The 54301-nt window shown below is 64.7% G+C and carries 61 protein-coding genes (2 of these 61 only partly in view); 27 read left to right on the top strand and 34 right to left on the bottom strand.

What is annotated here, in order from left to right:
- The 3 genes from ACQUQO_RS04125 to ACQUQO_RS04115 all read right to left on the bottom strand — a co-directional run.
- Window positions 1-261, bottom strand: the 5' end (the start) of a protein-coding gene (locus ACQUQO_RS04125; protein WP_435076687.1) for a winged helix-turn-helix domain-containing protein. Its footprint begins 621 nt before the window's first position; 261 of the gene's 882 nt are visible here — the first part of the coding sequence; the start codon lies at window positions 259-261; its stop codon lies beyond the left edge, outside the window.
- A gap of 68 nt (window positions 262-329) precedes the next feature.
- A complete protein-coding gene (locus tag ACQUQO_RS04120) occupies window positions 330-1736 on the bottom strand; it encodes an aryl-sulfate sulfotransferase (protein WP_435076686.1) in 1407 nt (468 codons plus the stop codon).
- A 61-nt stretch (window positions 1737-1797) separates the two neighbouring features.
- Window positions 1798-4635 (bottom strand): DEAD/DEAH box helicase, encoded by a 2838-nt coding sequence (locus ACQUQO_RS04115; RefSeq protein WP_435076685.1) that lies wholly within the window; start codon window positions 4633-4635, stop codon window positions 1798-1800.
- Window positions 4636-4729: 94 nt separating this feature from the next.
- On the opposite strand from ACQUQO_RS04115, the gene ACQUQO_RS04110 reads away from it, so the two are divergent.
- Complete coding sequence (locus ACQUQO_RS04110) at window positions 4730-4999, top strand: hypothetical protein (protein WP_435076684.1); 270 nt, start codon at window positions 4730-4732, stop codon at window positions 4997-4999.
- Here ACQUQO_RS04110 and ACQUQO_RS04105 read toward each other — a convergent pair.
- The 4 genes from ACQUQO_RS04105 to ACQUQO_RS04090 are packed head-to-tail and all read right to left on the bottom strand — an operon-like array spanning window position 4984 to window position 9947.
- Window positions 4984-5742 carry a metallophosphoesterase gene (locus ACQUQO_RS04105; RefSeq protein ID WP_435076683.1) on the bottom strand — a complete coding sequence of 253 codons (759 nt, stop codon included), beginning with the start codon at window positions 5740-5742 and terminating at the stop codon, window positions 4984-4986. The genes ACQUQO_RS04110 and ACQUQO_RS04105 overlap by 16 nt on opposite strands.
- Window positions 5742-7220, bottom strand: coding sequence for a hypothetical protein (locus ACQUQO_RS04100; RefSeq protein ID WP_435076682.1), 1479 nt, complete (start codon window positions 7218-7220; stop codon window positions 5742-5744). The genes ACQUQO_RS04105 and ACQUQO_RS04100 overlap by 1 nt, the downstream gene beginning before the upstream one ends.
- Entirely contained in the window at window positions 7217-8485 is a 1269-nt protein-coding gene (locus ACQUQO_RS04095; protein ID WP_435076681.1) for a Single-stranded DNA binding protein, read from the bottom strand. Before ACQUQO_RS04095 ends, ACQUQO_RS04100 begins: the two co-directional genes overlap by 4 nt.
- 46 nt (window positions 8486-8531) lie before the next feature.
- Window positions 8532-9947, bottom strand: a complete 1416-nt coding sequence (locus tag ACQUQO_RS04090) for an LVIVD repeat-containing protein (protein ID WP_435076680.1) — start codon at window positions 9945-9947, stop codon at window positions 8532-8534.
- A gap of 172 nt (window positions 9948-10119) precedes the next feature.
- Between ACQUQO_RS04090 and ACQUQO_RS04085 the strand changes: the two genes are divergently transcribed.
- Complete coding sequence (locus tag ACQUQO_RS04085; RefSeq protein WP_435076679.1) at window positions 10120-10782, top strand: 2,5-diamino-6-(ribosylamino)-4(3H)-pyrimidinone 5'-phosphate reductase; 663 nt, start codon at window positions 10120-10122, stop codon at window positions 10780-10782.
- Here the strand turns inward: ACQUQO_RS04085 and ACQUQO_RS04080 are convergent, their stop codons facing one another.
- The gene (locus tag ACQUQO_RS04080) at window positions 10783-11829 is read right to left on the bottom strand and encodes an NAD(P)/FAD-dependent oxidoreductase (RefSeq protein ID WP_435076678.1); all 1047 of its coding nucleotides are present in this window, start codon (window positions 11827-11829) and stop codon (window positions 10783-10785) included.
- A gap of 78 nt (window positions 11830-11907) precedes the next feature.
- On the opposite strand from ACQUQO_RS04080, the gene ACQUQO_RS04075 reads away from it, so the two are divergent.
- From ACQUQO_RS04075 to ACQUQO_RS04050, 6 genes are all read left to right on the top strand, one after another.
- Window positions 11908-12192, top strand: a complete 285-nt coding sequence (locus ACQUQO_RS04075; protein WP_435076677.1) for a DUF357 domain-containing protein — start codon at window positions 11908-11910, stop codon at window positions 12190-12192.
- 52 nt (window positions 12193-12244) lie between these two features.
- The gene (locus tag ACQUQO_RS04070; RefSeq protein WP_435076676.1) at window positions 12245-12520 is read left to right on the top strand and encodes an ArsR/SmtB family transcription factor; all 276 of its coding nucleotides are present in this window, start codon (window positions 12245-12247) and stop codon (window positions 12518-12520) included.
- A 55-nt stretch (window positions 12521-12575) separates the two neighbouring features.
- Window positions 12576-12887, top strand: a complete 312-nt coding sequence (locus tag ACQUQO_RS04065) for a hypothetical protein (RefSeq protein ID WP_435076675.1) — start codon at window positions 12576-12578, stop codon at window positions 12885-12887.
- Window positions 12888-13338: 451 nt separating this feature from the next.
- Window positions 13339-14316 (top strand): transcription initiation factor IIB, encoded by a 978-nt coding sequence (locus ACQUQO_RS04060; protein ID WP_435076674.1) that lies wholly within the window; start codon window positions 13339-13341, stop codon window positions 14314-14316.
- A gap of 43 nt (window positions 14317-14359) precedes the next feature.
- A complete protein-coding gene (locus ACQUQO_RS04055; RefSeq protein WP_435076673.1) occupies window positions 14360-14539 on the top strand; it encodes a hypothetical protein in 180 nt (59 codons plus the stop codon).
- Between the two features lie 143 nt (window positions 14540-14682).
- Entirely contained in the window at window positions 14683-14919 is a 237-nt protein-coding gene (locus ACQUQO_RS04050; protein ID WP_435076672.1) for a UPF0058 family protein, read from the top strand.
- A 61-nt stretch (window positions 14920-14980) separates the two neighbouring features.
- Here the strand turns inward: ACQUQO_RS04050 and ACQUQO_RS04045 are convergent, their stop codons facing one another.
- Window positions 14981-15430, bottom strand: a complete 450-nt coding sequence (locus ACQUQO_RS04045) for a DUF555 domain-containing protein (RefSeq protein WP_435076671.1) — start codon at window positions 15428-15430, stop codon at window positions 14981-14983.
- 85 nt (window positions 15431-15515) lie between these two features.
- On the opposite strand from ACQUQO_RS04045, the gene ACQUQO_RS04040 reads away from it, so the two are divergent.
- From ACQUQO_RS04040 to moaC, 4 genes are all read left to right on the top strand, one after another.
- Window positions 15516-16424 carry a DNA-3-methyladenine glycosylase family protein gene (locus ACQUQO_RS04040; RefSeq protein WP_435076670.1) on the top strand — a complete coding sequence of 303 codons (909 nt, stop codon included), beginning with the start codon at window positions 15516-15518 and terminating at the stop codon, window positions 16422-16424.
- A gap of 62 nt (window positions 16425-16486) precedes the next feature.
- Window positions 16487-16762: an acylphosphatase gene (locus ACQUQO_RS04035; RefSeq protein ID WP_435076669.1), complete on the top strand. Its 276-nt coding sequence runs from the start codon at window positions 16487-16489 to the stop codon at window positions 16760-16762.
- 37 nt (window positions 16763-16799) lie between these two features.
- Complete coding sequence (locus tag ACQUQO_RS04030; RefSeq protein ID WP_435076668.1) at window positions 16800-18224, top strand: NAD(P)H-hydrate dehydratase; 1425 nt, start codon at window positions 16800-16802, stop codon at window positions 18222-18224.
- A complete protein-coding gene (gene moaC / locus ACQUQO_RS04025; RefSeq protein ID WP_435076667.1) occupies window positions 18221-18706 on the top strand; it encodes a cyclic pyranopterin monophosphate synthase MoaC in 486 nt (161 codons plus the stop codon). The genes ACQUQO_RS04030 and moaC overlap by 4 nt, the downstream gene beginning before the upstream one ends.
- Here moaC and hflX read toward each other — a convergent pair.
- The 14 genes from hflX to pyrB all read right to left on the bottom strand — a co-directional run bounded on the left by hflX (window position 18701) and on the right by pyrB (window position 28692).
- Window positions 18701-19990: a GTPase HflX gene (gene hflX / locus ACQUQO_RS04020; protein ID WP_435076666.1), complete on the bottom strand. Its 1290-nt coding sequence runs from the start codon at window positions 19988-19990 to the stop codon at window positions 18701-18703. The genes moaC and hflX overlap by 6 nt on opposite strands.
- A gap of 97 nt (window positions 19991-20087) precedes the next feature.
- Window positions 20088-21008 (bottom strand): hypothetical protein, encoded by a 921-nt coding sequence (locus tag ACQUQO_RS04015; protein ID WP_435076665.1) that lies wholly within the window; start codon window positions 21006-21008, stop codon window positions 20088-20090.
- Window positions 21009-21026: 18 nt separating this feature from the next.
- Entirely contained in the window at window positions 21027-21425 is a 399-nt protein-coding gene (locus ACQUQO_RS04010) for a hypothetical protein (RefSeq protein ID WP_435076664.1), read from the bottom strand.
- Between the two features lie 116 nt (window positions 21426-21541).
- Window positions 21542-22267 carry a ribosome assembly factor SBDS gene (locus tag ACQUQO_RS04005; RefSeq protein WP_435076663.1) on the bottom strand — a complete coding sequence of 242 codons (726 nt, stop codon included), beginning with the start codon at window positions 22265-22267 and terminating at the stop codon, window positions 21542-21544.
- 68 nt (window positions 22268-22335) lie between these two features.
- Window positions 22336-23094, bottom strand: coding sequence for an archaeal proteasome endopeptidase complex subunit alpha (gene psmA / locus ACQUQO_RS04000; RefSeq protein WP_435076662.1), 759 nt, complete (start codon window positions 23092-23094; stop codon window positions 22336-22338).
- Between the two features lie 4 nt (window positions 23095-23098).
- Window positions 23099-23575, bottom strand: coding sequence for an Rpp14/Pop5 family protein (locus ACQUQO_RS03995; RefSeq protein WP_435076661.1), 477 nt, complete (start codon window positions 23573-23575; stop codon window positions 23099-23101).
- Window positions 23572-24210, bottom strand: coding sequence for a class I SAM-dependent methyltransferase (locus ACQUQO_RS03990; protein ID WP_435076660.1), 639 nt, complete (start codon window positions 24208-24210; stop codon window positions 23572-23574). Before ACQUQO_RS03990 ends, ACQUQO_RS03995 begins: the two co-directional genes overlap by 4 nt.
- The gene (locus ACQUQO_RS03985) at window positions 24194-24901 is read right to left on the bottom strand and encodes an RNase P subunit p30 family protein (RefSeq protein WP_435076659.1); all 708 of its coding nucleotides are present in this window, start codon (window positions 24899-24901) and stop codon (window positions 24194-24196) included. Before ACQUQO_RS03985 ends, ACQUQO_RS03990 begins: the two co-directional genes overlap by 17 nt.
- 1 nt (window position 24902) lies before the next feature.
- Window positions 24903-25328, bottom strand: a complete 426-nt coding sequence (locus ACQUQO_RS03980) for an RNA-binding protein (RefSeq protein ID WP_435076658.1) — start codon at window positions 25326-25328, stop codon at window positions 24903-24905.
- Between the two features lie 31 nt (window positions 25329-25359).
- Entirely contained in the window at window positions 25360-25539 is a 180-nt protein-coding gene (locus ACQUQO_RS03975; protein ID WP_435076657.1) for a DUF1918 domain-containing protein, read from the bottom strand.
- Between the two features lie 59 nt (window positions 25540-25598).
- On the bottom strand, window positions 25599-26141 hold the full coding sequence (locus tag ACQUQO_RS03970; protein WP_435076656.1) for a DUF6789 family protein: 543 nt from the start codon (window positions 26139-26141) through the stop codon (window positions 25599-25601).
- A 52-nt stretch (window positions 26142-26193) separates the two neighbouring features.
- Window positions 26194-27015: a hypothetical protein gene (locus ACQUQO_RS03965; RefSeq protein WP_435076655.1), complete on the bottom strand. Its 822-nt coding sequence runs from the start codon at window positions 27013-27015 to the stop codon at window positions 26194-26196.
- 304 nt (window positions 27016-27319) lie between these two features.
- Window positions 27320-27778: an aspartate carbamoyltransferase regulatory subunit gene (gene pyrI, locus ACQUQO_RS03960; protein WP_435076654.1), complete on the bottom strand. Its 459-nt coding sequence runs from the start codon at window positions 27776-27778 to the stop codon at window positions 27320-27322.
- The gene (gene pyrB, locus ACQUQO_RS03955; RefSeq protein ID WP_435076653.1) at window positions 27775-28692 is read right to left on the bottom strand and encodes an aspartate carbamoyltransferase; all 918 of its coding nucleotides are present in this window, start codon (window positions 28690-28692) and stop codon (window positions 27775-27777) included. The genes pyrI and pyrB overlap by 4 nt, the downstream gene beginning before the upstream one ends.
- Window positions 28693-28791: 99 nt before the next feature.
- Here pyrB and ACQUQO_RS03950 point away from each other — a divergent pair, with 99 nt between their 5' ends.
- On the top strand, window positions 28792-29418 hold the full coding sequence (locus tag ACQUQO_RS03950) for an RAD55 family ATPase (RefSeq protein WP_435076652.1): 627 nt from the start codon (window positions 28792-28794) through the stop codon (window positions 29416-29418).
- A 133-nt stretch (window positions 29419-29551) separates the two neighbouring features.
- On the top strand, window positions 29552-29878 hold the full coding sequence (locus tag ACQUQO_RS03945; RefSeq protein ID WP_435076651.1) for a hypothetical protein: 327 nt from the start codon (window positions 29552-29554) through the stop codon (window positions 29876-29878).
- A gap of 6 nt (window positions 29879-29884) precedes the next feature.
- On the opposite strand, the gene ACQUQO_RS03940 is transcribed toward ACQUQO_RS03945, so the two are convergent.
- Window positions 29885-30841, bottom strand: coding sequence for an FKBP-type peptidyl-prolyl cis-trans isomerase (locus tag ACQUQO_RS03940; RefSeq protein WP_435076650.1), 957 nt, complete (start codon window positions 30839-30841; stop codon window positions 29885-29887).
- Between the two features lie 68 nt (window positions 30842-30909).
- On the bottom strand, window positions 30910-32211 hold the full coding sequence (locus ACQUQO_RS03935; RefSeq protein WP_435076649.1) for a DolP-mannose mannosyltransferase: 1302 nt from the start codon (window positions 32209-32211) through the stop codon (window positions 30910-30912).
- Between the two features lie 95 nt (window positions 32212-32306).
- Between ACQUQO_RS03935 and ACQUQO_RS03930 the strand changes: the two genes are divergently transcribed.
- The 6 genes from ACQUQO_RS03930 (at window position 32307) to ACQUQO_RS03905 (ending at window position 40711) form a co-directional block, all read left to right on the top strand.
- A complete protein-coding gene (locus tag ACQUQO_RS03930) occupies window positions 32307-32549 on the top strand; it encodes an amphi-Trp domain-containing protein (protein ID WP_435076648.1) in 243 nt (80 codons plus the stop codon).
- A gap of 30 nt (window positions 32550-32579) precedes the next feature.
- Window positions 32580-33119: a class IV adenylate cyclase gene (gene cyaB / locus ACQUQO_RS03925; protein ID WP_435076647.1), complete on the top strand. Its 540-nt coding sequence runs from the start codon at window positions 32580-32582 to the stop codon at window positions 33117-33119.
- A 68-nt stretch (window positions 33120-33187) separates the two neighbouring features.
- Complete coding sequence (locus tag ACQUQO_RS03920) at window positions 33188-34387, top strand: methionine adenosyltransferase (protein WP_435076645.1); 1200 nt, start codon at window positions 33188-33190, stop codon at window positions 34385-34387.
- 166 nt (window positions 34388-34553) lie between these two features.
- Window positions 34554-37496 (top strand): NEW3 domain-containing protein, encoded by a 2943-nt coding sequence (locus tag ACQUQO_RS03915; protein WP_435076644.1) that lies wholly within the window; start codon window positions 34554-34556, stop codon window positions 37494-37496.
- 3 nt (window positions 37497-37499) lie between these two features.
- The gene (locus ACQUQO_RS03910) at window positions 37500-39947 is read left to right on the top strand and encodes an efflux RND transporter permease subunit (protein ID WP_435076643.1); all 2448 of its coding nucleotides are present in this window, start codon (window positions 37500-37502) and stop codon (window positions 39945-39947) included.
- On the top strand, window positions 39944-40711 hold the full coding sequence (locus tag ACQUQO_RS03905; protein WP_435076642.1) for a TrmB family transcriptional regulator: 768 nt from the start codon (window positions 39944-39946) through the stop codon (window positions 40709-40711). The genes ACQUQO_RS03910 and ACQUQO_RS03905 overlap by 4 nt, the downstream gene beginning before the upstream one ends.
- Window positions 40712-40747: 36 nt before the next feature.
- Here ACQUQO_RS03905 and ACQUQO_RS03900 read toward each other — a convergent pair whose 3' ends face one another.
- Window positions 40748-41998, bottom strand: coding sequence for an NUDIX domain-containing protein (locus ACQUQO_RS03900; protein WP_435076640.1), 1251 nt, complete (start codon window positions 41996-41998; stop codon window positions 40748-40750).
- 71 nt (window positions 41999-42069) lie between these two features.
- On the opposite strand from ACQUQO_RS03900, the gene ACQUQO_RS03895 reads away from it, so the two are divergent.
- From ACQUQO_RS03895 to ACQUQO_RS03875, 5 genes are all read left to right on the top strand, one after another.
- Window positions 42070-42564, top strand: coding sequence for a metallophosphoesterase family protein (locus ACQUQO_RS03895; RefSeq protein WP_435076639.1), 495 nt, complete (start codon window positions 42070-42072; stop codon window positions 42562-42564).
- Between the two features lie 83 nt (window positions 42565-42647).
- Entirely contained in the window at window positions 42648-43676 is a 1029-nt protein-coding gene (locus tag ACQUQO_RS03890; RefSeq protein WP_435076638.1) for a hypothetical protein, read from the top strand.
- The gene (locus ACQUQO_RS03885) at window positions 43677-44339 is read left to right on the top strand and encodes a hypothetical protein (RefSeq protein ID WP_435076637.1); all 663 of its coding nucleotides are present in this window, start codon (window positions 43677-43679) and stop codon (window positions 44337-44339) included. It begins immediately after the preceding gene.
- 155 nt (window positions 44340-44494) lie between these two features.
- Window positions 44495-45247 (top strand): coenzyme F420-0:L-glutamate ligase, encoded by a 753-nt coding sequence (locus tag ACQUQO_RS03880; protein ID WP_435076636.1) that lies wholly within the window; start codon window positions 44495-44497, stop codon window positions 45245-45247.
- Window positions 45234-46214, top strand: coding sequence for a 5,10-methylenetetrahydromethanopterin reductase (locus ACQUQO_RS03875; RefSeq protein WP_435076635.1), 981 nt, complete (start codon window positions 45234-45236; stop codon window positions 46212-46214). The genes ACQUQO_RS03880 and ACQUQO_RS03875 overlap by 14 nt, the downstream gene beginning before the upstream one ends.
- Here ACQUQO_RS03875 and ACQUQO_RS03870 read toward each other — a convergent pair.
- Together ACQUQO_RS03870 and ACQUQO_RS03865 are read right to left on the bottom strand one after the other, a co-directional pair.
- Entirely contained in the window at window positions 46168-46389 is a 222-nt protein-coding gene (locus tag ACQUQO_RS03870) for a hypothetical protein (protein WP_435076634.1), read from the bottom strand. The two genes, ACQUQO_RS03875 and ACQUQO_RS03870, sit on opposite strands and share 47 nt — an antisense overlap.
- 30 nt (window positions 46390-46419) lie before the next feature.
- The gene (locus tag ACQUQO_RS03865; RefSeq protein ID WP_435076633.1) at window positions 46420-46815 is read right to left on the bottom strand and encodes a MaoC/PaaZ C-terminal domain-containing protein; all 396 of its coding nucleotides are present in this window, start codon (window positions 46813-46815) and stop codon (window positions 46420-46422) included.
- A gap of 113 nt (window positions 46816-46928) precedes the next feature.
- Between ACQUQO_RS03865 and ACQUQO_RS03860 the strand changes: the two genes are divergently transcribed.
- Together ACQUQO_RS03860 and ACQUQO_RS03855 are read left to right on the top strand one after the other, a co-directional pair.
- Complete coding sequence (locus ACQUQO_RS03860; protein WP_435076632.1) at window positions 46929-47696, top strand: enoyl-CoA hydratase/isomerase family protein; 768 nt, start codon at window positions 46929-46931, stop codon at window positions 47694-47696.
- A 45-nt stretch (window positions 47697-47741) separates the two neighbouring features.
- On the top strand, window positions 47742-48002 hold the full coding sequence (locus ACQUQO_RS03855) for an RPA12/RPB9/RPC11 RNA polymerase family protein (RefSeq protein ID WP_435076631.1): 261 nt from the start codon (window positions 47742-47744) through the stop codon (window positions 48000-48002).
- Between the two features lie 555 nt (window positions 48003-48557).
- Here ACQUQO_RS03855 and ACQUQO_RS03850 read toward each other — a convergent pair.
- The 6 genes from ACQUQO_RS03850 to ACQUQO_RS03825 all read right to left on the bottom strand — a co-directional run.
- Entirely contained in the window at window positions 48558-49355 is a 798-nt protein-coding gene (locus tag ACQUQO_RS03850; RefSeq protein WP_435076630.1) for an enoyl-CoA hydratase/isomerase family protein, read from the bottom strand.
- Entirely contained in the window at window positions 49352-50935 is a 1584-nt protein-coding gene (locus ACQUQO_RS03845; protein ID WP_435076629.1) for a long-chain-fatty-acid--CoA ligase, read from the bottom strand. The genes ACQUQO_RS03850 and ACQUQO_RS03845 overlap by 4 nt, the downstream gene beginning before the upstream one ends.
- 103 nt (window positions 50936-51038) lie before the next feature.
- Window positions 51039-51785, bottom strand: a complete 747-nt coding sequence (locus ACQUQO_RS03840; protein WP_435076628.1) for an ABC transporter ATP-binding protein — start codon at window positions 51783-51785, stop codon at window positions 51039-51041.
- Entirely contained in the window at window positions 51782-52585 is an 804-nt protein-coding gene (locus tag ACQUQO_RS03835) for an ABC transporter ATP-binding protein (RefSeq protein WP_435076627.1), read from the bottom strand. The genes ACQUQO_RS03840 and ACQUQO_RS03835 overlap by 4 nt, the downstream gene beginning before the upstream one ends.
- Window positions 52582-53745 (bottom strand): branched-chain amino acid ABC transporter permease, encoded by a 1164-nt coding sequence (locus ACQUQO_RS03830; RefSeq protein WP_435076626.1) that lies wholly within the window; start codon window positions 53743-53745, stop codon window positions 52582-52584. Before ACQUQO_RS03830 ends, ACQUQO_RS03835 begins: the two co-directional genes overlap by 4 nt.
- Window positions 53746-54301, bottom strand: partial view of a branched-chain amino acid ABC transporter permease gene (locus ACQUQO_RS03825; RefSeq protein WP_435076625.1) — the 3' portion only. 305 nt of this gene lie beyond the right edge of the window; the window shows 556 of its 861 coding nt (coding positions 306-861); the start codon falls outside the window, past its right edge — the gene reads right to left on this strand; it ends in the stop codon at window positions 53746-53748.

Below are 54301 nucleotides of genomic sequence, written 5' to 3'. Positions count from 1 at the left end.
GACCTTCGCGCCGGCGGTGCGGAGTTCGTACCCCTCCTCTACTTTCCGCACGTACTGGTCGGTGAGTTTGCCGAGATGATAGTTGAACTGCGCGCTGTCGCGCATGCCGACCATCTCGTTGAGCGCCGAGAAGCGAACGGGTCCGTCCTCGGCCCGCCAGAGCGCTTCGAGGATGGATAGTCGGGTCTCGTTCCCGATGAGCGCGAACGCATCTGCCGGGGCGACGCAATCGACACACTCCTGGATGTCCGGCTTGCTCATGGCCGACCTACTGCGAGCGGGGAGATAAATGTTTTTTCGATGATTTGAATCCGGTACGAGCGAGGAATTCATCGGTCGCGTTGCAGTTCAGCCCGAACGGTGCCGACCGACCGCACGAACCGCCGGCGGATGCGGCGGCGCTGATGGATTCCTTCGCCGGCAGCCCAGCCCAGCAGAACGAGCAGGCTCACGACGAGCATCGAGAAGGCCCATGTCGGCAGCCACGTCGGTTTGATCCACGGCGCGACGTGCTTCCAGCGCACGGCGAATTCGGTGAGTTCGCTCGGCAGCGGCGTCGTGGACACCACGCCACCCACGACGGCCGGAACCGGGGGCAGGGCCGTCTCGCGGCTTCCGCCGTGGAGCGCGACGGTGCCGGTAGCGTTCTGCTCGCGGATTGTCGGACCGCCGGGTTCGTCGCCGTGGGCCACCCGTTCGGCGTCGTAGGTCGCCCACGGTGCGTGCATCTCCCAGACGACCTCTCCCTCGGGTGTGACCTCGATGACGCGGTGGTTCATCGAATCCACGACGAGGGTGTTCCCGTTGGGCAGGCGGTCGGCGTCGCGCGGCCAGTTCATCCCTCCGGAAAGCGTCCACGTGCGCTCCCAGCTCCCGTTGCCGGGCGGCCCACCCGTCCGTGCGTATTCGACGATGCGGTCGTTTTCCGAATCCGCCACCAATACTGTGGGCGTGCCGTTTTTACCCTTGAGATAGGTCGGGTTGTGTTGTTCGAACAGTCGCGAATGGTTGCCATCGCTGCCGAGGCGCAACTCGATGTCCTTCGTCGAGCGATTCACCGCGATGACTTGGTCCATGTTGCGCACCGAGACGAGGAACTCGCCGTCTCGAATTTCGTCCACATCGTTGACGTGCGTCCAGTCCTTGGTCTCGATACCGTTGTCGGCGTTCGCGGGATAGTGGTTCTTGAACTTCCACTCCCACGTCACCTCCTCGGTCGTTCGGTTGTAGACGAACACGCTGTCGTTGCTCGTTGGACCGGTGTCGTAGTTGATGCCCGCGACGAGCAGTTCGTCGCCGTTGATCCGGTCGATATCGTGGATATCCGGACTGTCGAAGCGCTCGGTCCAGACCCGCTCGCGGCTCTCGGGGTCGAACTCGTAGACGACTGTCGTCCCCCGGATGGGGTTGACCACGAGCAGGTTCCCGTTGGCGAGCGGGTCGATGTCGTAAAACCAGTTCGTCCGGTTATCGGCTCCATCGTCGGTCCAGTTCACCGACCCGTTCTCGGCGACCGAGACGAGTCGCGCGGGACGACTCGGCAGCGATATGCCGCTGGCGTGCCAGCCCTGACTGGAAATGACCGTCTCGCTGTCGGGCGTCGCAGTCGTAACCCCGCTTCTGAGCGTCGGCTCCTCGTACGAAAGCGTCAACACGCCGCTGGTGAGGAGCAACGAGAGCACGACGACCCCGAGTAGCCCGCGGACGAGCCAGCGACGGGACGGCAACCCGACCATGAGGGAACCTGTTCGGACCGTCACATAGCCATTACGGAAGCCGAGTCATGGTCGCCGGCTGTCATCCCCAAAACGACTGCGTCCGTGCATATTGGCGCTCCTGAGCGAGAATATCTCTGTAAAAATCGTCCTCGTTCTCGCGGAGCTTGGCGATGATGCGGGCGGCGTTGTGCGGGCCGACGCCGCGGGCGGCGAGCGCGACCACGGCTTGTTTGCCGTGGCTCTGGACGAGCGTCGCGGCCCGATACGCCCGCTCGGTCTGCTTTTCCTGTTCGTCGTCCTTCTCGTCAGTCGTGATGGCATCGACGACCTCCTCGGCCCACGGGTTGAGCGCCGCGATGCGCGTCGAGCCACAGTGTGGGCACTCGGGCTGGTCGGGAACCCGCCGCACCTCCTGCGTGCGCTCCCACTCCTGACAGTGCAGACAGAACAGCCGCATCCGGTCGTCTCGAATCCGCTCCTTCACCGTGTCGATGACGCTCGCATCCGCGTTCTCGGGCGCGAGCAGCTCCTTGCCCGACGAACGCCCGTCGATGCCCACCGGCGTGTGGCCGTTGTGGGTCACGAGTTCGATGTCTCCCGACTGAATCGCCGAGAGCACGTCGCCGGCGTCGTCGATTGCGAGGTCCTCGTGGAAGACCTCGCGGATGGATTCGTCGTAGACCGGGGTATCCTCAAGCGCCGCGAGCAGTCGTCCACGGCCGAACCGTTCGTTGCCCTGCCACGATTTGAGCGCGCCGAACGTCGCTGCGACCTGTGCGAGTTTGAACTTCAGCGCATCCGAGTTCTTCAGGCTGAGTTCGATGATGCCCGCGACGTGCTCTGGCGCTGTGTCTTCGAGGACGTCCACGACATCGTGACCGCGCACTCCGCGCGGTACGTCGAGTTCGATACGGTAGGGGTCGATTTCCATGCCTACCGAGGAACCGGTCTGCTGGCCGAGCAGCGCCGACAGGACCCGCCCGACGGTCTCGTTGGTCGTATGGCCGAAACACGCATTCACGACCACCGACCGGGGTTCGGACTCGACGACCACTCGACTCTCGGTGGGCATCGGACCATCCGCCTCGACCTGCTTTTCGAGCGGACCGAGCGCCTTGCTCGCGGTGTGCTCGTCGGTCGGATAGCGCTTGGCGAGGTCGTCGGCCACTGACGTCCGCGACGCATCGCTGGCGAACGACTCGCCAGCTTTCCCCCGAATCTCGCCGACCTCGCCGGCGACGGCTTGCGGAACGGGAATCTCTTGGCCGGTCCACGAGGGGATCTCGCCCGCGGGGTCCTCGATTGGGCTGACCTTCACCTCGCTGTCTTCGTCATTTACCTCGGCGATGCGCCACATCTCGCCGCGCTGGATGAACGTCTCGCCCGGCCCGGCGAAGTTGACGACGAACCGTTCGTCCAATGTGCCAATCGTTCGACCGGAGGCCACATCCGAGACGGTGTAGGTCTCCTCGTCGGGAATCATCGAGAGATTGGCATAGAAATACTGCCACGACCCGCCCGACTTTTCGAGTCGGTCCCGCTCCTCGTCGAGCCAGAGGATACGGTTACCAGACAGTTCACGGACGACCTCCCGAAACACCTCCTCGCCGAGGTCGCGGAACGGGTAGGCGCGGGTGACGATTTCGTAGGCCCGGCGCGCGCCGATTTCGCCGAAATCCATGACGAGACCCGCAGTCTGGTTGGCCACCGTGTCCAGACTTCCATGATGGATTTCCGCGGGTTCGACCAGCCCCTCGTGAGCGCGCCGGCAGATGGCGAGCGCTTCGAGCGTGTCGTCGGGCCGTGTGGTCAGCACAGTCCCGGCGGAGAGTCGGTCCGAGCGATGGCCCGCCCGCCCCACCCGCTGGAGGAGGCGGGCGACCTCGCGGGGACTCTGGTACTGAATCACGTGGTCGACGCGACCAACGTCGATGCCGAGTTCCATCGACGAGGTACACAGGAGTCCATCGAGGTCGCCGGCTTTGAAGTCGTCCTCGACCTCGATGCGGGCCTCCTTCGAGAGTGAGCCGTGATGCACCCCGATGGGGAGGTCGAGCGCGTTACACCGCGAGCCGAGCGCTTCGGCCGTCTGGCGCGTGTTCACGAATATGAGCGTCGATTCGTTCTCGGCGACGAGGTCACGAATCGCGCGCACGTGGCTCGCGAGGTCGGGGTCGCTGGCGAGTTCCGCCGCCAGCGCCTCGTCCTCGTCGGTGACCCGTGGCTTCCTGACCCGCACGTCGAGCCGGCTGCCGACATCGACCTCGATGAGCGCACAGCCCCGGCCGCCGGTGAGGAACTTCCCCACCTCGCCGGGGTCGCCGACGGTCGCCGACAGACCGATACGCTGGAACTCGCCGGCGAGTTCGCGGAGGCGTTCGAGTCCAATTGTCAACTGCGCGCCGCGTTTCGACGCCGCGAGTTCGTGGACCTCGTCGACCACGACGTGGGCGACATCCGAGAGCGCTGTGCGGAGCTTCTCGCCCGTGAGCATCGCTTGGAGGGTCTCAGGGGTCGTCACGAGCACGTCCGGCGGGTCCTCGGCCTGCTGCTGGCGGTGATACTGAGTCGTGTCGCCGTGGCGCACGTCGATTTCGAGATCTAGCTGTTCGCCCCACCACTCCAGTCGGTCGCGCATGTCGCGGTTGAGCGCCCTGAGCGGGGTGATGTACAGCGCTGAAATCCCGAACCGGTCCTCGCCCGCGAGCGCGTCGAACACCGGGAGCATTGCGGTCTCGGTCTTCCCGGTCCCCGTGGGTGCAATCACGAGACCGTCCTCGCCGTCGGCGAGCGGCGGGATGGCCCTGCGCTGTGGCTCGGTCGGGGTGGTGAACCCGCGCTCGGAGAGCGCGGCTCTGACTCGCTCGCCGAGATGCGTGAAGGCCGCCAAATCGGCAGCGGCCTCGCTGTCTGCCATTGGATTTCCTACGAGCGCGAGCCGATTAAGAACTCCGCTCCGTGACTCCTTTCGGTGCACGAACATTTCTTATCATACCACACGCACTACTAGCATGATTATCGAACTCCTCTATTGGGGTGTCTCCTCGTCATCGGCGTTCTCATTCTCGTCCAGTCACTCGTGGACCTCCTCGCCCGGCGACGTGTGGTTCAGCGTGGCGATGCCCGTCGGGAGCATCTCGCTGTTGTTCAGTGCGGGGACCGACGTTCTGGGGTTCGGAGGAGGTAGTGGAGCGGTGGAGCCGACGAGTGTCGTGTTCGCCGCCATCGCGCTCGTCCTCGTCGGGACTGCGGGGCGGTTCGTCGATCACAGGCGTGTGTAATCACCGAGTCGCGTCCCGTCGAGGAGGTATGCCTCACCACCGGCGAGTCCCTCCGGCAGAAACGGCGCGAGAAATTTCTGGCCCTCGACGTTTATCCATGTGCCACCCGACAACGGGTTGAACGCCGGAAAAACCACTAATTCGCCGTCGATTCTCACGTCTTCGTCGTAGTGGTCTCGAAACGGCTCCGGGGCGAGCGACCCGCGGAGCCACGCGCGCTCGGCCCGGCTGCCGCCGACTTCATCCTCCAGTCGCACAGTCGGATGCTCGTGGCCCACACAGACTACCTCGGCTTCGAGCACTCGCCTGCTCGGCCACGTGTGTCCGTGGGCGAACCCGATGTTTCCGACGCGAATCCCATCGGTCGGCGTCACGGTCACGTCGAGACCGTCGGTCAGTGACTCGATGTCGCCGTCGTGATTGCCCTTGACGAGGGTGACGGGAACGCGCTCGGTGACTGCGCCCAACAGCGATTCGAGTTCCTCGCGCTCGTCGCCCCGCGAATCGCCGATGGCGTGGCCGAGGTCGCCGAGGAAGACCACTCGCTCGGCGTCTGTCCTGTCGACCAGCGAGAGCAGGTGTTCGTGGCGCTCTGTTGCCTGACTCGGCAGCGAGACGCCCTGCCGGGCGAGTGCGGCTTCGAGACCGGCGTGATAGTCCGCAATACAGAGCACGTGCTCGCCACAGTCGACGACGGCCGCCGGCTCGCCGGGTACCGGCTCGACCCGTCCTCCGGCGCTCATCAGATGGGTTTGAGCGTGTCGTCGTCGGGTTCGTAACACTCGCCGCTCATCAGCGCCGACTGGATGCCGTCGGCCGCCGCCTCGCGCGTGAGATCGTACTCCTCGACCACCCGCTCGATGACTGCATCGCGCTCGGCACCGCTACCGTCGTCGAGCGCCGCCATCGCCCCGACGACCGCCGCCTCGGGGTCGGATTCGGCGTCCTCGGTGGCGGCGTCCGTCTCCTCGGTCTCATCGTCCATGTCGGCCCCGGTGTCCTCGATCTCATCCACCGGTTCGGGGTCTGCATCCGATTCCTCGGGTGTGGGCGTCTCGATGTCGGCTGCGCCCGGCTCGTCGACCTCGGCGGCGCTCTCGAAGTCGGTGCCGAACTCCTGCTCGATTCGCTCGCGCTCGTCGGCGTCGATTTCGAATTCCTCGGGGTCATCGAGGTCCGCCGCCCCGGCGGCTGGCTCGTCGTCCGTTTCCGCCGTGGTCTCCCCGCTTGGTTCGTCCGTCTCGCCGAACGAGTCGCCCGCTGCACTCTCTACTCCGCTTTCAGCATCCGTCTGTGAGGATGTCCCCGTCGTTTCCGTGGGTCTCTCCTCGCCGATTTCGTGTGGGGAATCGACTTTACCGCTCGATTCGAGTTCCCCTTCAGCTGCTGTATCGCCCGCCGGTTCAGTCCCGATGGTCGTATCGGTGGACATGACCGACTCATCGTTTGTCTCGGCTGCTGGCTCCGTGGCCGCCGCTGCGCTCGCCGGCTGAGATTCGCTGTCCGCACTCGAATCGGTCAGCTCGGCGCGTTTCGTCGAGCGCTCGTCGGGGGAGACGGCGAGCGACCTGACTGCCTCGCGCTCACCGGCGACCACTCGCGCCGCATCGAGGGCCACCTCCTCGATGGCATCGAGATACGCCGGCGTCGTGTCGTAGTGGTCCAGCGCACGTGGGACGCCGGCGGCCAGCCCCGCCTCGACACCCTCACTTTCGAGCGCTTCGCGGAGTGGGTCACCACGTTCGTCGTGCTCGCGTGCTTCGCGCATCGTTCGCACGCGTTCGACGGTCTGTGCGGCGGTATCGACGGCGAAGCGGTCGCGCGTGGCGGCATCGACCTCACTGAGGCTTTCGGGACGGACCGAGGTGAACACGCGATTCGAATCGTCGGGTTCGAACGTGCGCGCCTTGCCCGTGACGGCGACGAAAGCGGGTGTTTCGGCGCGTTCGAGAAACGACAGCGCCTCGGGCTGGTACTGGCCGGCATAGACGACGAACGCCCCAGTTGGGTCAACGATGCGCGCGCGCAGCTGTTCGTCGTTGACCGACTCGATTTCGGTGAGCACGCCCACCACGAACAGGCGATTGAGCCGCGCGCCGGTCGGCGTCACGACGTAGTTCGGCGCGCGCTCCTCGTCGCTTTCGGTATACGAAAGGCTCGCATCGTCGAATTCGGCGGCAAACACGCGATATGCGGTCTCGCGGTTCGGGCGAGTGCTCATCCGTCCGCCTCCGCGAGCAGCGCCCGCGCACGCTCGGCCGGCTCGTCATCACGGGTCTCGAATTCCGTGGCTTCGAGGTTCGCGCCGTAGTCGTCGACCGAGAGCGTGCCCCGCACCCGGAACTCGTGGCCGACGATTGCCTCGCGGATGGACTCGGCGACGACTTCCTGATCCATCGCGTCGCGGGCGGCCTCGCGTGCATCCTCCACATCGCCGCCGTAGATTTCGCTCGTCAGGTCGGCGTCCAGCACGGCCGTGAGCGACGCGGTGCCGTCGTCGATGATGGCTTTCACACGAAGGTCGTCCTCGCCATCGACGTCGCCGTGGGCGCGGCACTCTCCCCGCTGGATGACGCGCCCGCAGTCGGGACAGCGCTGGATGAGGCCCGAGCCGTCCCTGACCGCGAGCAGATTTCCGGTGATTTCGACATCGAACATCCCCTCCGAATCGACCGCCTCACGGATGCTCATCCGGGGTGCGTTTTCGCTACTTTCGACGTCTCTATCGAGCGGTTCGACCGACGAGAACTCCGCGACGTTCACCGATGGCACGCCCCGGAACTCCCGAACGTAGGCGTTTACGATGCGTATCGAGTTTCCGTCCGCGATTTCGTCGTGGGGGTCCCAGTCGGTGAACGGCAATCTCCCCGTGTCATCGGCGAACACGCCGCTCAAGATTTCGGTCTCGCCGTCGCGCCCGTCGATGACCTTCGCCTCGACCTCGGCGACGCGCACTTCGAGCGTGCGCCCGCGGTCGCCCGGCGCGAGGTCGGCGAGCGAGCGCTCGCCGCCGATTTCGTGGGGCACACCCATGGACTCGTCGGCGAACTCGATGGCCGTCTCCGAGCCGAGGTTGAGTTCGGGATTGCCCTCCCACTCGCGGACGCCGGCACCGCGCGCTTCGATGGTGTCGCCCGGCGCGAGGTCGAAGTCCTCCCACGCCGTGTAGGATATTTTTTCCGACTCGTCGCCGAGTTCACCCTCGAAGATCACGAGTTCGTCGCCCTGATAGCGAATCGAACGCTTGCCGACGGTGAGCACTCGGCCCCGAACCGTGACCGCCGAATCGCTCGTCGAGACCTCGGCGATATCCTTCGCCGTGGGTTCGCCAGTACCGGAGCCATCGCCGTACTTCCGGCGGAGACTGCTCTTTGCCTCCTCGATTGGCACGCTGTACTCGACCAGGTTCTGTAGGTCCGCTTTGACCTCCTCTTTGTCGACGCCGAGGTCGGAGGCGAGGTCCTCGGCATGGTCGTCGAGCGTCATCACCCGTTCCTCGGGCGGAACGACCTAAAAGGGTTCGTGCCCACCGTCAGCCGCTTTCGGCCGTGTTCGACGTCCTCGGTGTTTCGCTTCCCGTGACACCGTCGATGCGGTAGGTGTAGACCCCGGTGAAGAGGTCGCTCGTCAGGGCGAACCCCTGCTCGCGGTTGTACTCGGCGCTGTAGGCCATCGGCGGGTCGCCGAACACCTGTAACTGCTCGCTCGGGTTTTCGACCGCCGGTGCGTCCGTCTCGTGCGTATCGATTGGATGGGGGTTCGTCGGGTCGGTGATGTCGTAGAGGACTGTGCCCTCGTGCCAGTCGCCGCTCACGACCAGCGTGGCTTCGTCCAGCGGAACGATATCGAACTGGTGGCCGGTCCAGTCGAAGCGCTCGGTCTGGTCGGTGTCGCCCTCGCCGCCGGAGTTCATGACCTCGGCGTTCGGCGACTGGGTGAACCCCACCGGGATGGGGTCGGAAAGCGAGCCATCGCGCCAGCCGATGTCGAAGACGTGCTTGCCACCCGGAGTACCATAGGAGCGCTCGTCGCCGACGACCACGAGGTCACGACGCGGGTCGGGGAAGGCGTAGTGACAGTTCCCGAACGCCTCCTCGCCGACCTCGCTGTCGGCGTAGGAGGGCTTGTCGGCGTATTCGAACCGGCCGACCTCCGCGGTGTCGAACGGGTCACTCGCGTCGAGAACCACGTAGCCGTCGACCATCTCGCCCATATACGCACAGTGAAGCAGCTTCCGTTTCGGGTCGTAGACCACGTCGTGTGCCAAGCCGGGCGGACCGGCGGTGCCGCGCTGTCGCGGCGAGCGCAGCGTCGAAACGTCCCAGACGTCGATGCCGCCGGTATCGGGGTCGTCGCTGTAGTTCACCGTATAGACCACGGACGCGGTCGGATGGACGAACAGGTTGTGCGTCCCGCCGGAGTTGAGTGCGCCGATGACCTGCGGTGATTCGGGCGTCCCCTCGGCGAACCCATAGTCGACGACCTGGACGCCCGAATCGCCGGCCGGATGGTTGCTCCGGCAGTACAGTCCCTTCTGCGGGCCGAATTTGACGTCGAGACACGTCACCGCGCCCTCGTCGGCCGGGAGGTGATGAACGAGTTCGGGAGCGCTCGGGTCGCGCAGGTCAACGAGGTAGCTCCCGGTACCCGAAAACCGGGTACCGACGGCGGCGTAGCGCCCGTCAGGGCGGATGGAGCCTTCGGCGAACCCGCCGACCGACGAGGAGAGCTGTGTCTGACTCAACCGTTCGAGCCGCCACGTCGATGGCGTCGGCGTCGCGGTCGGTGATGCAGTCGGCGTCGGTCGGTCCGTCGTGGTAGTGGCCGTCGGCGTTTCGTTCGCGTCGCTCGTGGTCTCCTCCGTGGCGTTCATCCTGAGCGCGCCGTAGGCTACCCCGGAGCCAACACCGACCACTCCGAGCGCTTTGAGCGCCGCTCGCCGAGACATCCCTGGCATGCTGTCTCGTTGGGCACGACGTCGCGGCCGTATTTACGCTTTCACCATTCATCCAGCATCGTCGGGGGTACATTTTCGGCGGTCGCCGATTCAGCTACCCGCCGCATTCTGTCGTTCGCGCCGCCACCGAAAGCGGTTTTCGCGGGTCCCGATTACTGCCCCCATGCACGTCGTGGCCAACGCGGCGACCAGCGCCGACGGCAAGCTCTCCTCACGCCGGCGCGAGCAGGTCGTCATCAGCGGCCCGGAGGACTTCGCGCGCGTCGATGCCCTCCGCGCGTCCTGCGATGCGGTACTCGTCGGCAGCGGAACGGTATTGGCTGACGACCCACACCTCACCGTCGAGGACCCCGACCTGCGTGCCGACCGGCGCGAAAAGGGCAAGTCGCCCCATCCCGCACGGGTGGTCGCCGACACGCGCGCCCGCACGCCACCGGACAGCCGCGTGCTCGACGATGCGGCCGCGAGCTACGTGCTGGTCGGCGATACAGCACCCGCCGACAGGTGCGAAGCCCTCCGGGAAGCCGGCGCACGACTCGTCGACGCCGGCGACGAGCGGGTCGCCCTCTCGGAGGCGTTCACCGCACTCGAAGCCGAGGGAATCGACCGGCTGCTCGTCGAGGGCGGCGGCGAGGTGCTGTTTTCGGCCTTCGAGGAGAGCCTTGTCGACGAACTCACGGTGTTCGTCGGTCCGGTTCTCATCGGTGGCCGTGACGCGCCGACGCTCGCCGACGGTGCGGGATTCGTCGACGAATTTCCACAGCTCGACCTCGAAGACATCGAGCGCGTCGACGACGGCGTGCTCTGTCGGTATGCGGTCGAATAATCAGTCGTCGGACTCGGCCAGCGGTGCCGTCCGCTCTTCGTCCGCGTGGGTTTCGAGATAGGCGTCGGCGTCGATGGCGGCCTTACAGCCCATCCCCCCCGCTGTGACGGCCTGCTGGTAGTGATAGTCGACCACGTCGCCAGCGCCGAAGATTCCGGGGACGCCCGTGCGAGTTTGGCCGCCACCCGCGCCGCCGGCGGTGGCGAGGTAGCCTGCCGAATCCATCTCGACGTCCGTCCCGCGCAGGTACTCGGTGTTCGGCGTGTGGCCGATGGCGAGGAACACGGCCCCGACATCGAAGTCGAACTCCTCGGTACGGGAGTCGTCGAGTTTCTCGCTCGGGTGCCCCTCGGGATTGGTGACGAGCGCCACGTCCTCGACACCCTCCTCGGGCGAGCCGTGGATTTCGAGCAGTTCGGTGTTCGTCATCACCTCGATATCGCCGGCTTTGACGTGTTCTTCGAGACGGTCGACCCAGTAATCCTCGGCACGGAACTCCTCACGGCGGTGGACGACGTATACCTTGGAAGCGAACTTCGTCAGGAACGTCGCCTCCTCCATCGCGGCGTCGCCGCCGCCGACGACGAGCATCTCCTCGTCGCGGAAGAAGGCCCCGTCACAGGTCGCACACGTCGAGACGCCATACCCCATCAGTTCGTCCTCGCCGGGTACCCCAAGAGTCCTGGCGCTCGCGCCGCTGGCGACGATGACCGCATCCGCAGTGTAGCGCTCGCCGCTTGCGAGGGCGAGTTCGAACGGGCGCTCGGAATCATCGATGGATTCGACGACGCCGTGTTCGATGTCGGCTCCGAAGCGTTCGGCCTGCTCTTTCATCTCGTTGATGAGTTCGGGACCGCCGATACCCTCGGGAAAGCCCGGGTAGTTGGCCACGTCGGTCGTGAGCGTGAGCTGGCCGCCCGGTTCGGCCCCTTCGAGGACCAGCGGGTCGTTGTTCGCCCGCCCGGCGTAGATGGCCGCGGTCAATCCCGCGATTCCCGATCCCGTGATGACGAGCCGGCGGTGGACCGGTTCCGTCTCCTCGTTCATACACACGGTTGACCGCCCGCGAATAACTACCTTGTGCTGTCGCGAGAAGGTTTAGGTCCCCGCTCCCGTCTTCCTCCCATGCCTGTAGACCTCGCGGAGAAGACGGACCGATACGAACGACTGCTCGCCGAAGCGCTCGACGCGGCGACGATTGCACCGCCGGCGGGGACACCGCTTGCCGAATCCGCCGCCGACTACGAGGAGATGGCCCGCTCGTATCTGGAGGATGGGAGACACTTTCGTGCCGACGACGACCTGGTGAACGCGCTCGCGGCGTTTTCCTACGGCCACGCGTGGCTCGATGCCGGCGCGCGCATCGGGCTGTTCTCGGTGCCCGACGAGGGTGACCTCTTCACCGTCTGAAGACGAGCGCGGTCGGTGCGCTTACAAGGGGTGGGTGTGTCAGTCTCCGTCGATGGAGGCCGTTCTGTGGTACGTGCTGACCGGCACCCGCGGCGGCACGAACCGCGTGCGTATCCTCCAAGCGCTCGACGAACGGCCACGGAACGCCAACCGCCTCGCCGAGGAGTTGGACCTCGATTACAAGACCGTTCGCCACCATCTCGACGTTCTGGAGGACAACGACGTCCTCGAAAACAGTGGCGACGACTACGGTGCGGTGTATCTCCCGACCGAGCAGGCGCGCCATCACTGGGAGACGATAGAGCAGATCATCGAACAGGTGAACTGAGTATGGTCCGATTTGGGAAAGAGTATATGCACGCGAGTAGGGTAGGTGGAGGTAGATGGCCGTTCTGATAGACGCCATGCGCGCCTTCAGCGCGCTGAACGTGCTCTTGCTCCTCGGACTCGGCTACGTCTGGGGCCGGAACTTCCTCCAGTTCCGCTCGAAGCACACGCTCGGGCTACTGGTCTTTGCCGTCTTGCTGTTCGCGGAGAACGCGCTGGCGATATACTTCTTCGTCTTCCACGACACCCTCACCCTCTGGGTGACGAACCCACAGCTCGTTCCGCTTATCGCTCAGCAGGCGATGCTCGCGCTGCGGGTCTTCGAGTTCGGCGGCATCGCCTTCCTCACGTGGGTGACGTGGGATTGATACTGTCGGACAGAACTGATCGAGAACCCGCTACACGAAAGTTCTCTCGTTGTCGTGGATTCCCGAAACCTGATCTTCACGCATTTCTATCCGACAGTATGAGCCAACGGGCCGGAACGACGAACCGCATGGTTCTGGACTGAGACGAGCGCAGCGGGACGGGGGACCACATGGGGAGCAAGAACTGGCAAGCAAGCCACTACAGTGGGTCGAACACGGATGGACGCCGTGGACCGCGATATGGCCCCACTCACCCGGAAAAACACATCGATAAACGGTGGTTTAACCCCTTCCACACGAACGGCCGGTAGAGACGCCGAGACGCACGATTTCCCTGGGCAGTAATCGGTAGCTTTAAGTAGTTTACGGGCTAACGTTCGGTCAGATACCGAGTTCTGGGAGCAGTCGCGAACAATCCCCAGCAGCCGACCGCATCCGAATCAATCCACCAATGAGTGATTCAACAACCCGCGTCAACGAGCGCGAACGAGCCGAAGAGACCGAGGTCGAAGAGGAAGCCAGCGAGGACGAGCTCGTCTGTCCCGAGTGTGGCGGCCGGCTGGCTGCCGACAGCGAGCACGGCGAGACGGTCTGTACGAACTGCGGACTGGTCGTCGAGACCGACGAGATCGACCGCGGTCCCGAGTGGCGCGCCTTCGACAGCGCCGAGCGCGACCAGAAATCGCGTGTGGGCGCACCGACGACGAACATGATGCATGACAAGGGGCTGTCGACGAACATCGGCTGGCAGAACAAGGACGCCTACGGCAACGCGCTGTCGAGCCGCCAGCGCCAGAAGATGCAGCGCCTGCGTACGTGGAACGAGCGCTTCCGCACCCGCGACTCGAAGGAGCGCAACCTGAAGCAAGCCCTCGGCGAAATCGACCGCATGGCGAGCGCACTCGGGCTTCCTGATAGTGTGCGCGAGACGGCAAGCGTCATCTACCGCCGCGCGCTCGACGAGGACCTCCTGCCCGGACGAAGCATCGAGGGCGTCTCGACCTCGGCGCTGTACGCGGCGGCCCGACAGGCCGGCACGCCACGCAGCCTCGACGAAATCGCCACCGTCTCGCGGGTCGGGAAGATGGAACTCACCCGGACCTACCGCTACGTGGTGCGGGAGTTGGGCCTAGAGATTCAGCCGGCCGACCCCGCGAGCTACGTGCCGCGGTTCGCCTCGGACCTCGACCTCTCCGAGGAGGCCGAACGGCGTGCCAGACAGCTCCTCGAAACCGCCAAGGACGAGGGCATCATCAGCGGCAAAAGTCCCGTCGGGCTGGCCGCTGCCGCGGTCTACGCCGCCGCGCTACTCACCAACGAGAAGGTCACGCAGGGCGCGGTCAGCGAGGTCGCGGACATCTCGGAGGTCACCATCCGCAATCGCTACAAGGAACTGCTCGAAGCCGAAGGCGACGTGATGGCCGCCTGACCGACGCGAACCTTTTTGTACTCCTCGCGTGTTGAACGGTGACATGGACGAAGCAGCCGTCCAACTGTTGTGTCCGGAGTGTGCCAAACATTGGCGTGAGACGCCACGCGAGCTTCCGGCGGACGGGTCGACGTTTCACTGTCCGAACTGTCACGCGAGCTATCGCATCAGCGAATTCATGAGGACTGACCGCGACCTCAACGCGTTCAAACAGTTCCAGTAGTCGGGCAGTCAGCGAGACGAACCACAGTATCGTCGATGACAATTATTGCCGAGAACGACGCTATTGGCGGCTCTTTTCGGCTCCGTATGTTAACGAGGGTCAGGATACTACTAATATCCTCCAGTCATTAGGGACAAGTGCCCATGAAAAAGCAGGAGCTTATCCACCTCCACGGCCTGCTTGCAGAGGTACGTAAACATCACGAAGCGCGGACCGGGAAGTCCGCCGAGTACGAATCGTACGAATCGCTCGGCGTCCGCCCGACATCGATTCATCAGTCGAAAACCGACCACAAGGCCGCCGTTTTCGCACTCGCCGACGGTATTACCACCGATATGCGACGCACCGAAAGCGAGACGGTTCCGGCCGCGGCCGACTGAGACGGACGACGACACAGCAGCGGTATTCTTCAGCCAATACTTCCCGTAGCGCCGCGGCCGCTCACTCTTCGAGCAGCTCTTCGAACTCCGGCAGCAGCTCCTCGTCCTCCCCGGCGTCGCCCTCGTCGGTGGTGGTATCGTCGTCATCGCTCCCGTCCTCGGTCGAATCGTCGTCGCTTTCGAGGACCTCGATTTCGAGGACGTCGAGCGGGATGTTTTCGAGGCGCTGGCCGATCTCCTTGCGTGCGATGCGGGCGGCGTGTTCCTCGCGCTCGACGCTGAAGACGGTCATTTCGAGTTCAAGCGCGACGAGCGCCTCGTCGGCGACGATGAACGCCGGCTCCAGCTCCTCGCCGGCGGGCGAGGTGCGCGACCCCATTTCGATTTCGACGTAGCTCAGGTCCGGGTTGAGCATTCCGCCGGTCTTCGAGATGGCGATGCGCACGGCCTCGTCGGGCGTCTCGACATCGTAGACGGGTACGGCGGCCTCGACGACGACTCGACAGTCCATGTGGTCCGTTCATCGGCTGTCAGTATCAACGTTGGGTCCGGCGGAGTCGAAAGGGCCAACCACCGCCCACCCCTCCACCATACCGATGGAGACCGGCAGCATCGCCGTCGATTCGTTGGCGGGCGGGTTCGATTTGCAGGCCACGCTCGAAAGCGGCCAGACCTACGCGTGGCATCGCGCCGACGGCCGGATGTACGACAAGCCATCGGCCGTCGGCGGGTCGGCATGGTACGTGACGGTGCTCCCGGCGACGGTCACCGGCGAGCGCGAAGTCATCCGCACCCGGCAGGTCGACGGGCGACTCGACTGGGAGGCGACGACCGAGGCGACGGAGTTGCTCACTCACCTCCTGAGACTCGACGACGACCTCGACGCCATCCGCGAGTCGGTACCGAACGAACCACTCATCGAGCGCGCGTTCGACACGTATTCGGGCTTGCGACTGGTCCGTGACCCGCCGTTCGTCTCGCTCGTTTCGTTCATCTGTTCGGCACAAATGCGCGTCGCGCGCATCCACGGGATGCAGCGCGCGCTCGCCCGCGAGTTCGGTTCGACCATCGAATTCGGCGGGAAGACCTACCACGCCTTCCCGACACCTGTGCAGTTGGCCGCAGCCACCGAGGCGGAGTTACGTGACTGTTCGCTCGGCTACCGGGCACCGTACGTCGAGCGGACGGCCGAACTCGTCGCGGGCGGCGAGGCACACCCGGAATCGGCCCGCGGGATGGTCTTCGAGGAGGCCCGCGAATATCTCAAGCAGTTCATGGGCGTCGGGAACAAAGTCGCCGACTGCGTCCTGCTGTTCGCGCTCGACTATCTCGAAGCCGTCCCGCTCGATACGTGGATTCGCGGGGCGATTGCCGAGCATTACCCCGATTGTGACCACGATTCGTATGCCGCTACCTCGCGGGCCATCCGCGAGCGTTTCGGCAGCGAGTTCGCGGGCTACGTCCAGACCTACGTGTTTCACTATCTGCGGGGCGGGACCGAGTAGCGCTCGCCCGAAGCGTTCGCTGCGGCCCAATCGCTTTTGTCGGTCGCCCGAAAACCGACTCCGTGAACGACACTCGCGCACACGTGTTCGTTACCGGTCGTGTCCAAGGTGTCTCCTATCGTGCGAACACCCGCGACACCGCCCGCGAGGCGGGCGTCGATGGCTGGGTGAAGAACTTGGACGACGGCCGCGTCGAAGCGGTCTTCGAGGGCGAGGAGGAAAGCGTCGAGCGGCTGGTCGAGTGGTGTCACAGCGGCAGCCCCGCCGCCGAGGTCGAGAGCGTCGACGCCGAATACGGCGACCCCGAGGGGCTGTCGGGGTTCGAGGTTCGCCGGTAGCCCGGGTGCTTAATTCGCTGGCGGTCGATGCACTCCTATGATAGACACCGACCGGATGGCCGCCGTCGACGAGAACGCCGCAGCACTCGGCGTCCCTCGAAAACAGCTGATGGAATCGAGCGGCAACGCCGTCGCCGGTACGGTCCGGGACCTCGCCGAACCGGGCGCGCGCGTGACAATCGTCGCCGGCCGGGGCAACAACGGTGGCGACGCGTTCGTCGCCGCGCGCTTCCTCGACGAGTACGATACCCGGACTCTGCTCCTCGGTCGCGCCGCAACCATCACGACCGACATCGCCCACGAGAACTGGACGGCGCTCGAAGAAGGCGAGTACGACATCGAGCAAGTGCGCGACTCCCGGAACCTCGACCTCGGCGACCCCGATATCGTCGTGGATGCGATGCTCGGCACGGGCATCACGGGCGACCTCCGCGAACCGGAAGCCACGGCCGCGCGCGCGATGAACGACGCGGATGCGACCGTCCTCTCGGTCGACGTTCCCTCCGGCGTCGACGCGGACACTGGCGAGGGGACCCAGGGAGCGGTCGACGCCGACCACGTCGTCACCTTCCACGACACGAAACCCGGTCTCGACGCGCTCGATAGCCACGTGCGGGTCGCCGATATCGGGATTCCGCGGGCAGCCGAGCGCTTCGTCGGTCCGGGTGACCTCGCCGTCGAGCGCGACCCGCACGGCGAGAAGGGCGATGCCGGGCGCGTGCTCGTCGTCGGCGGCGGTCCCTATACTGGTGCGCCGGCGCTCGCCGCACAGGCCTCCCTCCGGGCGGGCGCGGACCTCGCGTTCGTCTCGGTGCCCGAGCGCGTGTTCGAGCCGATTGCCGGCTACGCCGAGGACCTCATCGTCCAGCCCTACGACGCAGACCGCCTCACTCCCGACGAGGTCGATGGACTGGTCGAAACCGCCACCGAGCACGACGACATCGTGGTGCTCGGGCCGGGTCTCGGCAGTGCAGACGAAACTCACGAGGCCGTCATACAGTTCCTGAGCGAGTTCGACGGCCGGGCGGTCGTCGATGCCGACGCGCTCGCTGCGGTCCCGGAGGTCGAGACGGATGCGACGCTCGTCTGCACGCCCAACCGAAAGGAACTCGCCGCGATGGGCGGGCCGGATGTCAACAAGCTCCGCGAGCACGCCGACGACATCGAGGACTTCGCTGCCGAAGTGGGCCACGTCGTGCTGGCGAAAGCGAAGGACGACGTGATAACCGACGGCGAGCGAACACGCATCTGTCGTGCGGGTACGCCCGGGATGACCGTCGGCGGGACTGGCGACGTGCTTGCTGGCGTTGTGGCCGCGCTGCTCGCAACACGAGAGCCGTTCGATGCGGCCAGCGTCGCGCCCTATGTCAACGGTCGGGCGGCCGAGCGGCTCCCCGAAAGCGGGCTGCTCGCCTCCGAACTGCTCGACAGCATTCCGCAGGCGATGGAGGGGGATGGATGAGCGACGAACCGAGCGAACTGACCCATACCACACCCGAGGGTGACGCACAGATGGTCGACGTCGGCGCGAAACCCGACAGCGCACGCCGGGCGGTCGCTCGCGGGACGATTCGACTGCGGGACTCGACGGTTGATGCCATCCGCGAGGACGACATCGAGAAGGGCGATGTCCTCACGACCGCCCGGCTCGGCGCGATAGGGGCCGTCAAACACACGTGGGAGACGATTCCACTCTGCCATGGGATTCCCATCACGAACGTAGAAACCGACTTCGCCATCGACGACGACCGCGTGACACTCACGGTAGCGGTCGAGACCACCGGGAAAACGGGCTGCGAGATGGAAGCCCTCCAGGGTGTGACGACCGGGCTGAACATCGTCTGGGACATGACGAAGGCCGCCGAGAAGGACAGGGATGGCCAGTATCCCGATACCGAAATCGAAGGGGTCCGAGTGGTCGCAAAGGAAAAGCGCGAGCTATGACTCGACCGGCACCGTGAGGTTCGCGGCACGATCCCGGCTCTGCTCGACGACCGCCGGGCGTGCGGCGAACGTGACCGTGACCTGTTCGCCGTAGGAGACGTCCTCGACGCGGGCGTGGTCGTGAATCCACGACACGAGGCTCATCGTCCCGTCGTCCATCGGTAACACGAGGCGTTCGCGCTCGTACGCCGGCAGTTCGTCCTCGATGCGTTCGAGCAGCGCCCCGACGTCGTCGCCCTCGGCGGCGCTGATCGGAGCGGGGTTCGGCGCGAGCGCCGATAGCGCCTCGCGCTTTTCGGCCAACTCCTCGTCGCTTACGAGGTCGGTCTTGTTGAGGACGGTGACGATGGGGGCCTCGTTGCGCTCGTAGAGCGTGTCGTGGGCGGTGACGAGCTTCTCACGCATCGCTTCGACCGACTCGCTCGCATCGACCACCAAGAGAACGAGGTCGGCGCGATAGACCGAATCGAGCGTCGACTTGAACGATTCGACCAGCCAGTGGGGGAGGTCGGCGATGAACCCCACCGTGTCGGTCACGAGCACAGGCCTGTCCATCGCCGCCCGGCGCGTGGTCGTTCCCAGAGTGGTGAACAGCCGGTTTTCTGACTCGGCCGTCGAATCGAGGTCCGGGTGAAGCCCCTCGTTCTCGTCGATATCGACATCGGCCGCGAGCTGGCGCAGCAGGGTCGATTTTCCGGCGTTGGTGTAGCCCGCCAGCGCCACCAAATCGAAGCCGGATTCGCGGCGCTGTTCGCGGCGGTGCTGTTCGGTCTCCTCTATCCCTTCGAGTTCGTCACGAATCGCGCTGATCTGTGCCTTGATGTCCTGCTCGCGTGATTCGTCGTACTCGCCGAGTCCCATGAACCCCGGGCGTTCGTCGCGCTTTGCGAGGCTCGTCTTCGCCTCCGCGCGCGGCAGTTCGTACCTGAGTTCGGCGAGTTCGACCTGCAACTGGGCCTTCTTGGTTTCGGCGCGCTGGCCAAAGATTTCGAGGATCAGCCGAAAGCGGTCCAACACTTCGGTGTCGTCCGGCAGACGCCCGCCGAGGTTGTATATCTGGTAGGGACCGAGCCGGTTGTCGAAAATCACCGCCGCTGCCCCCTGATCGCGGACGAGCGCCGCGAGTTCGTCGACCTTTCCCTCGCCGAGGTGGAGGGCGGCGTCCTCGGTTCTGGTCTGGGTGAGCGTGCCGACGACCGTGTGGCCGGCCGCCGCCGCGAGGTCGGCTATCTCGTCCGTGTCGGCGCTACCCGCATCGACCCGTTTTGCGATGATGACCTTCATGTGCTGGCTCGACGCATGGCGTCGATCAGCCCGAACTACGGCAGCAACCCCCTTCAATCCCGGGTCCGATGCTGGCCGAACGGTTGCCGCCTCGCCGTTAGGTCCGTTCTTCGGGTGGGACGAACGGGCCGACCGAGACCGTATAGCGGGCGATGGTGGCGAGCCTGAGCATGTAGCTGAGCAAAATCGCAAGCGGTAGCAACACGATGGCGATGGCGGCGCTGATGACCACGGGCAACAGCGGCTGGGCGACCGTCGCGCTCGGAACGGTCGTGTAGACGGTCGTGGCGTAGAACGCGACGAGCAGGATGGGAATTCCGAGATAGGCCAGTCGCCGTGAGAGCTGTGCGAGGTCCTGCTGGATGGCAATCGTCTTGAAGAACTGCCGGGCGACCGCGACCGCTTCCAGCAACTCCGCCACCGCGTCGAGTTCCTCGGTCGCCCGGTCGTCGTGTGTCCTGCGGATGGCGTCCGTTTCGGTCAGGCGCTGTGCGTAGGCCGGACCGAGGAGCGTCGAGACGATTTCCATCGTGTCCTCGGTGCCCCCGACCCCTTCGAGACGCTCGGCGTATGAGTGAATGCCCGAGAGATAGTCGTCGATTTCTTCGGTCGTTTCCATACTGTCATGCTCCTCGAACGCCCGCGCTCGCTTGCCGAGCGTCTCGCCGATGAGCGCGAGGAACGCCGCCGGGTCGTTCGGGCTTGTCGCCCGCCCCGCGATGCCCTCGACCGTCCGCCGGAACTCGCGCGTGCCGTCGAGGCGGTCGGTGAGGTCGTTCACCGTCCCGAACACCCGCGAGAGTACCAGTTGGTTCACGGTGAGCGTAATCGTGACGAGTGAGAATATCCCGGAGACGACGCCACTACTGAACATCGACGAGACCGCACTCGCCGGCTGGAACGTGATGAGTCCGAGCTGTGTCAGCCAGAGCGTGATCAGAAAGCTCATCGAGACGAGCAGCGCCGAGACGAGCAATCGATTGCCGTCGATGAGAACCCATTTCGAGAGTTTGTTCATGGTTGTTGTGTATGTGGCTCAGACCAGCGAATCGCTGGTAACCGTCGCGTTGCGTGTTTCGACGACCGTTCCGTTGACGGTATTGACGGCAACAACGGTCGCGGACTCATCCGGCGGCAGGAGGATGGTAGCGGTCGATTGCCCGCTGTCGAGCGCGGTTCGATGAAACGTCTCGCCACTCGGAGCGATGACGAGAAGCCGATTGACGCCCTCGTCGGTCGTCGCGTTCGGCGTGAGGCTCACCTTCGCGTTAACCTGTCCGATCGCTACCGACCCGCTCGTGGATACACCCGCGAACACCACGGAATCCGTCGTGTTCATCTCGACGGCCGGGTCGGCGGCGAGACAGCCACTGCTCGTGAGGAGGGCGATGAGGGCGATGACGGCCAGCAGGCAAATCCACGAGCGTCGCGCCATTAGCCGACAGTTCGGGGTCGGCCCGACGCTTCAACGCTGTTCGTCGCTACCGTTTGGTTCGACATGACGATTTCTCACGCGGCACCGACAAGAGCGTGCTGCCTTCGGTGGCCGGTTCACCGGGTGCGGATGTCCTCTTCGTCCCGGACTTTCTTCGTCTCGCCCTCGCCTTCTGACTGTTCGCTGACGAGTTCGTAGAAGTCGTTTTGCAGGCCGGCCGGGAACTCGACGACGCCGATCCACGAACCATCGTTCTGCCACTCTTCCCTGATGAGGTCGCCGAACTGCCTGATTTGGGCCTGTGCGCTGCCGGCGTGCTCGGCGGGGATCTGGGCGGCCATCGTCACCTCCTCAAACCGGATGGGAATCACCGGACGAAGCGCGTCGAGCGCGTCGTCGATCTGGCTCTCGACCGGCTCCATCGCGTCGATGCGGAAATCCGTCTCGTCCAGCGCGGATTCGATGCGGTCCGGCGGGTGGGGTGCACCGTCCATCTGGGGGTTGACCGCGTTGCGCGCGATGGTGTTGATGAGCTGTTTGCGCTTCTGGTCTTGCATCTCGCGGCGCTGCTCGGCGGTGATCTGGATCTCACCCTCGCGGATGACCTCGGGGATGATTTCGAGGGGGTCGGTCGTCCCGAACACCTCCTCGATGTCGGCTTCGGCGGGGCGGTCGCCACGCGAGGCGTCCTCGAAGACGTCCTCGGCGGCGATGACGTCCTCCAACTCACCCTCGAACTCGCCGCGGTCGATGGCCAGCGCCGCATCGGGGTCGACGAGCACCTCGAAGCGCGCCCCGTGTGATTCGAGGCGTGCTGTCACCGCCTCGTCAAGCGATATCATGCCCTGTCGTGGGGGTTGAAGCTACAAGTCGTTTCCCATCGGCGAAAATCGCGCGAGTTCCTGTAACGTTACTCCTCGGGTTCGTCCATCTCGTCGGCTTCGAAGAGGTCGTACTCGTCGAGATACGAATCGAGTTCGTCGTTCGGAAGCTCCTCGAACCGCTCGGTCTCGACATCGATGGTTGCGACGCCGATGCCTTCCGGCGTGAGACCGCCATCGACGGATTCGGCGAGCGTCTTGAGGGCGAGTCCGATACCACCCTGAATGTCCATCGATTCCTGATAGTTCTCCTCCAAGTAATCGATCATCTCGCTGCGGCCGGAGCCGATGGCGAGCGCCTGCCACTCCGAGGACGTACCTGAAGGATCGGTCTCGAACAGTCGCGGCTCGCCGTCCTCGATGCCGCCGATGATGAGCGCCACACCGAAGGGGCGTGCGCCGCCGACCTGGGTATACTGCTGGATGTGGTCGGTGACCTCCTTGGTGACGGTCTCGACGCCGATGGGTTCGCCGTATCTGAGCTGTTCGACCTGGGCCTGTCGGCGCGCGAAGTCGATGAGCTGGCGGGCGTCGGCGACGTGTCCGGCCGAAGCGATGCCGATGTGGTCGTCGGCCTTGTGCATCTTCTCGACGCTTTCGCGCTCCATCAGCGGCGAGCGGAAGCGCTTGTCGACGGCGAAGACGACGCCGTCGTCGGTCTTGACGCCGATGCTCGCGGTGCCGCGCTTGACGGCCTCGCGGGCGTACTCGACCTGGTACAGTCGCCCGTCCGGCGAGAAGATGGTGATTCCGCGGTCGTAGGCCTGCTGTTGGGCTTGTCCCTGCATAGTTTTAGATATCGAGTGCTGTCGCCCCCACGAACCCACTCTCGGAGTCTGCGTCGACCCGGTCGCCCCGCACGGCCGCGGGCCGTCGTGCGTCCGCGAACGCGACGTTTCTCTCGGCGAATTCTCGGGTCGCACGACCTTTATACCTTTCCTCACAGGCACGCACCGTCCCGCTCACGCCCAGCACGCGGAGGCCGACCGGTGCGTCCCCAACGGCGTCGATACAGGCGAGCGCCGCCCGCGCGCGCTCGACCTCTCCGTGCCGTACCCGGACGATGGCCATCCCCGCGGCGTCGTCCATCTCGAAGTCGATGACCCTGAGGTCAGCGTCGGCGCTACCGGGGTCGCCCAACAGGTTCTGAGCGGCGTACCAGCACTCGCGTTGGAAGTCACGCTTGCCGAAATCGCTATCGGGCCACGACTCGATTCCGACCGCGAGATACCGTCGGCGCGGCCGGAGGTGTTTCGGGAGGTGTTTCATTCCCGTTCGCCTGTCCCATCGCTGTCGTCGTCGGCGCGCTCGGCGACCAGCACCCCGACCTGTTCGTGGACGCGCTCGACCGCGGTGAGTGAGAAGCCCGCATTCGTCAGCGCATCCGCGAGTGCTCCCACCGTGGCAGGGTCGTCGACCTCGGGCGAGTAAAACGGCTCGTCGGCGTTCGGCTTGTCGAAGAACATCACGTCGCCCAGTACGAACTTCCGGGGACCGAGGGCGGCGATGGTCTCGATTGCCTCGCGCTTCTCGTCGTTCCCGAGGTGGTGCATCGCGAAGTTCGAGACCACGATATCGACCGGTTCGTCGACCGCCGGCTCGCGGAAACTCCCCTCGCCGAAGGCGACGTTCTCGATACCTGCTTCCGCGGCTTTCGTCCGGGCTTCGTCCATCATCCCATCCGAGATGTCCCGGCCGAGGACGCGTTCGGCGTCGCCCGCAAGCGCGAGCGCGATGGCTCCAGTCCCGGTGCCAAGGTCGAGGACGGTGTCGTCGGGACTGGGCGTAGCGTGTTCGATGACCAGCGACGCGCAGGCACGGTATTCGGGACTGTTCTGGTCCTCGTCGTAGTCGGCGGCGTAGTCGTCGAAGCGCGCGGCGTGCTCCTCAATCGTCTTCTTCATATCTGCCCCTGCGGACGCCCGGCGCAATGAACGACTCGCTTAGGCGCTCACGATTCCGGGCGGCGAGGCGGCCCCACTCGGCGAGTCCTGCTGCAACTTCCTCCCGCTCGAAGCCAATCACCTCGCCGAGGGCGAGCAGTTCGCGCGGTGCGCGCACCTGGAGATGGCTCGTGGGGCTAGCGCTCACCACGTAGGGCGCGTCGTACTGAGAGACGATTTCACGGAGTTTCCGGAGGTCGGAAAGCGCCTGGACACGCCGGCCGCCGCTCGCCCGCAGGACGCGCCCGAAATCGAACTCGAAGCGCACGCCGTTTCGTTTCGCCGCACGCGCGAGCACGTGATTGACGTCACCGTCGACCATCGGCCGGGCGAGGACATCGACGCGCGGCTCCTCGCAGGCGAAGCGATTCAGCGATTCAGACCCTCGAACCACCACTAGCGTGTGCTCCTCGCGGCGCTCTTTGACCCGCGCGCTCGCTGCCGACGGGGGTTCATCGCCGACTTCGACCGCATCCACCACGTCGATGCCGTACTCCTCGGCGATGGTCTCTCTGCTCGGCCCGTCGTCGAACGCAGTGGACGCGTTGCGGACGACGATGCCCGAAAAGTCCTGCTCCGCCGCCGTCAACGCGAGCCGTGCGGCGGTGCTCTCGCCGTCGGGATACGGACGAACCCCTTCATACGCGTCCATGTTACGCCCGTGATTCGAGCGCGGCGGCGGCGTTCTCGACGGCGGCCTCCTTCTTCGCGGGGTAGGCCTCGACCTTCGCGCGGAGTTCGAGGCCCGGGCCACGCTCGACTCTCCCCCCATAGGCCGCCTGCTTGTCGAGGCGGAGGAACAGCGAGCAGTTCTCGTCGACGCGCTCTTCGAGTTCGGTCCGTATCTCGTCGAGGTCGATGGCGGCGAGTTCGTCGAGGACGTGACGAACGTCGTCGGCGTTTTCCACCCGTGCGGAGAGCACGACGATGCGGTCGCCGTGGTGGCCCTCGTTTTCGATGCGCTCGATTTCGAACTCCTCGGGGAGGAAGTTTCTGAGCGCGCCCTCGACGCGCGCCTCGTCCTCGGTCCCGTAGCAGAAGGTTCGCAGGTCGATGTAGTGGAAGGGAACGCCGCTCATGGGTTCGCTACGCGCTCGGAAACCAAACGCCTTACTCCTGCGCTTCGAGGGAGTCCTCGGGGACGCCCGATTCCTGTCCGTCCTCGAAACTCACGGTGTAGGTCGCGTCGCCGAACATCGTCTCCATCACCTGCGTCACCGTCCCCGTCTCGCCGTCGTACTCGCTGTGCTCGTCGTGTAGGATTACCTCGTCGTCTTCCTCGTAGCTCATGGGCGCGCTACCGGATGGGCGGATAAAAGCGCCGTGTTTCGCCGTGCGGGAGTCGGTCTTCAGGTCTCCTCGCTCACGCTCATCGTGTTCGTCGAGACGAACAGGACCTTCGTTCGTCGGGCGACGAGTCCGAACACGAGACCGAGCACGACCCCATACGCCCAGTGGGCCAAAAGCGTCAACAGGAGATAGAGCACGAGCGCCAGCCCGGTCTGACTGGTATAGAAGGCGACAAGAAAGCCCGTCCACGTGATGGTGGCGAAGCCGAACCCGCTCTGGACCATCGTCCGGCCGGGGAGGTAGTCGTTGAGCACGGCAAAGAGCAACGGCCACGTCGTCATGCCGCCGCCGGCGAAGATGAAGTAGCCGAGCAGTGCGTTCTCCGCCCGTCCGAGACCGAGGTAGGCGAGTTCCGAGAAGGAAGCGCTGTCGATGACGCCGAGGGCGACGCCGGCCCAGAGGATCGGGGACATGACGAGCAGGCCCGCACCGCCGGCTATCGCGCCGATGACGCCACCCTTGAGGACGGCGGCGGCGTCGTTTTCGGCTTCGCTCGGGGACTCGCCGGCGATGGCCGCAACGACCGAATCGACACGTGACACGCCTACATAGTGGCGACCCGGGGGTAAAAACCTACCGCGAGCCACGCCTGTTTCAGCCGTAGGACTGTCCCTCGTTGCGCTCGGCGTTCATCCGCCGAATCGCCCCGCAGGCCGTGCTGGCGTCGTAACCGAAGAGCACGTCCTTGGCGTAGGCGTCGGCGACCTCGGCGGCGTGAATCAAATCGTCGACATCGATGTCGGGTGCGTAGAGTTCGATGGAGAAGGGCGTGGCGAGCGCGTCGAGAAAGCCGCTCGCGATGATCTCTAGCCAGTAGGTCGTCGAGTAGGCCATGTCATACAGCGGCACGACGAACTCGTCGACGTACTCGGAGAGTTCGTCGCAGTCGATGCCCGAACGCTCGACGAGGTGGCCGGGGTACGGGTCGGGGTGGAGCGTGAGATACAGCCGGCCCGGTACCCGCTCGGCCGCATCGGCGACGAATTCGGTTATCACGTGTGTGCGCCACGCGAACCGGTCTTCGTACTCGCTTTCCTCGAACTCCTGCATGCAACGCTCGCAGAAACAGTACTCCGGTCGGGGAAAGCCCACGTCGTCGAGGCGGACATCGCCACTGATTGCGGCGGCGTCCTCGATTGTTTCGAGCAGGCCCTCACGGTAGCCCGGGTGCGTGGGACAGACGTACGCCCAGTCGAAGTATCGGCGCTCGCGGGTCGCCGGCTCGCCCGCCTCGTTCACGGGTACCACATCGGAATTGGCCTCGGCGATGGCGTTGTCGGCGTGGCAAGACACCATGCTCACCGCCTCGGCATCCGGTTCGTTCGTCCGGCCGCTGACCGACTTCACCTCGAAGAACGCGCGGTCGAACTCCGGCCAGTCGAGTTCCTTCTCGTTGCGCGTGACGACCCCGAACATACCGACGATGGGTGGCGAGCGCGGGTAAGCGGTTCGTTCCGCTCACTTCCAGCCGGCGGCGACGAAAACGATACCAAGGACGAGTCCGAACGCGAGCAGCTCACCGCCGCGATGGCGTAGAGTTCGGTCGCCGTCCACCGCACCCGGTCGCCGTAGAGCATGATGCCCGCCGACACCAACAGGGTGAGTCCGGAACCGACGAGCGATGTCACGAAATCGAAGCCAAAGCGTGCGCCGGGGTCGGCCATGAACCGACCAAGCGACGGTCCCGACTTCGGCGTTCGGTCGGGGGCTGCAAGCCCGTTCAGACACTGATGTGGTCGGTGAGGCCCTCCCGGATGATAGTGTCGCAGTACGCACAGCGCACGCCGTTCTCAAGCACTGCAAAGCGGGAGGCGACGGGTTCGTCCTCGGTGGTGATGCAGTTGCGATTCGGACACGAGAGGACGCCCTCCACCATCGACGGTCGCTCGACGCGGTGTTTTTCGGCGACGTCGTACTCGCGGATGATGTTGATGCTCGCGGCGGGAGCGATGAGCGATATGACCTCGACCTCCTCTTGGCTGAGTTCGCGGCCCTCGATTTTCACCACGTCCTTGTAGCCGAGCCTGTCGGAGGGGACGTTCATGCCGACGCTCACCACCTCGTCGGTGGCGCTGTCGATGCCGAGGATGGCGAGCACGTCGGGTGCGTGGCCGCCCGCGATGTGGTCGATGACGGTGCCGTTTCGAATCTTGCTGATACGGAGTTCGTGTTCGCTCATCGTTCACCCCCATCGAGCAGCAAATCGAGCAGCGCCATCCGCACCGGGACCCCGTTGTGGGCCTGTGCGAAGTAGTTCGCGTGCTCGGTCGCATCGACATCGGGGGCGATTTCGTCCACCCGGGGTAGTGGATGCATCACCACACAGTCGTCTCGCGCCTGCTCTAGGGTGGCGGCGTCGATGCGATACTCGCCGGCGACCTGTCGGTACTCGTTCTCGTCGGGGAAGCGCTCGCGCTGGATGCGGGTCACGTAGAGCACGTCCAACTCCGCCAGGACGGCATCGAGGTCGGTGTGTTCTTTGAGCCGCGCGCCCGACTCGTGGAGGTCGTAGCGAACGCTGCGCGGGAGGCTGAGGCTCTCGGGACTCACGAAGTGCTGGCGCGCATCGAACTTCGTGAGCGCGTAGGCAAGCGAGTGCACGGTTCTCCCATACTTCAGATCGCCCATGATTCCGACTGTCAGGTCCGTGAGACCGCCGGCCGCCTCGCGCATCGTGTAGAGGTCGAGCAGGGTCTGGGTGGGGTGCTGACCGGCCCCATCGCCGGCGTTGATGAGCGGGACGTCGACGAACTCGCTGGCCATCATCGCCGCACCCTCGCTCGGGTGGCGAAGCACGAGCGCGTCGGCGTAGCCCTCGACGACGCGTACGGTGTCGGCGAGGCTCTCGCCTTTGGTCGCGCTTGAGGCCTCGACCGGACCCATATCGAGTGCATCCCCACCGAGGCGCTTGATGGCGGTCTCGAAACTCATGTGCGTGCGCGTGCTCGGCTCGAAAAAGCAGAGCGCGAGCAGGTCGTCGACGTGGCGCTCCCGACAGGGTGGGTCGCGCTTTATCTCGGTCGCGCGGTCGAGGACCGTCTCGATGTCCGCCCGCGAGAGGTCCTTGGCGCTGATGACGTGATTGCGGTCCATTGGCTATAGCCGGGCACCGCCCCGTCTTGAATCCCCCGACCCACCGTCGGCGACCTCACGCCAGCAAGATTTATGCAATCGCCACGAGACGATAATACAATGCCCGCGCGCCTGCCGACCGGTATCGACGTCCTCGACCAACGACTCGGCGGCGGGATTCCGCCGGGGTCCATCATCGCGCTCTCGGCACCGCCGGCGAGTGGGGCCGAACTCCTGCTCTATGAGTTCACGGCTCCCCGCGAGACGCTGTATCTCACGCTCGACAGGACCGAAATCGGGGTTGCGGACAGCCTCCGCCGGACGGCGGTCGAGACCGGCACTCCGACTGTTCAGTACGTCGCCGACGAGGACCGCACCGACCACGCCATCGAACTGCTCGGCGACCTCCCCGAGCGCTCGACGGTCGTCGTCGACCCGCATTCGGCCATCGAACGCGAAGGCCGGTCGGCGTTCTTCGAGTTCATGACCCAACTGCGCCTGCACGTCATCGACACCGACAGCCTCGCGGTGTTGCACTGTCTCGATGGCCGGAACGTCTCACCGCTGCGCGACAGCACCGAACACCTCGCGGACGTGGTCTTCGAACTCACGACCGACATCGCGGGCGCGACCGTTGAGAACCGGCTGGCAGTCCCCAAGTTCCGTGGCGGACGCGCACTCACCGAGACGCTCAAACTCAGACTCACCGACAGCGTCGCGGTCGATACCAGCCGCGACATCGCGTAGCAAGGCACTATCAATCCGTTTAGTGGTCTGCAATCGAGCGCGCGCTCGGACAGTGAACGACGAGCGCACTCCGTGGTAGTGGCCGGTTACAGCCGGCGGAGCGCTTATGCGGCGGCCGGCCGACGCGCCGGCAATGGCAACCGCAGAGCAGGAGTTCGATTTCCGTCGCCTCGCCGCCCAGGTCGTGCTCGTCGGGCTGGTCGTCACGGTGGCGCTCAGCGACTTCGGTAATCCCGTCTTCGCCGTCGTGGGCTTTCTCAGTGGATTGCTCCTCGTGCTGGCGGCGGTCGATGCGGTCCGCGAACACTCCCTTTACCCAGTTGCGTTCGGGGTCGTCATCGTGCTCGCGGGCATCGCCGGTATCGTTATCAATGGTCTCGGATTCTTCGTTGCCCTGCTCGTCCTCGGTGGGCTGGCCTATCTCGCCGACTGGGGCTATCGGCGGTACGGGCGCGCCTGAGCCGACTTACTCCTCGTCGAGTTCCTCGGTGATGTCGTCGACGTCGACGTCGGCGTCTTCGAGTTCCTCCTCGATTGCTTCGAGGTCGGCCTCCTCGCCGCCACCGCCCATACCGCCCATCATGCCACCCATGCCGCCCATCATGCCTCCAGAACCGTCGATGACTTCCTCGACGATTACTCGGTCCAAGTCGAGGCGGTCGATGAGGTCACCCAGGATTTGCTGTTTGCCCATCATCCACTGCTGGTCGAACTGCAACTGTGGGGACTGTTCGATATAGAGGGTCTCCTTCTCGACGACCTCAGTCTCGAATTCGGGTTCGCTCTCTTCATCCTCGTCTTCGTCCTCGTCGGGTTCGACCATCCGCTCCTCTTCGACTTCGTCGGTCTCGATGCGCATGTCGAAGTCGGCGTCGAAGTACATCCCGAGCATGCCCTCGGCCTGTTCGAGGCGGTCGTCGACCGTGTCGAGCACTTCGTAGTCGTACTCGACGTCCTCGCCGGCGAGTGGGTGGTTGAAATCGACGCGTGCGCGGCCGCCGATGATGGTCTCGACGTGGCCGTGCTCGCCGTCGATATCGACGTGGCCGCCGGGATAGCGGTCGTCCTCGGGGATGCGGTCAGCACTCACAGTCCGAACTTCACCCTCGTCGTACTCGCCGAAGGCCTCCTCGGCTGGGACGGTCACGGTTCCCGAATCGCCTTCCTCACCGCCGATGAAGTCCGCCTCTACCGTGTCGAAGAGGTGACCGGCACCGACCGCGATGACCCGCGGCTCGAAGGTCTGCTGTTGGTCGTCGACGCCCTCCTCCTCGGCGACCTCCTCGTCGGTGGTGTCGACGAGCTGGTCGTTTTCGACCGTGCGAGCGGTGTAGGCGAGGCGGACGAAATCGCCCTCTTGAATCCCGCTTGCGGCTTCCTCGTCGGCTCCCGATTCGGTTTGTTCGCTTGCTTCGTCGCTCATACCCACTCCACTCCCGTTCGACGTTTATAACCGTTGTTTCTGTTTGCACTCGCTTGGATCGACTGCGGTCATGGTAGCCCGCGAGCGCCGCCGCAGCGCGATTCACGATAGGGCCGGCCGGTCTTTGTGAGCCAATCGCGCTCGGTCTCGCTCAGTCGATAGTGACACGACTCGGGGATTCGCTGCTCCCAATAGAGGTCACGCACGCGCGAGATTCCGTAGCGAGGCGCCTCACCGGGTCGGGACACGTCGACGGATTCGGAGACGGCCCGCAACGCCCCGGTGGCTCCGTCGTCGGCGCTGGCGGCGTTCTCGACGGGGTTCGCCACGAATCCGCCAACCCACAGCGCGTTGACCAGCACGATGGCGGCGAACACCATCCCGAGCCAGCGCCGGTGGGCTGGTCGCGCCTGCGTGACGGCCAGTGCGACCCCGAGAGCGAGGAAAATCACGAGCAGATAGAGGTCCGGGGCGCTGTCGAGGTCGAACAGTATCTGGAACGCGCCCCACGCCGCGCCGGCATACACCCACCAGTGGCGGCGGAGTCGCCCCCGGTCGGCAGCCAGCCCGTACAGCCCGACACCGACCGGAACGAGCGCGTACGCGAGGTAAAAGAGGAGTTTGCCGAGGCGCTGGAGTGGTGGCTGTGCTACCTGCGTCGTGAGCGGTACGTACACCACCTCGACGACCATCGGGACGAGCGCATCAGACAGAGCGATGGGCACCACCGCTACCGCCGTGACGAGCGCCATTCCGAGAAGCTGGCGGGCGAGCGCGCGCCGGTCACGCTGTCGGACGGCGATGCCGGCGACGAGAACGGTGAATATCGCCCCATACTGCCAGTAGCCGGCGCTCGCGGCGGCGGCCGCCCCGGCGAGCAGCGGTCGGTCCCGAAATGCGAGCGCGAGCGCGCCGAGTCCGAAGAGGAGGGTGAGATATTTCGGCCGGAACCCGTTGGCCGAGAGACGGTAGAACGCGGGCATCGCCAGCAGGGTGCAGCCGGCCAGCAGCGCCGCCAGTCCGTCGCCGGTGTGTTGATGGGCGAGCAGCCCGACGAGCAGGCTACAGCCGACGGCGGCCCCGGCAGTGAGAGCGACGCTCGACAGATGGAGGGCGCGTGGGTCGCCGGCGAGCGCGGCGAGCACGGTCGTGGTCTCGATTGCCAGCGGCGGCTTGATGTCCCAGATGTCGACGTAGGGCACTGCTCCCTGTGTCACGTACCAGCCGGCGTGCTGGAAGAAGGCGGCGTCGATATTGGTCGTCGGCGGAGTGGTCGAGAGCGCCCGATTGACCGAAAGCCCCTGGACGAGCAACGCCAGCCCCCCGAGGACGAGCGGCCAGCGTCGGTCGAGGAGCGATGCGTCCCGCACGACTCCTCTGGGTAGGGTCACGCGCTTCAAGGTAGCGAAGTCGTCGCCGCTCGTGCAGGGGATAGGTTTAGGCATCGGAGCGCCTTGGAGTCGGTATGGCAGACACCACCGAGGCGAGTCAGACCCTCTCGCGCGAGGAGGTTGCCGGGGAGCTTGAGGCGCTCGCGAATGAACTGCGCGGCGACACCGACATCACCGTTGCCGTCGGCAACAAGTCGGTCGCGCTCGCCCCGCGCGACAGCATCGACTACGACATCGAGGTGAGCGAACGCGAGCCGATGCTCGGCGACAAGCGCGAGTCGGTCAGCATCGACCTCCACTGGAAGGCCGAGGAGTAACTTTTCCATCCTCGGTCCGAGGTATCCGTCGTGTACGAAGTCGAGTGTAAAGTCGCCAGTGCCCACGAGCCGGTCCGCGAGCGACTCGTGGCGCTCGATGCCGACGCCATCGGCACCGTCGAGCAGGTAGACACCTACTACGACGCGCCCCATCGAAGCTTTCCGGAGACCGACGAGGCGCTCAGAATCCGTCAGGAAGACGGGGCGACACGACTCACCTACAAGGGACCGCTCGTCGATGCCGACTCGAAGACCCGCGCCGAACACGAAACGGGCGTCGAGAGCGACGAGGCAATGGCGAACGTCCTCGACGCGCTCGGGTTCGCTCCCGCGGCGACCGTCGAGAAGACCCGGGAGAAGTTCCGCTGTCGGGGGTATACCGTCGCGCTGGATGCGGTTTCGGGTCTCGGCGAGTTCGTCGAGGTCGAGGGTGAAGCCGACATGGAGACCGACATCGAACACGTCCGCGATGGCGCGCACGACCTGCTCGCGGCGCTCGATTGTGACCCCGCCGACCAGATTCGGACCTCCTATCTCGAACTACTGCTGGAATCCGGGGCGAACGAATAACTATTGGTTATCTCTCGGCACACGAAGGTTTCCGCAAGTTATAGGCCGTGTGGCGGCGAACCGGTGGCATGACCGAGCGAAACGTTCGAGTGACGCCGCTCGACCGACCGGCCGTCGAGTCCCAGACCGTAGAAATCGTCGAGCGAAAGGGCATCGGCCATCCCGACTCGCTGTGTGACGGCATCGCCGAGAGCGTCTCGCGGGCGCTCGCGGCGGCCTATCTCGACCGCGTGGGCCGCATCCTTCACTACAACACCGACGAGACGCAGTTGGTCGCCGGCAGCGCCGCGCCCGCCTTCGGCGGCGGTGAGGTACTCGAACCCATCTACGTGCTCATCGTCGGGCGCGCGACCAGCGAGTTCGAGGGCACCACCATCCCGACCGAACCCATCGCACTCCGAGCGGCCCGCCAGTACCTCGAAGCACACGTCCCCGAACTCGATGTCGGGACGGACATCGTGGTCGACGTGAAACTCGGCGAGGGCAGCGGCGACCTCCGGGACGTCTTCGGCGAGGGCGGTGTACCGATGGCCAACGACACCAGCTATGGAGTGGGTCACGCGCCGCTTTCGGAAACCGAAGAGATCGTCCTGAACGCCGAACGACGGCTCACGGGCGAGTACGCCGCCGACCATCCCGAGCTCGGCCCCGACGTGAAGGTGATGGGCAAGCGCGAGGGCGACGACATCGATATTACTGTCGCGGCGGCGATGGTCGATTCCTCCATCGAGAGTGTCGACGCCTACGCCGAAGCGGTCGAGGAGGTCCGCGAGTACGTCGCCGAGCTGGCCGGCGAGTACACCGACCGCGCGGTCACCATCCATGTGAACACCGCCGACGACTACGATGCGGGGTCGATATATCTCACCACGACCGGCACGAGCGCCGAACAGGGCGACGACGGTTCGGTGGGGCGGGGCAATCGCGCGAACGGTCTCATCACCCCCAATCGCTCGATGAGCATGGAGGCCACCTCGGGAAAGAACCCCGTCAACCACATCGGCAAGATATACAACCTCCTGAGTACCGAAATCGCCGAGCGCGTCGTCGAGGACGTGGCTGGCATCCGTGACCTCCGGGTGCGACTGCTGAGCCAGATCGGCCGGCCCGTCGACCAGCCACACGTCGCCGATATCCACGTCAGCACCGAGACCGACGTCGCGGTCGCCGACGTCGAAGACGAGATTCGAGCTATCGTCGACCGCGAACTTGCCGACGTCACCGGACTGACCGAACGGGTCATCGAGGGCGACATCTCGACGTTCTGAGTGCCGACTCGCTCCGTTCGACCGCGTGTTTCGAAAGCGGTATAACCATCAGTCGTGTGTATCGAGACAGTATGCGTGCCGTCAGTAGGAGAATACACACAGTTCGATTGCGTGCCGCGAACGGGACGCAATCGACGGCTATGCGGGCTGCATGGAGGCGTACTGAATGAATCGTGCCGCGGCCGCCGCCGTGCTCGTCGTCCTGCTCACCGTGCAGGGAAGCGTCGCCGGCGTGCTCACCGGTGACGTCGTGAGCGAGACGGGGAACGACACGGCCGGTAAAACGTCAGTGCCGGACGCGGCGAACGCGACCTCGACCGCCGAGCAATCGCCGACCACGGGCGGTGTGGCGGCCGCGAACGCGGAGACCGGCACCGAGACGGATTCGGTGACCGAAAACGCCGACGGAACGACCGCCGGCGAAACCACGACCGAGACCGGAACGGCGTCGGACGGGGGAAACGATTCCGAGACGACGGATTCGGCCGAGTCGGCGACGACATCGACGGAAACCGCCACGCCGACCGAGACTGAGAACGTCGAGACGGCTGAAACGACCGGCTCTGACGAAACGGAATCCGAGACGACCGAATCGTCGACGGACACCTCGGCCGCCGGAACGCCGACGCAGCCGCCACGAACGCAATCCGAGGGCGCGACACCATCGACGACACGAGCGCCGCCGACCGGCAGTCAGTCGCCGGGCGGTAGTACACCGCCGAGCAGCGCCGGCAGTGAGCGAACGACTCCACCGCAGGCTGCCGGCGGGAGTAGTGGGGCGGCCGACCCGCCGGCTGGAGCCAGCCAATCGGCTGGCGCACCGAGCGCGGCAGCGGGCGCAGCACCGTCGGACGGAGCAGGTGCAGCATCCTCCGGCGCACCGAGCGGTGCGGGTGCGGCCTCCAGGTCGGACGGAGCAGGTGCGGCTGGGGCAGGAGGTGCGACCAGTACAGACGCAGCGGCCGGCGGGTCGGCCGCCTCGCCGGACGCGGAGTTCGCGGTCACGTCGGTCTCCTCGGACGTGCCGGTCGGTGGCACGGGCAACGTCTCGGTGACTATCGAGAACACCGGCGAGGACGCGACCGACGCGGTCGTTGCCCTCCAGTCGCAGTCGAGCGACCTCCTCTTCGGCCAGTCGGCGCAGACGAGCCGATTCGTCGGCGAGTGGGAGGAGGGTGAGACCAGAACCGTCGAAGTGACGGCGCGCGCGACGCGGGGTGCGGACACGGACGAATACCCCGTGCAGGCGACGGTCTCGTACGACGATGACGACGGCAACGCCTCCCAATCCGCGCCGCTGACCTTCGGCGTCACCCCCGAGGACGAACAGGGATTCACGCTCTCGGGCATCGATAGCGACCTCGCGGCCGGTGCGGAGGGGACGATTTCGGGCACGATAACCAACGACGGACCCGAGCGGGCCGCCGATGCGGTGCTCGCGCTCTCGCCGAACGGGAGCCGGGACGTCGTTCCCCGTCAGTCCCAGTACGTCCTCGGCGACCTCGACCCCGACGAGTCGGAATCGTTCGAGTATCCGGTGTTCGTCAACGGTAGTGCCGAACCCGGCGAGCGACAGGTCTCCTTCGTGGTGCAGTATTACGATTCGGACGGGAACCCGCTCCGGAGCAGGCCACTCAACGCACAGGTCGATATCGACGCCGAGAGCGACGACTTCGAAATCACCGACGTCGACACCGATGTGGAGGCCGGCGAGCAGGGCACGCTCTCGGTGACGATGAACAACACGGGTGAAAACGTCACCGACACCACAGTGAACTTCCAGTCGCTGTCGAGTGGGGTTCTGTTCGGTCGGGCGGCCAACGCCAGCCGGTTCGTCGAGGACTGGGACACCGGCGAGCAGCGGACCTTCGAGTTCGACGTGACCGCCACCGACGGCACCACGGAAGCGACCTATCCGATGCAGGCATCGCTCAGCTACGACGACGCCGACGGCGACCCGGGACAGTCGGGACCGATACGCTTCGGCGTCGCACCCGAGGAGGGTCGAGACGACTTCGCAGTGGTCTCCTCTTCCTCCGAGGTGCAGGTCGGCGACGAGGGACCGGTGAGCGTCACGCTCGAAAACCGTGGCGAGAACGTCTCGGCGGCGACCGTCTCGCTCCAGTCGCTCACCGGCGACATCCTCTTCGGTCGGACGGCCAACGCCACGCAGTTCGTCGGCGAGTGGTCCGCCGGCGCGGAGCGAACAGTGACGTTCAACGCAACCGCGAGCAACAGCACCGAAACCCGGAGCTACCCGCTACAGGCCTCCGTGTCGTACAAAGACGGCGATGGCGACCAAGGTCAGTCCGGGTCGTTCACGTTCGGCATCACACCACAGCCAGAACAGTCGTTCACCCTCGCCAACACGGCAAGTACGCTCAGCGTCGGCGACGAGGGCAACGTTACGGGGACCATCACGAATCAGGGACCGCAGGGCGCGCGCAACGCCGTCGTCAGGTTGGTCTCCGGGAGCCAGAACGTCGAGCCGCAGGCGACCGAGGTCGCCATCGGTAGCCTGTCGGCGGGCGGGACGGCGAACTTCTCCATCCCCGTGGAGGTAACTGACAGCGCCGAACCCGGTCCCCAACAGTTCTCGTTCGTCGTCGAGTACGACAACCAGAACGGCAATACACGCCGGAGCGGGACGCTCTCGACGCAGGTCGATGTCGGGTCACAGAGCGATGCGTTCATCGTCGAACGGGCGAACGCGAGCCTCGAGGTCGGTGCATCCGATACCGTGACGCTCGACGTGACGAACAACCGCGCGAGCACGGTGCGGAACGTCAACGCGAAGGCGTTCGTCGACGACCCGCTGTCGATAGCGAGCGACGAGGCGTATATCGCCGAGCTGGCACCCAATGAAACCCAGCAGATAGCCTTCGAGGTGAGTTCCGGCGGCGACGCGAGCGCCGGCCAGTACCCGCTGTCGGTGGACTTCCAGTACGACTCCGGGGGTGAGTCGAAGCTCTCGGACACCTACGAGGTGCCGGTCGAACTCGTCGCGACCGAGGACGGTGGCATCCTCTCGTCGATATCGGTGATGTGGGGTCTCGGCGCGCTGCTCGTCGTGTTCGGCGTCGGATTGGTCTGGTCGCGGCGACGATAATCGATGGTCGACTACCAGCGCTACATCGACCGCATCGACGAGTGGATCACCCAACGGCCGCGGACGGTGGTGCTCGTGTTCGTCGTGCTCACGCTCGTGTTCGCCGGCGGTCTCGCCAACATCTCGACGGACGCCGGAACGAGCCAGTTCACCGAGGACAGCCCCGCACAGGCAGCCCTCGACGACATCGACCAGGAGTTCTCGCCGCCCTTCACCGAGGGTAACGGCAGCACGCAGCTCATCCAATCGGGGACGAACGTCCTCGCCAAGGACGAACTGCTGGCGATGCTCGAAGCCCAACAGCGCCTCCAGAGTCATGAGAGCCAGCGGGTCGTCTCGACATCGAGCGCCGCGGGGGTCATCGCCCGGACAATCGACCCGAACGCGACGACCCTCGATGCCCAAATCCGGACGCTCGAAGGTGCAACCCAGTCCAGAATCGAGAGCGCGATTCGGACGGCCGCCGCGGGTCCCGGGTTCACCGGACTCGTGAGCAACGACTTCGACCGCCAGTCGGCCTCGGCCTCGGCGACCATCGGGACCGTCCAGCACGACGTGCTCGGCGGGGTTTCGTCGTCGGCAGCCGGAACGGGCGGGTCGAGTCCGCTCATGGACATTCAGACGCGCGCACAGGCAATCGTCGATACCGTCGACAGCGACATCCGGGTGTTCGGCAGCGGCATCGTCTCCGATGAGTTCACGTCCATCATCTTCGACTCGCTGGTCATCGTCGTGCCCGCGGCGTCGCTTCTGATCCTCGTCTTTCTCGTGTTCGCCTACCGCGACCCCATCGACCTCCTCTTGGGAGTTCTCGCGCTCGTGATGGCCGTCGTCTGGACCTTCGGGTTCACCGGTCTCGCGGGGCTGCCCTTCTCGCAGATGCTCATCGCCGTGCCGCCGCTGCTGCTTGCGGTGGGTATCGACTTCGGCATCCACGCCATCAACCGCTACCGCGAGGAGCGCATCGAGGGCTTTGCCATCAGCGAATCGATGCGGACCGCGACCGACCAACTGCTGGTGGCGTTTTTCATCGTCACTGGCACCACAGTCGTCGGATTCGCCGCAAACGGCATCAGCGACCTCCAACCCATCCGGCAGTTCGGTCTCATCGCCGCCGTCGGCATCGTCTTCACGTTCCTGATTTTCGGCGTCTTCCTGCCGGCGGCGAAGGTCTGGGCCGACCAGCTCCGCGTGAAGTACGGGATTCCGGAGTTCGGTCTCATCCCGCTCGGCGCGGAAGGCTCGATGCTGGGACGGGTGTTGTTGATCGGCGTCGACGCGGCCAAGCGTGCGCCCTACGCGCTGCTCGCGCTGACGGTCGTTCTCACCGTGATTTCGGGGGCGTACGCCACCGGCGTCGATACCTCCTTCTCACAGGACGACTTCCTGCCGCCGGAGGAGCTACCGGGCTACGTCGAGAGCCTCCCCGAGCCGTTCGCGCCCGGCACCTACACCGTCACCGATACGACGAACTTTTTGGAGGAGCGCTTTTCGACCACGCAGGGCAGTTCCGTGACGATGTACGTCGAGGGACCGTTACGCGCCGATTACGCCCTGGAATCCATCCAGCGAGCGAACCGAAACCCACCGGATGCGTTCGTCTCTAGCGGGCGCACGGCCGACGCCGAGAGCGTCATCGGCGTCATCGAGAGCTACGCCGACCAGTCGCCCGAGTTCGCTCGATTGGTCGCGCGCAACGACGCCGACGACGACGGTGTACCCGACGACAACCTCGAAACCATCTACGACGCGCTGCTCGACTCGCCGTACCGTGCGCAGGCACTCCAATATATCACCGAGGACTACCGCAGTACGCAAGTGGTGTACTCGACCGAGAGCAGCGCCTCACAGGACGACATCGCGAGCGATGCACGCGCGCTCGCCGAGGACTATCGGTTCGCGGCGACGGCTACCGGTCAGGCAATCGTGCTCCAAGCGGTGTCGGATACCATCTTCCAGTCGGCCATCGAGAGCCTCGTCGCCGCACTGGCCGTCACGGCGGTCTTTCTCGTCCTCGTCTACTACGTCATCGAGGGCCGGCCCTCGCTCGGGCTGGTGAACCTCGCGCCAATCGTCGTCTCGGTCGCGTTGCTCGCGGGGTCGATGCGGCTGTTCGGGATTCCGTTCAACGCGCTCACGGCGACGATTCTCTCGATTGCCATCGGTCTCGGCGTCGACTACTCGGCACACTTCGTCCACCGGTTCGTCGACGAGTATCACGAACTCGACGAGGACCTCTTCGCGGCGCTCGAACGCACCATGCGCGGGACCGGCGGCGCACTCACCGGGAGTATGCTCACGACCACTACGGGCATCGGGGTGCTCGCGTTGGCTATCACGCCGATTCTCGGCCAGTTCGGGCTGGTGGTCGCGCTTTCGATCTTCTTCGCGTACCTCACCTCCATCCTGCTCACGCCCTCGGTGTTCGTCGCATGGGAGGAACTCACATGAGCGAGCACGACGAGGCGGTCGCGGCGCTCAAGCGGCTGGGACTGTCGAGCTACGAGGCCCAAGTCTTCATCGCGCTCCAACGCCTCGATACTGGTACTGTGCGCGAAATCGACCAAACGACCGAGGTGCCCCGGTCGCAGATTTACGGGGCGGCCGAGGACCTCGCCGAGCGGGGACTGGTCGACATCCAGCAGTCGAGTCCGATACAGTACCGCGCGGTCGAACTCGACGAGGCACGAACCCGGCTCAGGGAGCGCCTCGACAGGGAGGCCGAACGCGCCTTCGACTATCTCGAAGCCGCCCAGCAGGAGTGTCCCGACGAGAGCGAATCCCAGGAGGACATCTGGACGGTCCAAGGGACCGAGACTATCGACGACCGAGTGGTGCAGCTCGTCGAGGAGGCCGACGAGCGCGTCGTCTTCGGCGCACGCGAGGACAGGGTCCTCGACGACGCCATCGCCGATGTGTTGACGGCCGCGAGCGAGCGCGGCGTCGCGGTGACGGTCGTGGGCGAGAGCGCAGCGGTCGGCGAGCGGTTCGGCGAGGAGATAGCGGTCCGTGCGGCTCCCGACGCGCCCGACGACGACCGCAGCGGTCGCGTCCTCGTCGTCGATTCCGATACGGTGCTCATCAGCGTTCTCGGTGGCGAGGAGCTACCGAATGTCGACCACGAGGCGGCCATCTGGAGTTCACAGACCGGCTTTGCGACGGTGCTCGTCGGCCTGCTCGACGTCTGGTTCGACCAGTATCTCGAAGACGGCTGAGGCGAGCGCAGCGTCGGCCCGCCCACAGGTCGGCCTCTACCCTGACCCAGGCCACGACGCGAGCGCGGCCAGCCGTTCTGCGTGTTCGCCGACCACCGCCGCAGAGAGCGGGCCGTCTTCGGTGACGACGGTGAGAAATTCGGCGGGTGTGCGGTCGAACGTCGGGTTCAGGACTTCGATGGCGGCGTCGCCGTTGTAGACGGATTCGGGGTTGCCCCGCTCGGAGCGTGCGTCGGCGTCGGTGCTGATCTTGTCGCTTGCGGCGACGGCATACACGGGGATGTCCTCGTTGGCGGCGGCGATGGCGACGCCGCGCGTGCCGACCTTGTTCGACACACTTCCGTCCGGGAGAACCGTGTCGGCCCCGACGAGCACGCTATCGACGGCGTGTTCGGCGAGCACGTGCGCGGCGGCCGCATCGGTCACGAGCGTCACCGAACACTCCTCGGCGAGCGTTTCGGCGACGCCGACGCCTTCGCACGCGGGCCGCGACTCGGCGACGATGGCGTCCTCGATGGCCGACTGTCGAAGTGCATCCTGTACTGTGCCCGACCGCGAGAGCGTCAGCACAGTACCGGCGAGCAGTTCGGCTGCCTCGCGGGCAGCGTACGCGTCGGCGTCGAGCGCGCGCTCGATACCCTGCCGTGTCGCCGTCTCCACCCCTTCCGGGGTTTGGCTCGCGTCGGCCATCGCCCGATTGATGCGGTTTTCGATGGCGACCATGCTCGGTCGCGCTTCTCGTAGGTCCAGCGCGAGCGCCGCGAGGTCGTTCCAGCCGTCCGCTTCGTCTGCATCCATCGTTGCGAGTTCGCCGGCGCGGTCCCGGAGCACCTCCAGCGCGCGCACCGAGAGGTACGCCGAGCCGTGGTCGGCGTCCGTTTTTACTGTGTCGACCGTCGGCGCGACGCGCTCGTAGGATTCCCGGAGGTCGGGCACCGTCTCGCGGCGACGGATTTCGGTCGGCGGGACCCATGCGAACTCCGTGGTCTCGTAATTCGTCTCGACCGCACGCGAATCACAGTCGAACAGGTACGGATGAACCCGCCAGTGCGTTTCGCGGTCGTCCTCAACGGCGAACGGCTCGCCGGCGCGAACGAACGAGACGGCATCGCCGAGTCCCGTCTCCTCTCGAATCTCCTCGCGCGCAGCCCCGTCGGGGTCGCCTTCGGCGTGGCCCGCGACCGCGCCCCACTGGCCGACGTACGAGCCAACGTTGTCGCTCCGGCGGAGCAGGAGGACCTCGCCGCGATTTCTGAGGAAACAGGTGACGACGGGGGTTTCGCTCATGCGGACCCTACTCGCCGATGGAGCTTCAACGTGACGCGAGGAACTTTGAGGACGGCGAGCGAACGGAGCGTATGCCCCGAATCGCCATCGTCGCCGACACACATATTCCCTCGCGCGCAGAGGCAATTCCGGAGTGGATTCGGGAAGAAATCGAGCGGGCCGACCACACCATCCACGCCGGCGATTTCGATTCATCAGAGACGCTCGACGAGGTGCGTGACCTCGCTGGCGATGAACTGTCCGCCGTCACCGGGAACATGGACCCACAGTTCGACCTCCCGTCCGTGACGACAGTCGAGCGCGGGGGTGTGGAGTTCGTCGTCACCCACGGCACCGGCGACCTCGACGGCTACGAGGAGCGCGTGGCCGGCATCGTCGGTGAGGAGGGCGGTGAGGACGCACTCGGCGTGTCGGGCCACACCCATCAGCTGCTCGATACCGAGGTCGATGGCGTGCGCCTGCTGAATCCCGGCAGTGCGACGGGTGCCGACCCCGCAAGCACGACATCGATGATGGCTGTCGAGGTCGAGGGCGGCAACCTTGACGTGACCGTCAGCGAGCGGTAGTGTGAAACTCGACTAAGATACCTGTATCAATGTATCGCACCTGATAGACAGGACTATACCGAAGGATACCGAATAGCGTATCAATGAGTCCCCGCCTCTATGACGACTCTGTATTCGATGAGGAAGAGGGACTACGGACAGACGTGCGGATTGGAATTGAACTAGCCCTCAGTGACGTTCTTGCAAATGACGAACAACGAGAAATAACCAGCGTAGAGGAAGAGAAACTAACCCACTTTGCCATTCGTGACCTTGACCTCCAACTCACGTACAGTTGGTATTTAGCTGGTGCTCATACGGTTGCGCGAGCGAACCCTGATAAGCGATCACCTTGGCAGCCTGGACGAGCGCTCGGTACCGTACAATCTTCGCCGACGGACTATACCGATGAGAGGATCGGAGAACTACGAGCCTATTTTCGGTCGGCGGAATTCATTCCGGGATACACTCTACGTGACGTCTGGTTCACTGGCAAGTTCGATTTCCTTCGGGACTACTACCGTGAACTAGCCCCTGAGAAATATCGCGACTTGTATGTACATTCGTTAAACCTCCGAGAATGGCTATGGGAGTTGAATGACACTCTCGATAGAAAATCAAAAAACGCTACGCTGAGTGATTTTGGAGACACAGAACCTAAACCGCTACTGGCTCCGGCGACCGAAGAGGAAATCCGCTATTCCGTTTCGGATTTCCACATGGACCTAGCAGGAATCGAGGAGCTCAATCCGATCAAAAAGGATGTTGCCAGAGGGACTGATACAATTGAGCGGATACTTTCGAAACTCACTCATACAGATACAATAGATGTCGACCAGCGGATGGTAGTCGATAAGGACGTTCACGATTTCTTTTACTACTCTGTCTGGAAATACCCGGCATTGGCCATCTCAGCTGACACAGCACGAGGACCGAACGCTCAAGCAATAAACCGCAGACGACTGTTGGAGTTCGATGGATTTGATGACACGTTGGATACGGAGAGAGACAGCATTACACGAAAAGCTCGTGAAATAGGTCTTCTGCCGGACGTAGATGAACCCATATCCGCAGATTCAGAAAAAAGTGCCTACCTACACGCGCTGCTCAAGGAATCAGTCAACCCCGAATAAATGAGTGGGATACAGACTCTCAATCTCGACACATCCGTTCTGTTCAATTACGTCTACTCGAAACTCCCTGGAGACATAGAGACAGATCGTGGCAGTCAGCGACTTCTTGAGTCGTCATCCTTTCACTGCGTTATCGGACCGACAGCAAACGACGAGTTTGATGCTGCGTGTGACCGGCGATTCGATCTTTACGACGACCTTCTTGACTGGTTAGAGGGGGATCCCAGCGAGGACATCTACGAATACGACCCGACAAAACGGGACATACACACTAGTTCAAATGACCTCACTCATATCAGATACGATGTGCAACACGGATGGGGTACTGAATCTCGGCGAAAGCAGCTATCCGATATTCGGCGGTGTAAACAGGATATCGGAAATTTTCAAGATCAAGTCCCGAAGCAGCATCTGGATTACGTCTATGTGAATATAGCGGAAAACGAAGAGCTTCTGAATGAACTTAGCGGTCTCGGCTTGGACCACGACAAGGACATCATTGTTGATGCTGTCGAGATCAACAGAGAAGACAGTATTTGTGTTCTCATGGCTCTCGATTCAGATATTACTGATGACGAGCAAACAGAACATATAAACCAAGTGATTCGTGATGTTGAGAGCGAGAGTCTAGTTTTGACTATCGCAATTCCGGGGGACATCTAATTGTTATCCAAATTCGGTCTCGGACACGCTGACTAGGAGCGCAGAAACATCCACGAGCGCCGATTTCGGATTATTATGAGGGTATCGAATTGTGCTGAAAAGAATCTGGGACCATAACCCGAAGTACGGAAGTGCGCGCCCGCCGGACCCCGGGCATGCACGTTGCTCCAGTCCCGGACATGCCGGAGGTCCGCGCCGGCGACGACCTCGCCGCGCTCATCGCCGAGCGGGCGGACCTCGCCGACGACGTGGTGTGCGTGGCGAGCACCGTCGTTTCAAAGGCCGAAGACCGGGCGTACGACCTCGCCGACTTCCCGGCCGGCCCGCGCGCGCACGAAATCGCCGACCGGCTGGCCGAGATTGCCGACGACGAAAAGGACCCCCGCTTCGCGCAGGCGGTCTTGGAGGAGAGCACCGAACTCCTGATGGACGAACCCTTCCTCCTGACCGAGACGCGCTTCGGACACGTCTCGGTGAACGCCGGCATCGACCGCTCGAACGTGCCCGATAGCGACATCCTCATGTTGCCGAAACGGCCGAGCGAGAGCGCGCGCCGGCTCAGCGAGACGCTCGACGTTCCGGTGGTCGTGACCGACACCTGCGGACGACCGTTCCGTCACGGCCAGCGCGGCGTGGCCATCGGTTGGGCCGGACTGCCCGCAAGTCGGGACTGGCGCGGCGAGCACGACCGCGACGGCCGCGAACTCGGTGTCACCGTAGAGTCCGTGGTGGACGAACTCGCGGCGGCGGCGAACCTCGTGCTCGGCGAGGGTGCGGGCGGAAACCCCGTCGCCGTCGTGAGCGGGTTCGACATGGACGGATTCGGCGGCAGCGACAACCTCTTTCGCTCTGTCGATTCCGATTTCGTCCGGCAGGCGCTCCGGGAGTGGTCGTATGCGGGCGATTGAACTCACGCCCGAACGTCCCACGCAGCGTACCGTCGACCTCGGTGAGCGGGCCGTGCAGGCGGGCTTCGATACCGTCTTTGCGAGCCATCACTACAACAACCGCGACCCCTTCGCCGCCTTGGCGCTGCTCGCCGAGCACACGAACGAGATTCGGCTCGGCCCGGGCGTGACGAACCCCTACGAGACCCATCCGGTGACGCTCGCCTCGCGGGTTGCAACGCTCGACGAACTCGCCGACGGGCGGGCGGTCTTCGGCGTCGGACCGGGCGACCCCTCGACCCTCGAAAACCTCGGTCTCGGCGAGCGGCGCGGGCTTCGCTCGGTGCTCGAATCGTTCAAGGTCGCGCAGGAACTGTGGGCCGGCGAGCGCGTCGACCACGACGGGACGTTCACCGCGTGCGATGCCGGCCTGAACTATGATGTCGGCGAGATTCCGGTCTACGTCGGCGGCGAGGGTCCCCACATGTGCCGGATGGCGGCCAAACACGCCGATGGGCTGCTGTTCAACGGTTCCCATCCCGACGACATCGCGTGGGCGGCCGAACGGGTCGAGGAGGGTCTCGACGAACGGCCCGACGAGTATGGAGAATTCGACTTCGCGGCGTATGCGAGCGTGAGCATCGCCGAGGACGGTGCGGCCGCACGCGAGGCCGCCCGCCCGCCGGTGGCCTTTATCGCCGCCGGTGCCCCCGAACCCGTCTTGGAGCGCCACGGACTCGACGGCGAGCGTGCCGACGAAATCGGCGAGGCGATTACCGCCGGCGAGTTCAGTACGGCGTTCGACCGCGTGAGCGAGGCGATGATCGATGCCTTCTGTATGGCCGGCACGCCCGAGACGGTCGAGCCGCGGCTGCGGGCGGTGTTGGAGCACGCCGATAGCATCGTGGTGAGTTCGCCGCTCGGTCCCGATTTGGAGGAGGCTATCGACCTTGCTGGGGCGGTGTGCGACCGATGCCATCCGGAATGATGGCCGAGAGCAGCCCGCCGATGGCGAGATAGGCGAACAACCCGAACGCGACGATCCAGACGCCCGTGCTCGAAAGGATCAACAGCGCCGAAACCGGGTCGCCGAGCGCGACATCGGTCACGATGTTCGTCAGCTCGACGAGATTGCCGAGCAGTTCAAAGACGACGTTTGCCATACGCCACCTTGCCGATGGGACTACTTGTGTCTACTGACCCGCCTTCCAGATGATGCCCTCGAAGCGCGCGTTCATCACCCGACCGTCCGGGCGGCGACAGACGACCGAACAGGCGATGTCGTATCTGTCCTCGCGCTCCTCGACGCTCTCGGTCGTCACCTCGCAGGTGATGGCTTCGCCGGTATAGACGGGTTCTATGAACTCGAACTCCATCGTGCGCGCGAGCACGCCGAGGTCGCCGCCGATCTTCGTCGGTAAGGTCGCCGTGAGCAGTCCCTGCACGACGAGTCTCCCTTCCTCGTCGGGCTCCGAGTGGATGGCCTGCTGGTCGCCCGAAACTTCACCGAAGCGCTCGACGTCCTCGTGGGTGAAGGTGCGTTCGAAGGTGTGGACGTCGCCCTCCGCGGGTTCCGGTGTCGATGGCATGAGTTGACTATGCCGACACACCGGGATAGTTCTACGGCATTCGCGCTTCGTGATAGGTCCGTTACGACGAGCGAGAAGCGAGCTATTATGATGGCGCTCCCCGTCCTCGCTGTATGTCATGGGAGACCGTCGACCTCGACAGGAACGAGGGCGTGGCGACCATCACCGTCGACCGCCCGGACCGGCTGAACGCGATGAACGTCGAAACGCTCGAAGCACTCGATGAGGCGCTCGATGAGGCCCGCGACGCCCGCGCACTCGTGCTCACTGGGGCAGGCGACGATGCGTTCGTCGCCGGTGCTGACATCTCATATATGGCCGAACTCGATGTCGAGCAAGCGCAGGCCTACGCCGAACTCGGCCATCACGTCACTGACGCCATCGAGACGTTTTCCTGCCCTGTGATCGCCGCTGTAAATGGCTACGCCTTCGGCGGTGGGTGCGAACTCGCGCTGGCCGCCGACCTGCGGGTCGCCGCCGAGAGCGCCGTGCTCGGCCAGACCGAAATCGACCTGGGCATCGTGCCGGGCTGGGGCGGCACCCAGCGTCTTTCGCGATTGGTCGGCGACGAGCGCGCCCGCCGGCTGGTCTTCTTCGGCGAGCGCGTCGAAGCAAGCGAGGCCCGCGAGATGGGGCTGGTCGGTGAAGTCGTCGCCGACGACGACCTCGACGACCACGTCGCCGAAATGGCTGCCGATCTCGCCGCGAAGCCCAAACACGCTCTCCAGGCCGCCAAGGAATCGCTGAATCAGGTCCACGAATCCCACCAATCGGCGGGGCTGACCTACGAGCGCCGCCTCTGGAGCGGTCTCTTTGGCACCGACGACCAGCGCGAGGGCATGAGGGCGTTCGTCGAGGACCGCGAGCCCGACTTCGAGTGAGCCAGTCGGCTTAAATCGCTGAAGCTCCAACGAGGCGACCACTCCATGGCCGACGACAAGTACGCGAACCTCTTCGAGGAGATCACCGGCGAGACGGGTACCGAGGAAAAACAAGAGGAATCCGAAATCATCGACGTCAGCGACGCCGAGAACCGAGGACTTCCCACGACCGAGGTCCACTGCCCCGAATGTGGCAACGACGAAGCTTACTGGTACATGCAACAGATCCGCTCGGCCGACGAATCCGAAACCCGATTCTTCGTCTGTACGGAGTGCGAACACCGCTGGCGCGAGGACGATCACTAGAACCCCACTTTTTTACAGAGGGTCCTCCCTCGCGCTCGCTGTCGCTCGCTCTCGGTCAAACCCTCTCCAAAAACCTGGACTAAAAACTCCCGCTCACTCGCTTCGCTCGCTCGCGGTGAACCGCGCTCGCGTTGCTCGCGCGGACACTAACTGCACAGCACCCGAATCCCGGTGGAGCTTCAACTATGGTAATACGGGAAACTACTTTATATAATAGGAACTGAATATGGATCATGACCGCAATCGACAGATCGGAGAAGACGTGCAAAGACTGTGGATCTGAGCTACTAATTCACAACCGGAGAGAGTTATACCACTGCGAAAATTGTGGCAAGACTTGGTCTATGGAAAGATTGGATGATCGGGGTAGTTCCGATCAGATGTCACCATCACAGGACAAATTCTCAGAACATTTCAATTGAATAGTGAAGGTATTTTCCTGACGCTATGAGATATTGAAATGCACCTGCATCAGTTATTTTATTTCGGTGAGATTCCATTTGAATTGATACTATGAACTGCACCGCCGGCCGCGGGCCACGACCGCTGCCGCAGCTATCGCCCCTCGAAATCGGGCTTCTCGCCGGCCATGAACGACTCCGCGCCCTCGCGGTGGTCGCCGGTCTCGAAGACGGCGGCTTGGGCGGCAGCCTCGTTCTCCATCGCTTGGTCGAGTGAACTCTCGAAGCCCTGTCTCATGAGTCGCTTCGAGGTCCGCAGCGCGACCGTCGGCCCGGTGGCAATCTGTTCCACGAACTCGTCGGCGCGCTCGTCGAACTCGTCGTCGGGATAGACGTGATTGAACAGGCCCAACCGCTCCGCTCGTTCGGCCTCGACGAGTTCCCCAGTAAGGACGAGTTCTTGGGCCGTGTTCTCGCCGACGATTCGCGGCAGGAAGTAGGACGTGCCCGAATCGACCGCCAGCCCGACCTGTCGGAAGCCGAAACTAATTTTCGACTCGTCGCTCGCCAACTGGATATCACATGCGACGGCGAGGTTCGCACCCGCGCCGAAGGCGATCCCGTCGATTTTCGCCACCGTGGGGAGGTCGAACTCCGCGACGCGCTTGACCGCGCGGCTGGTCTCCTGGGTGATGTGCCGAACGGCCTCGTCGAGTGCCACGTCGCCCGCGAGTCGTTCGGACATCGCGTTCACGTCCCCACCGGCCGAGAAGGCCCCGCCCGCACCCTCGACGACCAGACAGCGCGCGTCGCTGCCCTCCAACTCCGCGAGCGCGTCGATGATACCCGCCGAGATGTCCTCGGTGAGCGCGTTGCGTACCGATGGTCGATTCAGCGTCAACCTCGCCACGCCCTCGTCGACATCGACCAACACCGCCTCCTCGTCGCTCATTGGGCCACCTCCTCCTCCTCCTCCTCCTCCTCACCACGGAGTTCGAACTTCTGGACCTTTCCCGTCGTCGTTCGGGGCAACTCCTCGACGAACTCGACCTCTCGGGGATGTTTGTACTCCGCGAGCCGTTCGAGACAGAACTCCCGGATGTCGTCTTCGGCCACCTCGGCGTCGGGCGTCGGTACGACGAAGGCCTTCACCGTCTCGCCACGGCGCTCGTCGGGAATCCCCACGACCGCGGCGTCGGCCACGTCGGGATGTTCGAACAGCAACTCCTCGACCTCGCGCGGGTAGACGTTATACCCGCCCGTCACTATCATGTGTTTCTCTCTATCGACGATGTAGAAGAAGTCCTCGGCGTCCGAGTACCCGATGTCGCCCGTGTGGAACCACCGTTTCCCATCCCGTTCGGTGAACACCTCCTCGTTTGCCTCGGGACGGTCGTGATAGCCCTTCATGACGTTCGGGCCGGCGACGACGAGTTCACCAGTAATCGAATCGAGGTCGGTCTCGCTCTCGTCGACTGGGCCCTCCGCAACTGGCTCGACCGGTGTGAAATCCTCGTCGACGACCATCGCATCGACGCCGTCGAGCGTGCGCCCGATGGAGCCGACACGGCGCGCCTCAGGACTGTTGAAGTGGGTGACGGGTGACGTCTCCGTCAGTCCGTATCCCTCGTAGAGTGGGAGGTCGAACAGGTCCTCGAACCGGCGTAGGACCTCGATGGGAAGGCTACTGCCCCCTGAATTGACGAACCGTAGCGACGAGAGGTCGAACTCCTCGGTGTTCGGCTGGTTCACGAGGTCGTTGTACATCGCCGGCACGCCCTGCATGATGGTCAACTCCTCACTTTCGATGAGCGAGACCGCCGCTTGGGCGTCCCACTCGGGCAGTGGGTAGTAGGTCGCCCCCGAAAACAGCGAGGTGTTCATCACGACCGTCATGCCGTAGATGTGAAAGAGCGGCAGCACCCCCAGAGAGCGGTCCCCGACGCCCGTCCCGTCGGGCACGAGGTCGGCGGCCGTGCGCGCGTTCGAGGCGAGGTTGTGATGGGTCAGCAGCACACCCTTCGGCTGGCCCGTCGTGCCCGAGGTGTAGGGCTGACAGGCCACGTCGTCGTCCGCCCGCTCGACGACAGCGAGCTCGTCCGCGGCGAGAAACGCCTCGAATGCGGTTGCGCCATCCGCATCGCCGCCAACGCTCACCACGGTCTCGACGGCCGTCTCCTCACGAACCGACTCGACCATCGACACGAGGTCGGCGAGCGCGACGACCAGTTCGGCCCCGCTATCGGCGAGGAGATGGCCGATCTCGCGTGATTTGTACTGTGGATTCATCGGCACGACGACCGCGCCGGCTCTGAGCGCACCGTGGAAGGCGACGACGAACTGCGGGAGGTTCGGCAGATAGATGCCCACCCGGTCGCCCGGCTCGATGCCCGCCGCGTCGAGACCGGCGGCGAACTTCCCGGTTCGAGACCAGAACTCCTCGTAGCTCAACTCCGTTCCGTCGTAGTGAATCGCCATCGCCTCGGGATGGCTCTCAACTGTCGAGGCGACGTCCGTCACGAGATTCGTCATGGATTCCCGTGTGGGGATGTGCGCCACCGAGTAAAGGATTGCCCCTCGACGAACCAATACTTCGAACAGGACGCGTTTCAGTTACCAGCGGTAACTCGACCCTTCAGCCACCGAGGTAGACGTCGTGGATGTACTCGTCGTCACGGAGGCTCTCGGGAGCGCCCTCGCGGACGAGTTCGCCGTTTTCGAGCAGCGCGATGCGGTCGGCGTGGTCCATCGCGAAGGTGACGTTCTGTTCACAGAGCAGCACGGTGACGCCGGCCTCGCGGATGCGCTCAAGCCCGTCGCTGATGTCCTCCAAAATCACCGGCGCAAGCCCGAGCGTGGGTTCGTCGAGAAGCAACAACTCGGGCGAACTCATCAGCGCACGCCCGATGGCGAGCATCTGCTGTTCGCCGCCGCTCATCGTCCGGGCGTGCTGGTCTTCGCGCTCTTCGAGCGTGGGGAAGAGGTCGTAGACGAATTCGCGGCGCTCGTCGGTGTTGCCCCGTCGAAAGGCCCCAAGCGAGAGGTTGTCCGCGACGCTCATATGCCCGAAGAGGTCGCGTTCTTCGGTGCACTGAATCAACCCGTCGCTCACGAGGTCGCTCGTCGAGCGCGTGCTGACCTCCGTCCCACGATACCGGACGCTGCCCTCGTAGTCGTGAAAGCCCGAAATCGTCTCGGCGAGCGTCGTCTTTCCCGCGCCGTTGGGACCGATGACCGAGACGATTTCACCACTCCCGACCCGGAGGTCGATGCCCCGGAGCGCCGCGACCTTCCCGTAGGACACCCGCAGGTTCTCGACGGCGAGCGCCGCGTCCTCGCCGTCGGCAGCGGTCTCGCCGTCGGCGGCCGTGTCAGCGCTCATGCGTCCCCTCCGAGATAGGCCTTCTGTACCTCTTCGTTGGCCCGAATCTCCTCGGGGGTTCCCTCGGCGAGTTTCGAGCCGAAGCGGATGACGATGGCTCGGTCGATGAGCGAGAGCAGCCCGCGCATGTTGTGGTCGACCACGACGAGGGTCAGCCCCTCCTCGCGGAGTTCGGTGAGGAGTTGGGAGACGGTCTCGACCTCGCCGCTCGACAGCCCGGCGAACGGCTCGTCGATGAGCAGGAGGTCGGGGTCGGTGGCGAGCGCCCGCGCGAGTTCGAGCCGGAGCAATCCGGCGTGTGGCAGCTCGCTCGGCGTCAGCTCCACCCTGTCGCCGAGTCCGACCCGCTCGCAGATGGCCCGCGCCCGTTCGCGCGTCTTCCCGCGCAGTCCCGACAGCGTGAGCAGTTTGTCCGGTGTGAGCGCGAGCGTGACGTTGTCGAGCACCGAGCGGTCGGAAAGCGGGCGGAACGACTGGAAGGTGCGCGCCAGCCCGCGCTTGACCATTTCATGGGCCGCGTCGCCGGTGGTGTCCTCGCCGTCGTACCAGACTGTTCCCTCGGTTGGGGGATAGGTCCCCGTAACACAGTTGAACGTCGTGGATTTCCCCGCGCCGTTCGGTCCGATGAACCCGAGAATTTCGCCCCTTTCGACTGCGAACGAGAGGTCATCGACCGCGGTCAATCCCCCGAAGCGTTTCGTGACGTTCTGGAGGACGAGCAGTCCGTCGTCCGGGCCGTAGGTATCGCCCTTATCCTGTGCCGCCGGTTCGCTTTCGGCCGTGTCCGCTTCAGTACTCATCTCTCATCACTCCTGAGTCGCTCTTCCAGTTCGTCGAGCGCGCGTCGATATCTCTCCGAAACCTGTTCGATGGGGCTTGTCTCGCGGCCGCCGTCGGTGGCGACCGGTTTCTCGCGCGCACGGCCGAGCAGCCGCCGGCCGGCGCGTATCGCCCACGGGAACACCCCCTGCGGGAGGACGTAGATGAGCGCCATCGTCAACAGCGCGAAGATGAGCAGGCTCGCCTCGTTGATTCCCACACCCACCAGAGGGATGGTGAAATCCTGTTGGTTCAGCAGGTCGTTGACGAAGTAGAAGAAGACGCCGCCAAGCCCCGCGCCGACGATGGTGCCCATGCCGCCGAGGATGGCCGCGATGAGTACCTCGATGCTCACGATGAGCGCGAGCAGTTGACTCGGGCGCGGGCTACCCACGGGCGTGTGGACGAACATCGCGCCTGCAAGCCCGCCGATGGCCGCGCTCAACACGAACGCGAACACCTTGAACTTCGCCACGTTCAGGCCGGCTGCCGCCACCGCGTCCTCGTCCTCCCGAATCGCCGTCAGCACCGAGCCGACGTCCGAGCGCGTGACGGCGAACAACAGGAGGAGGATGGCGAGAAAGAGCCCGAGGGCGATGTAGTAGTTCGCCGTGACGACGAGGTCGAACTCGTCGGCGGTGACCAGCGCTGCTGGCGAACTCAAGCCGAGTTCGCCGCCGAAGATATCGCCATAGATGATGAACACTTGGAGGAGGATGAGCGGCGCGACGAGCGTCACGAGGGAGAGATACGGCCCACGAATCCGCAGCGCCGGCACGCCGATGAGCAGTCCCGCAACTGCGGCAAGGAGGACGCCGGCCGGAATCGTTACGGTCGGCGGCAGTCCGAACCCGAGGTTCAGCAGCGTCGAGGTGTAGCCCCCGACGGCGAAAAACAGCGCGTGGCCGAAGCTAATTTCGCCCGTATAGCCCGAGACGACGTCCCAACTCATCGCGAACATCCCGAAATAGAAGGCCCCGATGAGCACCAACAGCTGAGTCGTCGAGACGCCGACGAACGGAACGGTGGCGAATGCCACGACACCGACCACGCCGAGTAGGTACCGCGGTGCGAGAACCGCACTGGCGAGCGAGCGGTCGGTGTCCTCGACGGTCTCGGTAGAGAGGGTTTCGTCCGCCATCTATGCCTCCGCAAGCTCCCGGCCGAACAGGCCTTCCGGGCGGACGAGCAACACCAACACGAGGACGACCAGTCCGGCGAGTCCGGTCAGTCTGGGATTGATGAGTGAGGTGGTGATGACTTCGAGAAAGCCGATGACGTACGCCGCGATGAGGCTCCCCCGAATCGAGCCGAGGCCACCGAGCACGACGATGGAGAAGGAGAGGATGAGCGGCTCGCGGCCCATCGCCCAGCTCGCGGTCTGGTACGAGCCCAAAAACAGGCCGGCGATGCCCGCGAGCACGCCAGCGATGGCCCACGTGTAGAGGTTGATGCGACTGCTCTCGATGCCGACCAGCGCCGCACCGCGCGGACTCATGCTCGTGGCGAGGATTGCTTTTCCCGTACTCGTGTAGTTGACGAACGCGAACAATCCCCCGATCAGTACCCACGAGACGACGAACACCACGAGCAGGTTGTTCTGTACTGTGCTCCCCAGAATCTCGGTGGTGCCCGACACGAGTGCGGGAATCGCTTTGGGCTGACTCCCTTCGACGATGCGGATGACCTCCTCGACG

Source organism: Halococcus sp. AFM35, from assembly GCF_051195015.1.
Taxonomy (GTDB): domain Archaea; phylum Halobacteriota; class Halobacteria; order Halobacteriales; family Halococcaceae; genus Halococcus.
The sequence above is the reverse complement of the archived record's forward strand: the minus strand, read 5'-3'. Positions and strand labels throughout refer to the sequence as shown.

What these genes read in the sequence shown, in the direction of transcription:
- ACQUQO_RS04120 (WP_435076686.1), bottom strand. Translation starts at nt 1,736, where the DNA reads ATGGTCGGGTTGCCGTCCCGTCGCTGGCTCGTCCGCGGGCTACTCGGG.
- ACQUQO_RS04115 (WP_435076685.1), bottom strand. Translation starts at nt 4,635, where the DNA reads ATGGCAGACAGCGAGGCCGCTGCCGATTTGGCGGCCTTCACGCATCTC.
- ACQUQO_RS04110 (WP_435076684.1), top strand. Translation starts at nt 4,730, where the DNA reads ATGATTATCGAACTCCTCTATTGGGGTGTCTCCTCGTCATCGGCGTTC.
- ACQUQO_RS04105 (WP_435076683.1), bottom strand. Translation starts at nt 5,742, where the DNA reads ATGAGCGCCGGAGGACGGGTCGAGCCGGTACCCGGCGAGCCGGCGGCC.
- ACQUQO_RS04100 (WP_435076682.1), bottom strand. Translation starts at nt 7,220, where the DNA reads ATGAGCACTCGCCCGAACCGCGAGACCGCATATCGCGTGTTTGCCGCC.
- ACQUQO_RS04095 (WP_435076681.1), bottom strand. Translation starts at nt 8,485, where the DNA reads ATGACGCTCGACGACCATGCCGAGGACCTCGCCTCCGACCTCGGCGTC.
- ACQUQO_RS04090 (WP_435076680.1), bottom strand. Translation starts at nt 9,947, where the DNA reads ATGTCTCGGCGAGCGGCGCTCAAAGCGCTCGGAGTGGTCGGTGTTGGC.
- ACQUQO_RS04085 (WP_435076679.1), top strand. Translation starts at nt 10,120, where the DNA reads ATGCACGTCGTGGCCAACGCGGCGACCAGCGCCGACGGCAAGCTCTCC.
- ACQUQO_RS04080 (WP_435076678.1), bottom strand. Translation starts at nt 11,829, where the DNA reads ATGAACGAGGAGACGGAACCGGTCCACCGCCGGCTCGTCATCACGGGA.
- ACQUQO_RS04075 (WP_435076677.1), top strand. Translation starts at nt 11,908, where the DNA reads ATGCCTGTAGACCTCGCGGAGAAGACGGACCGATACGAACGACTGCTC.
- ACQUQO_RS04070 (WP_435076676.1), top strand. Translation starts at nt 12,245, where the DNA reads ATGGAGGCCGTTCTGTGGTACGTGCTGACCGGCACCCGCGGCGGCACG.
- ACQUQO_RS04065 (WP_435076675.1), top strand. Translation starts at nt 12,576, where the DNA reads ATGGCCGTTCTGATAGACGCCATGCGCGCCTTCAGCGCGCTGAACGTG.
- ACQUQO_RS04060 (WP_435076674.1), top strand. Translation starts at nt 13,339, where the DNA reads ATGAGTGATTCAACAACCCGCGTCAACGAGCGCGAACGAGCCGAAGAG.
- ACQUQO_RS04055 (WP_435076673.1), top strand. Translation starts at nt 14,360, where the DNA reads ATGGACGAAGCAGCCGTCCAACTGTTGTGTCCGGAGTGTGCCAAACAT.
- ACQUQO_RS04050 (WP_435076672.1), top strand. Translation starts at nt 14,683, where the DNA reads ATGAAAAAGCAGGAGCTTATCCACCTCCACGGCCTGCTTGCAGAGGTA.
- ACQUQO_RS04045 (WP_435076671.1), bottom strand. Translation starts at nt 15,430, where the DNA reads ATGGACTGTCGAGTCGTCGTCGAGGCCGCCGTACCCGTCTACGATGTC.
- ACQUQO_RS04040 (WP_435076670.1), top strand. Translation starts at nt 15,516, where the DNA reads ATGGAGACCGGCAGCATCGCCGTCGATTCGTTGGCGGGCGGGTTCGAT.
- ACQUQO_RS04030 (WP_435076668.1), top strand. Translation starts at nt 16,800, where the DNA reads ATGATAGACACCGACCGGATGGCCGCCGTCGACGAGAACGCCGCAGCA.
- moaC (WP_435076667.1), top strand. Translation starts at nt 18,221, where the DNA reads ATGAGCGACGAACCGAGCGAACTGACCCATACCACACCCGAGGGTGAC.
- hflX (WP_435076666.1), bottom strand. Translation starts at nt 19,990, where the DNA reads ATGAAGGTCATCATCGCAAAACGGGTCGATGCGGGTAGCGCCGACACG.
- ACQUQO_RS04015 (WP_435076665.1), bottom strand. Translation starts at nt 21,008, where the DNA reads ATGAACAAACTCTCGAAATGGGTTCTCATCGACGGCAATCGATTGCTC.
- ACQUQO_RS04010 (WP_435076664.1), bottom strand. Translation starts at nt 21,425, where the DNA reads ATGGCGCGACGCTCGTGGATTTGCCTGCTGGCCGTCATCGCCCTCATC.
- ACQUQO_RS04005 (WP_435076663.1), bottom strand. Translation starts at nt 22,267, where the DNA reads ATGATATCGCTTGACGAGGCGGTGACAGCACGCCTCGAATCACACGGG.
- psmA (WP_435076662.1), bottom strand. Translation starts at nt 23,094, where the DNA reads ATGCAGGGACAAGCCCAACAGCAGGCCTACGACCGCGGAATCACCATC.
- ACQUQO_RS03995 (WP_435076661.1), bottom strand. Translation starts at nt 23,575, where the DNA reads ATGAAACACCTCCCGAAACACCTCCGGCCGCGCCGACGGTATCTCGCG.
- ACQUQO_RS03990 (WP_435076660.1), bottom strand. Translation starts at nt 24,210, where the DNA reads ATGAAGAAGACGATTGAGGAGCACGCCGCGCGCTTCGACGACTACGCC.
- ACQUQO_RS03985 (WP_435076659.1), bottom strand. Translation starts at nt 24,901, where the DNA reads ATGGACGCGTATGAAGGGGTTCGTCCGTATCCCGACGGCGAGAGCACC.
- ACQUQO_RS03980 (WP_435076658.1), bottom strand. Translation starts at nt 25,328, where the DNA reads ATGAGCGGCGTTCCCTTCCACTACATCGACCTGCGAACCTTCTGCTAC.
- ACQUQO_RS03975 (WP_435076657.1), bottom strand. Translation starts at nt 25,539, where the DNA reads ATGAGCTACGAGGAAGACGACGAGGTAATCCTACACGACGAGCACAGC.
- ACQUQO_RS03965 (WP_435076655.1), bottom strand. Translation starts at nt 27,015, where the DNA reads ATGTTCGGGGTCGTCACGCGCAACGAGAAGGAACTCGACTGGCCGGAG.
- pyrI (WP_435076654.1), bottom strand. Translation starts at nt 27,778, where the DNA reads ATGAGCGAACACGAACTCCGTATCAGCAAGATTCGAAACGGCACCGTC.
- pyrB (WP_435076653.1), bottom strand. Translation starts at nt 28,692, where the DNA reads ATGGACCGCAATCACGTCATCAGCGCCAAGGACCTCTCGCGGGCGGAC.
- ACQUQO_RS03950 (WP_435076652.1), top strand. Translation starts at nt 28,792, where the DNA reads ATGCCCGCGCGCCTGCCGACCGGTATCGACGTCCTCGACCAACGACTC.
- ACQUQO_RS03945 (WP_435076651.1), top strand. Translation starts at nt 29,552, where the DNA reads ATGGCAACCGCAGAGCAGGAGTTCGATTTCCGTCGCCTCGCCGCCCAG.
- ACQUQO_RS03940 (WP_435076650.1), bottom strand. Translation starts at nt 30,841, where the DNA reads ATGAGCGACGAAGCAAGCGAACAAACCGAATCGGGAGCCGACGAGGAA.
- ACQUQO_RS03930 (WP_435076648.1), top strand. Translation starts at nt 32,307, where the DNA reads ATGGCAGACACCACCGAGGCGAGTCAGACCCTCTCGCGCGAGGAGGTT.
- ACQUQO_RS03920 (WP_435076645.1), top strand. Translation starts at nt 33,188, where the DNA reads ATGACCGAGCGAAACGTTCGAGTGACGCCGCTCGACCGACCGGCCGTC.
- ACQUQO_RS03915 (WP_435076644.1), top strand. Translation starts at nt 34,554, where the DNA reads ATGAATCGTGCCGCGGCCGCCGCCGTGCTCGTCGTCCTGCTCACCGTG.
- ACQUQO_RS03910 (WP_435076643.1), top strand. Translation starts at nt 37,500, where the DNA reads ATGGTCGACTACCAGCGCTACATCGACCGCATCGACGAGTGGATCACC.
- ACQUQO_RS03905 (WP_435076642.1), top strand. Translation starts at nt 39,944, where the DNA reads ATGAGCGAGCACGACGAGGCGGTCGCGGCGCTCAAGCGGCTGGGACTG.
- ACQUQO_RS03900 (WP_435076640.1), bottom strand. Translation starts at nt 41,998, where the DNA reads ATGAGCGAAACCCCCGTCGTCACCTGTTTCCTCAGAAATCGCGGCGAG.
- ACQUQO_RS03895 (WP_435076639.1), top strand. Translation starts at nt 42,070, where the DNA reads ATGCCCCGAATCGCCATCGTCGCCGACACACATATTCCCTCGCGCGCA.
- ACQUQO_RS03890 (WP_435076638.1), top strand. Translation starts at nt 42,648, where the DNA reads ATGAGTCCCCGCCTCTATGACGACTCTGTATTCGATGAGGAAGAGGGA.
- ACQUQO_RS03885 (WP_435076637.1), top strand. Translation starts at nt 43,677, where the DNA reads ATGAGTGGGATACAGACTCTCAATCTCGACACATCCGTTCTGTTCAAT.
- ACQUQO_RS03880 (WP_435076636.1), top strand. Translation starts at nt 44,495, where the DNA reads ATGCACGTTGCTCCAGTCCCGGACATGCCGGAGGTCCGCGCCGGCGAC.
- ACQUQO_RS03875 (WP_435076635.1), top strand. Translation starts at nt 45,234, where the DNA reads ATGCGGGCGATTGAACTCACGCCCGAACGTCCCACGCAGCGTACCGTC.
- ACQUQO_RS03870 (WP_435076634.1), bottom strand. Translation starts at nt 46,389, where the DNA reads ATGGCAAACGTCGTCTTTGAACTGCTCGGCAATCTCGTCGAGCTGACG.
- ACQUQO_RS03865 (WP_435076633.1), bottom strand. Translation starts at nt 46,815, where the DNA reads ATGCCATCGACACCGGAACCCGCGGAGGGCGACGTCCACACCTTCGAA.
- ACQUQO_RS03860 (WP_435076632.1), top strand. Translation starts at nt 46,929, where the DNA reads ATGTCATGGGAGACCGTCGACCTCGACAGGAACGAGGGCGTGGCGACC.
- ACQUQO_RS03855 (WP_435076631.1), top strand. Translation starts at nt 47,742, where the DNA reads ATGGCCGACGACAAGTACGCGAACCTCTTCGAGGAGATCACCGGCGAG.
- ACQUQO_RS03850 (WP_435076630.1), bottom strand. Translation starts at nt 49,355, where the DNA reads ATGAGCGACGAGGAGGCGGTGTTGGTCGATGTCGACGAGGGCGTGGCG.
- ACQUQO_RS03845 (WP_435076629.1), bottom strand. Translation starts at nt 50,935, where the DNA reads ATGACGAATCTCGTGACGGACGTCGCCTCGACAGTTGAGAGCCATCCC.
- ACQUQO_RS03840 (WP_435076628.1), bottom strand. Translation starts at nt 51,785, where the DNA reads ATGAGCGCTGACACGGCCGCCGACGGCGAGACCGCTGCCGACGGCGAG.
- ACQUQO_RS03835 (WP_435076627.1), bottom strand. Translation starts at nt 52,585, where the DNA reads ATGAGTACTGAAGCGGACACGGCCGAAAGCGAACCGGCGGCACAGGAT.
- ACQUQO_RS03830 (WP_435076626.1), bottom strand. Translation starts at nt 53,745, where the DNA reads ATGGCGGACGAAACCCTCTCTACCGAGACCGTCGAGGACACCGACCGC.